53 protein-coding genes (1 of these 53 cut by a window edge) are annotated in these 56,521 nt (G+C 69.2%); 31 read left to right on the forward strand and 22 right to left on the reverse strand.

The features are described from left to right. Positions 1–118: 118 nt before the first annotated feature. On the forward strand, positions 119–778 hold the full coding sequence (locus ACIRRA_RS18770) for a TMEM175 family protein (protein ID WP_402769321.1): 660 nt from the start codon (positions 119–121) through the stop codon (positions 776–778). Between the two features lie 4 nt (positions 779–782). Here ACIRRA_RS18770 and ACIRRA_RS18775 read toward each other — a convergent pair whose 3' ends face one another. Then, positions 783–2,090 carry a bifunctional o-acetylhomoserine/o-acetylserine sulfhydrylase gene (locus tag ACIRRA_RS18775; protein ID WP_402769324.1) on the reverse strand — a complete coding sequence of 436 codons (1,308 nt, stop codon included), beginning with the start codon at positions 2,088–2,090 and terminating at the stop codon, positions 783–785. 211 nt (positions 2,091–2,301) lie between these two features. Here ACIRRA_RS18775 and ACIRRA_RS18780 point away from each other — a divergent pair, with 211 nt between their 5' ends. After that, positions 2,302–2,472: a ribbon-helix-helix domain-containing protein gene (locus ACIRRA_RS18780; RefSeq protein WP_357006278.1), complete on the forward strand. Its 171-nt coding sequence runs from the start codon at positions 2,302–2,304 to the stop codon at positions 2,470–2,472. Here the strand turns inward: ACIRRA_RS18780 and xylB are convergent. The 5 genes from xylB to ACIRRA_RS18805 all read right to left on the reverse strand — a co-directional run bounded on the left by xylB (position 2,463) and on the right by ACIRRA_RS18805 (position 9,561). Continuing rightward, positions 2,463–3,851: a xylulokinase gene (gene xylB / locus ACIRRA_RS18785; RefSeq protein ID WP_402769327.1), complete on the reverse strand. Its 1,389-nt coding sequence runs from the start codon at positions 3,849–3,851 to the stop codon at positions 2,463–2,465. The two genes, ACIRRA_RS18780 and xylB, sit on opposite strands and share 10 nt — an antisense overlap. Positions 3,852–3,868: 17 nt before the next feature. After that, positions 3,869–4,879: a zinc-dependent alcohol dehydrogenase family protein gene (locus ACIRRA_RS18790; protein ID WP_402769330.1), complete on the reverse strand. Its 1,011-nt coding sequence runs from the start codon at positions 4,877–4,879 to the stop codon at positions 3,869–3,871. A gap of 103 nt (positions 4,880–4,982) precedes the next feature. Then, positions 4,983–5,990: a glycoside hydrolase family 172 protein gene (locus ACIRRA_RS18795; protein WP_402769333.1), complete on the reverse strand. Its 1,008-nt coding sequence runs from the start codon at positions 5,988–5,990 to the stop codon at positions 4,983–4,985. 97 nt (positions 5,991–6,087) lie between these two features. Continuing rightward, entirely contained in the window at positions 6,088–7,002 is a 915-nt protein-coding gene (locus tag ACIRRA_RS18800; RefSeq protein WP_402769336.1) for a tyrosine-protein phosphatase, read from the reverse strand. Positions 7,003–7,170: 168 nt separating this feature from the next. After that, complete coding sequence (locus tag ACIRRA_RS18805; protein ID WP_402769339.1) at positions 7,171–9,561, reverse strand: PEP-utilizing enzyme; 2,391 nt, start codon at positions 9,559–9,561, stop codon at positions 7,171–7,173. A gap of 166 nt (positions 9,562–9,727) precedes the next feature. Here ACIRRA_RS18805 and ACIRRA_RS18810 point away from each other — a divergent pair, with 166 nt between their 5' ends. The 6 genes from ACIRRA_RS18810 to ACIRRA_RS18835 all read left to right on the forward strand — a co-directional run bounded on the left by ACIRRA_RS18810 (position 9,728) and on the right by ACIRRA_RS18835 (position 17,384). Continuing rightward, positions 9,728–11,236 (forward strand): FAD-dependent oxidoreductase, encoded by a 1,509-nt coding sequence (locus tag ACIRRA_RS18810; protein WP_402769342.1) that lies wholly within the window; start codon positions 9,728–9,730, stop codon positions 11,234–11,236. Positions 11,237–11,423: 187 nt separating this feature from the next. Continuing rightward, on the forward strand, positions 11,424–12,374 hold the full coding sequence (locus tag ACIRRA_RS18815; RefSeq protein ID WP_402769345.1) for a LysR family transcriptional regulator: 951 nt from the start codon (positions 11,424–11,426) through the stop codon (positions 12,372–12,374). Positions 12,375–12,654: 280 nt separating this feature from the next. Next, the gene (locus ACIRRA_RS18820; protein WP_402769347.1) at positions 12,655–14,634 is read left to right on the forward strand and encodes an alpha/beta hydrolase; all 1,980 of its coding nucleotides are present in this window, start codon (positions 12,655–12,657) and stop codon (positions 14,632–14,634) included. Positions 14,635–14,763: 129 nt separating this feature from the next. Beyond that, complete coding sequence (gene hsaA, locus ACIRRA_RS18825; RefSeq protein WP_402769349.1) at positions 14,764–15,924, forward strand: 3-hydroxy-9,10-secoandrosta-1,3,5(10)-triene-9,17-dione monooxygenase oxygenase subunit; 1,161 nt, start codon at positions 14,764–14,766, stop codon at positions 15,922–15,924. Then, the gene (locus ACIRRA_RS18830; protein WP_402769352.1) at positions 15,924–16,778 is read left to right on the forward strand and encodes an alpha/beta fold hydrolase; all 855 of its coding nucleotides are present in this window, start codon (positions 15,924–15,926) and stop codon (positions 16,776–16,778) included. Before hsaA ends, ACIRRA_RS18830 begins: the two co-directional genes overlap by 1 nt. A gap of 84 nt (positions 16,779–16,862) precedes the next feature. Beyond that, entirely contained in the window at positions 16,863–17,384 is a 522-nt protein-coding gene (locus ACIRRA_RS18835) for a DinB family protein (RefSeq protein ID WP_402769354.1), read from the forward strand. 14 nt (positions 17,385–17,398) lie between these two features. On the opposite strand, the gene ACIRRA_RS18840 is transcribed toward ACIRRA_RS18835, so the two are convergent. Beyond that, positions 17,399–19,702, reverse strand: coding sequence for a LuxR C-terminal-related transcriptional regulator (locus tag ACIRRA_RS18840; protein WP_402769356.1), 2,304 nt, complete (start codon positions 19,700–19,702; stop codon positions 17,399–17,401). A 156-nt stretch (positions 19,703–19,858) separates the two neighbouring features. Between ACIRRA_RS18840 and ACIRRA_RS18845 the strand changes: the two genes are divergently transcribed. Next, positions 19,859–20,239 carry a hypothetical protein gene (locus ACIRRA_RS18845; protein ID WP_402769847.1) on the forward strand — a complete coding sequence of 127 codons (381 nt, stop codon included), beginning with the start codon at positions 19,859–19,861 and terminating at the stop codon, positions 20,237–20,239. A gap of 3 nt (positions 20,240–20,242) precedes the next feature. Here ACIRRA_RS18845 and ACIRRA_RS18850 read toward each other — a convergent pair whose 3' ends face one another. Together ACIRRA_RS18850 and ACIRRA_RS18855 are read right to left on the reverse strand one after the other, a co-directional pair. Then, positions 20,243–21,160, reverse strand: coding sequence for an alpha/beta hydrolase fold domain-containing protein (locus ACIRRA_RS18850; protein WP_402769359.1), 918 nt, complete (start codon positions 21,158–21,160; stop codon positions 20,243–20,245). Between the two features lie 61 nt (positions 21,161–21,221). Further along, complete coding sequence (locus ACIRRA_RS18855; RefSeq protein ID WP_402769362.1) at positions 21,222–22,070, reverse strand: alpha/beta fold hydrolase; 849 nt, start codon at positions 22,068–22,070, stop codon at positions 21,222–21,224. Positions 22,071–22,123: 53 nt separating this feature from the next. On the opposite strand from ACIRRA_RS18855, the gene ACIRRA_RS18860 reads away from it, so the two are divergent. From ACIRRA_RS18860 to ACIRRA_RS18875, 4 genes are all read left to right on the forward strand, one after another. After that, positions 22,124–22,738 carry a TetR/AcrR family transcriptional regulator gene (locus tag ACIRRA_RS18860; protein WP_402769364.1) on the forward strand — a complete coding sequence of 205 codons (615 nt, stop codon included), beginning with the start codon at positions 22,124–22,126 and terminating at the stop codon, positions 22,736–22,738. 28 nt (positions 22,739–22,766) lie between these two features. Next, positions 22,767–23,123, forward strand: coding sequence for a hypothetical protein (locus ACIRRA_RS18865; RefSeq protein WP_402769367.1), 357 nt, complete (start codon positions 22,767–22,769; stop codon positions 23,121–23,123). Between the two features lie 146 nt (positions 23,124–23,269). Further along, positions 23,270–24,412 (forward strand): erythromycin esterase family protein, encoded by a 1,143-nt coding sequence (locus ACIRRA_RS18870; RefSeq protein WP_402769370.1) that lies wholly within the window; start codon positions 23,270–23,272, stop codon positions 24,410–24,412. 44 nt (positions 24,413–24,456) lie between these two features. Continuing rightward, the gene (locus ACIRRA_RS18875; protein WP_402769373.1) at positions 24,457–25,512 is read left to right on the forward strand and encodes a hypothetical protein; all 1,056 of its coding nucleotides are present in this window, start codon (positions 24,457–24,459) and stop codon (positions 25,510–25,512) included. Between the two features lie 25 nt (positions 25,513–25,537). On the opposite strand, the gene ACIRRA_RS18880 is transcribed toward ACIRRA_RS18875, so the two are convergent. The 4 genes from ACIRRA_RS18880 to ACIRRA_RS18895 all read right to left on the reverse strand — a co-directional run bounded on the left by ACIRRA_RS18880 (position 25,538) and on the right by ACIRRA_RS18895 (position 30,272). Next, entirely contained in the window at positions 25,538–26,758 is a 1,221-nt protein-coding gene (locus ACIRRA_RS18880; RefSeq protein ID WP_402769376.1) for a bifunctional 3,4-dihydroxy-2-butanone-4-phosphate synthase/GTP cyclohydrolase II, read from the reverse strand. Between the two features lie 223 nt (positions 26,759–26,981). Then, entirely contained in the window at positions 26,982–28,790 is a 1,809-nt protein-coding gene (locus ACIRRA_RS18885; protein WP_402769379.1) for an MFS transporter, read from the reverse strand. 80 nt (positions 28,791–28,870) lie between these two features. Then, positions 28,871–29,509, reverse strand: a complete 639-nt coding sequence (locus tag ACIRRA_RS18890; RefSeq protein ID WP_402769382.1) for a PadR family transcriptional regulator — start codon at positions 29,507–29,509, stop codon at positions 28,871–28,873. 37 nt (positions 29,510–29,546) lie between these two features. Continuing rightward, entirely contained in the window at positions 29,547–30,272 is a 726-nt protein-coding gene (locus ACIRRA_RS18895; protein WP_402769385.1) for an IclR family transcriptional regulator, read from the reverse strand. A gap of 342 nt (positions 30,273–30,614) precedes the next feature. Between ACIRRA_RS18895 and ACIRRA_RS18900 the strand changes: the two genes are divergently transcribed. The 5 genes from ACIRRA_RS18900 (at position 30,615) to ACIRRA_RS18920 (ending at position 34,841) form a co-directional block, all read left to right on the forward strand. Continuing rightward, positions 30,615–31,130, forward strand: a complete 516-nt coding sequence (locus tag ACIRRA_RS18900) for a flavin reductase family protein (RefSeq protein ID WP_402769387.1) — start codon at positions 30,615–30,617, stop codon at positions 31,128–31,130. 159 nt (positions 31,131–31,289) lie between these two features. Further along, positions 31,290–32,462, forward strand: coding sequence for a Rieske 2Fe-2S domain-containing protein (locus ACIRRA_RS18905; protein ID WP_402769390.1), 1,173 nt, complete (start codon positions 31,290–31,292; stop codon positions 32,460–32,462). Positions 32,463–32,473: 11 nt separating this feature from the next. Next, positions 32,474–32,719, forward strand: a complete 246-nt coding sequence (locus ACIRRA_RS18910) for a hypothetical protein (RefSeq protein ID WP_402769393.1) — start codon at positions 32,474–32,476, stop codon at positions 32,717–32,719. A 132-nt stretch (positions 32,720–32,851) separates the two neighbouring features. Then, the gene (locus ACIRRA_RS18915; RefSeq protein ID WP_402769395.1) at positions 32,852–33,934 is read left to right on the forward strand and encodes a 2Fe-2S iron-sulfur cluster-binding protein; all 1,083 of its coding nucleotides are present in this window, start codon (positions 32,852–32,854) and stop codon (positions 33,932–33,934) included. Positions 33,935–33,962: 28 nt separating this feature from the next. Then, on the forward strand, positions 33,963–34,841 hold the full coding sequence (locus tag ACIRRA_RS18920; protein ID WP_356997355.1) for a VOC family protein: 879 nt from the start codon (positions 33,963–33,965) through the stop codon (positions 34,839–34,841). A gap of 48 nt (positions 34,842–34,889) precedes the next feature. Here ACIRRA_RS18920 and ACIRRA_RS18925 read toward each other — a convergent pair whose 3' ends face one another. Both ACIRRA_RS18925 and ACIRRA_RS18930 read right to left on the reverse strand, forming a co-directional pair. After that, complete coding sequence (locus ACIRRA_RS18925; RefSeq protein WP_402769398.1) at positions 34,890–35,765, reverse strand: class I SAM-dependent methyltransferase; 876 nt, start codon at positions 35,763–35,765, stop codon at positions 34,890–34,892. 140 nt (positions 35,766–35,905) lie between these two features. After that, positions 35,906–37,633, reverse strand: a complete 1,728-nt coding sequence (locus ACIRRA_RS18930; protein ID WP_402769401.1) for a nitroreductase family deazaflavin-dependent oxidoreductase — start codon at positions 37,631–37,633, stop codon at positions 35,906–35,908. A 117-nt stretch (positions 37,634–37,750) separates the two neighbouring features. On the opposite strand from ACIRRA_RS18930, the gene ACIRRA_RS18935 reads away from it, so the two are divergent. Further along, a complete protein-coding gene (locus tag ACIRRA_RS18935; RefSeq protein WP_402769403.1) occupies positions 37,751–38,329 on the forward strand; it encodes a TetR/AcrR family transcriptional regulator in 579 nt (192 codons plus the stop codon). 3 nt (positions 38,330–38,332) lie between these two features. Here the strand turns inward: ACIRRA_RS18935 and ACIRRA_RS18940 are convergent, their stop codons facing one another. The 4 genes from ACIRRA_RS18940 to ACIRRA_RS18955 form a co-directional block, all read right to left on the reverse strand. Then, the gene (locus ACIRRA_RS18940; protein WP_402769406.1) at positions 38,333–39,079 is read right to left on the reverse strand and encodes a short-chain dehydrogenase/reductase; all 747 of its coding nucleotides are present in this window, start codon (positions 39,077–39,079) and stop codon (positions 38,333–38,335) included. A gap of 153 nt (positions 39,080–39,232) precedes the next feature. Beyond that, positions 39,233–40,102 carry a ribokinase gene (locus tag ACIRRA_RS18945; RefSeq protein ID WP_402769409.1) on the reverse strand — a complete coding sequence of 290 codons (870 nt, stop codon included), beginning with the start codon at positions 40,100–40,102 and terminating at the stop codon, positions 39,233–39,235. Between the two features lie 24 nt (positions 40,103–40,126). Then, entirely contained in the window at positions 40,127–40,465 is a 339-nt protein-coding gene (locus tag ACIRRA_RS18950) for a GNAT family N-acetyltransferase (RefSeq protein ID WP_402769412.1), read from the reverse strand. Next, positions 40,462–41,982 (reverse strand): MFS transporter, encoded by a 1,521-nt coding sequence (locus ACIRRA_RS18955; RefSeq protein WP_402769415.1) that lies wholly within the window; start codon positions 41,980–41,982, stop codon positions 40,462–40,464. The genes ACIRRA_RS18950 and ACIRRA_RS18955 overlap by 4 nt, the downstream gene beginning before the upstream one ends. Positions 41,983–42,042: 60 nt before the next feature. On the opposite strand from ACIRRA_RS18955, the gene ACIRRA_RS18960 reads away from it, so the two are divergent. The 10 genes from ACIRRA_RS18960 to ACIRRA_RS19005 all read left to right on the forward strand — a co-directional run bounded on the left by ACIRRA_RS18960 (position 42,043) and on the right by ACIRRA_RS19005 (position 52,196). Beyond that, positions 42,043–43,311 carry a glutamate-5-semialdehyde dehydrogenase gene (locus tag ACIRRA_RS18960; protein WP_402769418.1) on the forward strand — a complete coding sequence of 423 codons (1,269 nt, stop codon included), beginning with the start codon at positions 42,043–42,045 and terminating at the stop codon, positions 43,309–43,311. 26 nt (positions 43,312–43,337) lie between these two features. Beyond that, entirely contained in the window at positions 43,338–44,222 is an 885-nt protein-coding gene (locus ACIRRA_RS18965) for an AAA family ATPase (RefSeq protein ID WP_402769421.1), read from the forward strand. An 83-nt stretch (positions 44,223–44,305) separates the two neighbouring features. Then, positions 44,306–45,754, forward strand: a complete 1,449-nt coding sequence (locus ACIRRA_RS18970) for a VWA domain-containing protein (RefSeq protein WP_402769424.1) — start codon at positions 44,306–44,308, stop codon at positions 45,752–45,754. 72 nt (positions 45,755–45,826) lie between these two features. Continuing rightward, positions 45,827–46,459: a nicotinate-nucleotide adenylyltransferase gene (gene nadD, locus ACIRRA_RS18975; protein WP_356997372.1), complete on the forward strand. Its 633-nt coding sequence runs from the start codon at positions 45,827–45,829 to the stop codon at positions 46,457–46,459. Between the two features lie 25 nt (positions 46,460–46,484). Then, entirely contained in the window at positions 46,485–46,892 is a 408-nt protein-coding gene (gene rsfS / locus ACIRRA_RS18980) for a ribosome silencing factor (RefSeq protein WP_402769427.1), read from the forward strand. 5 nt (positions 46,893–46,897) lie between these two features. Next, entirely contained in the window at positions 46,898–47,548 is a 651-nt protein-coding gene (locus tag ACIRRA_RS18985; RefSeq protein ID WP_402769849.1) for a histidine phosphatase family protein, read from the forward strand. After that, positions 47,538–48,311 (forward strand): diglucosylglycerate octanoyltransferase, encoded by a 774-nt coding sequence (gene octT, locus ACIRRA_RS18990; RefSeq protein WP_402769430.1) that lies wholly within the window; start codon positions 47,538–47,540, stop codon positions 48,309–48,311. Before ACIRRA_RS18985 ends, octT begins: the two co-directional genes overlap by 11 nt. Continuing rightward, on the forward strand, positions 48,308–49,150 hold the full coding sequence (locus tag ACIRRA_RS18995) for a DegV family protein (RefSeq protein WP_402769433.1): 843 nt from the start codon (positions 48,308–48,310) through the stop codon (positions 49,148–49,150). The genes octT and ACIRRA_RS18995 overlap by 4 nt, the downstream gene beginning before the upstream one ends. Before the next feature lie 102 nt (positions 49,151–49,252). Further along, on the forward strand, positions 49,253–50,332 hold the full coding sequence (locus ACIRRA_RS19000) for a helix-hairpin-helix domain-containing protein (RefSeq protein WP_402769436.1): 1,080 nt from the start codon (positions 49,253–49,255) through the stop codon (positions 50,330–50,332). Positions 50,333–50,585: 253 nt separating this feature from the next. Beyond that, positions 50,586–52,196, forward strand: coding sequence for a ComEC/Rec2 family competence protein (locus ACIRRA_RS19005; protein WP_402769439.1), 1,611 nt, complete (start codon positions 50,586–50,588; stop codon positions 52,194–52,196). A gap of 25 nt (positions 52,197–52,221) precedes the next feature. On the opposite strand, the gene ACIRRA_RS19010 is transcribed toward ACIRRA_RS19005, so the two are convergent. Continuing rightward, complete coding sequence (locus ACIRRA_RS19010) at positions 52,222–53,010, reverse strand: alpha/beta fold hydrolase (protein ID WP_402769442.1); 789 nt, start codon at positions 53,008–53,010, stop codon at positions 52,222–52,224. A 240-nt stretch (positions 53,011–53,250) separates the two neighbouring features. Between ACIRRA_RS19010 and holA the strand changes: the two genes are divergently transcribed. Then, positions 53,251–54,225, forward strand: a complete 975-nt coding sequence (holA, locus tag ACIRRA_RS19015; protein ID WP_402769445.1) for a DNA polymerase III subunit delta — start codon at positions 53,251–53,253, stop codon at positions 54,223–54,225. Between the two features lie 15 nt (positions 54,226–54,240). Here the strand turns inward: holA and ACIRRA_RS19020 are convergent, their stop codons facing one another. Both ACIRRA_RS19020 and rpsT read right to left on the reverse strand, forming a co-directional pair. Continuing rightward, a complete protein-coding gene (locus tag ACIRRA_RS19020) occupies positions 54,241–54,990 on the reverse strand; it encodes an LGFP repeat-containing protein (RefSeq protein WP_402769448.1) in 750 nt (249 codons plus the stop codon). A gap of 171 nt (positions 54,991–55,161) precedes the next feature. Further along, positions 55,162–55,425 (reverse strand): 30S ribosomal protein S20, encoded by a 264-nt coding sequence (rpsT, locus tag ACIRRA_RS19025; RefSeq protein WP_033086444.1) that lies wholly within the window; start codon positions 55,423–55,425, stop codon positions 55,162–55,164. A 211-nt stretch (positions 55,426–55,636) separates the two neighbouring features. Here rpsT and ACIRRA_RS19030 point away from each other — a divergent pair, with 211 nt between their 5' ends. Beyond that, positions 55,637–56,521, forward strand: partial view of a circularly permuted type 2 ATP-grasp protein gene (locus tag ACIRRA_RS19030; RefSeq protein ID WP_402769451.1) — the 5' portion only. It continues 780 nt past the right edge of the window; the window shows 885 of its 1,665 coding nt (coding positions 1–885); it begins with the start codon at positions 55,637–55,639; its stop codon lies beyond the right edge, outside the window.

A 56,521-nucleotide genomic window follows, 5' to 3' on the forward strand; every position in this document is an offset into this window, starting at 1 on the left:
CCCAGTCCACCGCTCACTGACCGCCTATGACCACTGATCACCGGATGGACGGCCCGCGCAGTGGGCCGCCCACCCCCTGGAATCAATCATCTAGGGTCCGGCGGGGAAGGGCAGGTGGATGGCTCGGTATCACCGCATCGCGGCGCAGGACCTCGGCCGCCTCGGGGCGCTCAGCGACGGAATCTTCGCCGTGGCAATGACATTGCTGGTGCTGGATCTGCACGTGCCCGCGGGCGAGGCGTGGCACGAGCGCTCGCTGTGGAGCGCGGGCGCGGTCTCCGACGAGCAACCGGTCTGGCATGCCCTGACCCACGTGGGTCCGCAGTTCCTCATCTGCCTGCTCGGGTTCCTCACCCTCGGCATGTTCTGGATCGGCCAGCAGACCCAGCTCAACCTCATGGACCGGGCGGACCGCTCGCTGACCTGGATCCACCTCATGTTCCTGTTCGGAATCTGCCTGGTTCCCTTCGCCACCGCACTGCTGGCCGCCTTCCCCCAGTCCCGCCTGGCCCTGCTGGTGTACTGGGCCGACCTGCTGTACCTGGGCCTGGTCCAGCTCGCCGCGCTCCGCTACGCGCGCCGCGCCGGTCTGCTCGCCGAGCACACCGCGCCCGAAGACCTGACGGCCATCCGCCGCCGCATCGGCATCGTGCAGCTGCTGTATGCGGCGGCGGTGGCCCTCTGCCCGATCAGCACCTACCTGAGCATCGGCCTGACAATCGCCCTCCAGGTGAATTCGGCTGTCTCCCCGCCGATTCGCCCGCTCGATCGTTTCTGAGGGGCTACTGCGCGGCGGCGAATCCGGAGCGTAGATCGGCGAGGATGTCGTCGATGCCCTCGATCCCCACGGCCAGACGGACCAGGCCGGGAGTGACGCCCGCCGCGAGCTGCTCCTCGGGGGTCAGCTGGGAGTGGGTGGTGGAGGCGGGGTGGATGACGAGGGAGCGGACGTCGCCGATATTGGCGACGTGGCTGTGCAGGGTGAGGGCTTCGACGAAGCGCTTGCCCGCGTCGATCCCGCCGGCCAGCTCGAAGCCGATGATGGCGCCGACGCCCTTGGGGGCCAGCTGCTTTCCGCGTTCGTACCACGGTGATGACGGCAGGCCCGCATACGAGACCGCCGTGACCTCGGGTCGCTCGGTGAGGAATTCGGCCACCGCCCGGGCATTGCCGACATGCCGTTCGAGGCGCAGGCTGAGGGTCTCCAGGCCCTGGCTGATGAGGAAGGCGTTGAACGGCGAGATGGCCGAGCCCAGATCACGCAGCAGCTGCACTCGCGCCTTGAGCGCGTAGGCGGGTGCGCCGAGATCGGCGTAGACCACACCGTGGTAGCTCGAGTCGGGCTCGGTGAATCCGGGGAAACGTCCACTGCGCCAATCGAAGGTGCCGCCGTCGACGATCACGCCCGCGATGGCCGCGCCGTGCCCGCCCAGGTACTTCGTCGCCGAGTGCACGATGATGTCCGCGCCGTGGGCGAACGGCTGGATGAGATACGGGGTGGCGACGGTGTTGTCGACGATGAGCGGGACCCCGGAACCGTGCGCGACCTCCGCGATGCCGGGAATGTCGAGAATATGGTTCTGCGGGTTGGACACCGTCTCCCCGTAGAAAGCCTTGGTGTTCGGGCGGATTGCCGCCCGCCACTGGTCGAGGTCGTCCGGATCCTCGACGAAGCTCACCTCGATGCCCAGCCGCGGCAGGGTGTACCGGAACAGGTTGTAGGTGCCGCCGTACAGCCGCGGGCTGGACACGATGTGGTCCCCGGCGCCCGCGAGGTTCAGGATCGCGAAGGTCTCCGCCGCCTGACCCGACGCCAGCAGCAGCGCGGCCACACCGCCCTCCAGCGCCGCGATCCGCTGCTCCACGGCGTCCTGGGTGGGATTCATGATGCGGGTGTAGATATTGCCCGGTTCGGCCAGCCCGAACAGCGCGGCGGCGTGCGCGGTGTCGCGGAAGGCGTAGGAGGTGGTCTGGTAGATCGGCAGCGCGCGGGCGCCGGTCGCGCCGTCGGGCGCCTGCCCCACGTGGATCTGCTTGGTCTCGAAACTCCAGGCGGCGGTGGGGTCTTCGGGCAGCGCGGATGCGGTCATCGGGGCCTCCGGTGGGTCGGCGGGGAGCTCGGCTCGGTCGTCGTACCCGCGTGAAGCTACGACTCGGCCACCCGGGTCGACGATGGTTACGCTCGCCGTGAGCGCAACCGCGGCTCCCGGACCAGCGCCGGAGCCTCCCCGGTCATGTGATGGTTGCCAACTGGTCAACCGTTCGGCAGACAGGGTTGCGCGAGGGTGATATGAATTCGCGGTGGCATGGACTTTGCGGCTCAGCGAGGACGAAGAAGCTGCGCTGAGTGCGCAGGCGGCGATGGAAGGGCGGTCGAAACACGACATTGCCCGGGACGCCATCCGGAACTACATCACCCGGCACAAGACCTGGGACGACTATCTGTCCGATGGCCCGGTCGTCTACGGGTAGTAGGTGTCCCGTATCTCGGTGTAGCGCTGGCGAATAGCGGCGCCGATTCCCACTGCCAGTGCATGGAATTCGGTGCCCACAGGGGTGGGCCAGCGGGGTGGGCGGGGACCGCCGCGCAGGGCCCAGGCGGCCTGGCGGGCCGCGCCGAGGGCGACGTATTCGCTCGGGTTGGGCACTGTGACGGTGCGGCCGAAGATGGTGGCGGCGGCGTGCGCGATGAGCCGGGAGCGGGATGCCCCGCCGATCAACAGGATTCGACGCGGCACCGTCGGCAGGCGGTCCAGGGCCTCGGCGATATTGCAGAGCATGCCCTCGATGGCGGCGCGGGCCAGATGGTGCGGACGCATGGTGTGCGATCGCAGGCCGTGCAGGCTGCCGGTGGCATACGGCAGATTCGGGGTCCGCTCACCCGCGAGATAGGGGAGCAGGGTGAGACCGTCCGCGCCCGCGGGCGACTGCGCGGCCAGCACCTCCAGGCCGGACACATCGGTGCCCAGCAGCACCGCGGTCGCGTCCAGCACCCGGGCGGCATTGAGCGTGCACACCAGCGGCAGGAACGCCCCGGTGGCGTCGGCGAACCCGTTCACCGCGCCGGAGGGATCGGCGCTGGGGTGCGCGGCGCGGGTGAAGACGGTTCCGCTGGTCCCGAGCGAGACCACCACGTCCCCGTCCCCGATGCCCAAACCCAGTGCGGCGGCGGCATTGTCGCCGGTGCCGGCCGCTACCAGCCGCCCGCCCGGCGTGTGCCCGGCGATCTCGGCGGGCGCCAGCACCCGCGGCAGCGCGGGACTGCGGCCGCGGAAGGCCAGCGCCAGCAGGTCCGGCCGGTAGGCGCCCGCGGCCGGTGACCAGTACCCGGTGCCGGAGGCGTCACCCCGATCGGTGGTCGGCTCGGTGGCCGGATCACCGCCGCGCAGCTGCCAGGTCAGATAGTCGTGTGGCAGCAGGACCCGGACCGTCCGGTCGGCCAGCTCGGGTTCGTGATCGGCGAACCAGCGCAGCTTGGCCACCGTGTGCGCGGCCAGCGGCACACTCCCCACCGCGTCCGCCCACGCCTGCGGCCCGCCCAGCTCGTCCACCAGCTGTGCTGCCGCCTCCGCGGACCGGGTGTCGTTCCATAGCAACGCATCCCGCACCGGATGCCCCGCCGCGTCCAGCGCCACCAGCCCGTGCTGCTGCCCGGCCACCGCGATGGCCTCCACATCGCGCATCATGCGATCACAGGCCGCCCGTAGCGCCTCCCACCACATGAGCGGCGGCACCTCGGTCCCGTCGTAGTGCGGAATCTGGCGGTGCCGCAATATCGTTCCGGTATCGGCATCGCACACCACGATCTTGCAGGACTGAGTCGACGAGTCCACTCCGGCAACGACCGTCATTGGCCAGCCACCACCCTCTATCGTGCCGCCGCCCGTCCGGGGTGCAGCTGGATCTTGCGTCCGGTGCCCGCGCGGAAGGTTCGCAGGGCGTCGCCGAATTCGTCGAGCGCGAAGTCGTGGGTGATCACGGTGTCGGCGTCGATGACGCCCTCGCCGAGCAGGTCCACGGCCCGCCCGAAACTGTGCAGCACGGCCATGGATCCGACGATGGTGATCTCGTCGTTGTAGATGCGGAACGGCGAGATGCTCGCCCGCGCGGCCGCCGGGGCCACCCCGAACTGTTGGTAGGTGCCGCCGCGCCGCACCCGGGACAGCCCGTCCTCGATTGCGGCCACCGTTCCGCTGCAATCGATCACGATCTCCCAGCCCTCGGGCCGGTCCATGTGCTCGGCGGACACGGTGGCCGCGTCGGCGCCGAGTGTGCGCGCGATGGCCAGCCGGTCGGCATTGGTGTCCACCATCGATACCGACGCCGCGCCCGCTGCGATGGCCAGCTGCAGCATGAGCAGCCCCATGGTGCCCGCGCCGTAGATCAGGTAGTGCGACCCGAGTCGCCGTGGCAGCACATCGAATCCGTGCACCGCGCACGAGAGTGGTTCCACCAGTGCGCCGTGCGCGGGCGGCACATGCCCGGGCAGCCGATAACAGTTGGCGGCGGGCACTTTCACGTACTCGGCCATGGCGCCGTCCACGGTGTCGCCGATGGCGCCCCAGTTCTCGCAGAGATTGCCGCGCCCGATCGCGCAGTAGTGGCAGCGCCCGCAGAACAGCGAGGGATCGACCGCCACCCGGTCACCGGCCCGCACCCCGGCCGCGTCCGCGCCGAGCGCCACCACCTCCCCGGCGAATTCGTGGCCCGGCACGATCGGATAGGGCGTGGGCGGGAATTCGCCCTCCACGATATGGATATCGGTACCGCATATCCCGACCGCATCCACCCGGATCACCACCTCACCGGTGCCCGGTGTCGGATCGGGCACGGATTCGACCGAGAACTGTCCGGGCTTCTCGACCACCAAAGCGCGCATAGCAATAACCATGCACCCGCGTGCCACCCGCCCGACGCGTTTTACGCAATAGCAATCGCAATCTTTCTGTTTTCCCGCAATCGTTACGGCGACACGCGGGGGATCAGGGGAGGGCGTGATACCAGAAGGCGGTGGAGGCCACATGCGCCTGGTCCAGCGGTAGGTAGTGGCCGTCCTCGCGCCAGCCCAGCGCCTGCACGGTGGCGCGCAGGCCGTGGTCGAAACAGATGGGGTCGGGAATGTGCCAGCGGTACATGCCGAATCGCTGGTGCGGTTCGTAGATTCGATGTGGCGGCAACACCTGCGGCATGCCCAGATAGGGGGTGGAGTAGGGGCGATAAGCGCCGTCGAGGTCGAAATTCCAGGCCCCGCCGAAATAGTCCTCTGTGCCGGTCCCGCACAGGGTGGGGAATTCGGTGTCGTCGTCGAGATAGAACTTCAGCTCGCCCTCGCCCCACCAGCCCGCCGCCCGCGGCTGCACGGCCAGATACGTTCCGGCATACCGTCCGGGACCGCCGTCGATCTCGACGATCGGATGTTCCGCCGGGGTACCCAGCGGATCGGAGCAGCGCCACCGGGCGTGCAGATACCCGGCGGCGCCGGGTAACTCCTCCTCCAGATAGGTGATCTGGTAGTACACCGGCGCCGCCCGCTCGGACCCGTTGTGCAGGGTGATGAGCGCGTGAGCGTGGAAGGGCATGGGCCAGTAGCTGTTCAGCCCGCCGGCGGGCGCGACCACCACCATGGCGGAATTGATCAGCGCCAGCTGATTCCAGCCGTTGCAGAAGAAGTCGCCCAGCGGCACCGCGACGCCCGGTTCGGGTGAACCGTCCCAATACATCTGGAGGGTGAAGTCGCGCAGCAGCGCGCGATCGGTGGTGAGCCACACGTGCCGGATCACGCCGGGCCCGGAAAGGTCGGCGAGCGTGGCGGTTTCGCCGGGCGGCAGATCGATGGACGGCGACACCTTCCACCCGCGTCCCAGCCCCGCGGCCGCGAATGCCCCGGTTCCGGAGATGGCGCGCCCGCCCCCGCCGGCCTCGCCGGTGGGGTTCTCCGCGCTCACCGAGCGGGTGCGCCGCCCGTCCAGCTGCCAGATCTCGTGCACCATGCGAATTTTCGCATGTCGATCACGAATATGAAGCGGACATGTAGCGGACAAGCGAATGCCGACGCCGTCCCACACGGCGCCGGCATTCCGGAACTGCTTACTTACCGACCAGTTTGGACTTCAGCGCGGCGACGGTCGCGTCGTCGATGCCCAGGCCCTGCGACAGGAAGTTGTCGAAGGAGCCGAAGCTCTGCTGGACGGCGTCGAAGGAGGCGTCCAGGTAGTCGCGGTCCACGCCGAGCACCGGCTCGAACAGCGACGGATCGGTGACCAGGCCCTTGGCGACCAGGCCGTCCAGCGTGGCCTTGTTCGACGCGGCCAGGTTGTCGTTGGACGCCAGGTAGTTGTTGTAGATCTGGCCCTTCGGCGCGCCCAGGGCGCTCAGCAGGATGGCCGACATCCAGCCGGTGCGGTCCTTACCGGCGGTGCAGTGGAACAGCACCGGGCCGTTGGCATTGGCGATCTCCTTGACCGCGGCGCTGAACTGCGAGCGCGCGGTCGGGTCGGTGACCATCCACTTGTAGTAGTCGACCATGTACTGATGGCCCTTGCCGTCACCGAGCAGCTGCTGCTGCACGGCCGGGCCGCCCTGCACGGCCTTGGCGAAGAACAGGTAGAAGTCGTTGTTCGGGTCGTAGACCGGCATCGACTTCTCCGGGATGGAGGCCGGCAGCTTGTCCGGGTTCTGGCCGCGCTCGGTCGGGCTGCGGAAGTCGATGATCTCGACGATGCCCGCCGACACCAGCTGCTGCTGCTCGGCGTCGCTCAGCTTGTTCAGCGCGTCGGAGCGGAAGACCGAACCATCCTTGACCTTGCCGTCGCCGCCCTGGGTCGGGATGCCGCTCAGGTCCCGGGCATTCGGTGCGGACGGTAGGTCCAGCGACGCGCCCTTGGGCGTCTGTAGCACCGGGACGGGCGCCGCCAGCGCCGGGGTGACGGCGATCGGGGTGATGGCGATGAGCGCGGCGGCTACACCGGTGAGAGTGCCGCGTACGGCGCGCGAGATCGTCACTAGGGGTTCCTTTCGGTCACGGACCAGGGGTGGGGTGTCCCGGTCCGGGCTTCTGACGCGCGCCCGGCTGCCGGATACGGCGCGGGGCGCGCGGGTCCGGGCATGACCGACCGGCCTCGGGCGCGGGCGCGGGAGCGCGCCCGAGGCACGGTTCGGTTGCCGGCCGGGCTATTCCGCGTCGGCCAGCAGCGTGATGGTCCCGGCGGCGCCGTCGACCCGGACGCGCTGGCCGTCCTGGAGCGCCGTGCTGGCGGTCTTGGTGTCGACGACGCAGGGGACGCCGAACTCGCGGGCCACGATGGCGGCGTGCGAGGCCGAGCCGCCGATATCGGTGACCACCGCGCCCGCGTAGCCGAACATGGCGGTGTGGCCGGTGTCGGTGACCGCGGCCACCAGGATGTCGCCCGGCTCGATGTCGTCGTCGAGGGTCAGCACGCGCTTGACGGTGCCCTCCACCACGCCGGGGCTCACGCCCAGGCCGGAGATGGTGTCGCCCACCGCGATCGCGCCGGAGATCTCCTCCGGCTCCCACGGGCCGTCGACCACATCGGGCATCCGGATGGCCTGGAATCGGGTGCGCTCGGCGCGGCGGCGTGCCACCCGCTCCTGCAGATCGGCCGGAGCCCAGAGGATTTCGTCGAGGTTCAGGAACGCCGAATCCTCGATCTCGGTGAGCTTGCCCGCGTGCACCAGGCGCGCGGCCCGCTCCTGGGTGGCCAGGCGCAGGCAGTTGGTGACCCGCACGACGGCGTCGCGGGCGCGCTCGCGGTAGACGGTCGCGCCGACGGCCATCTTTGCGGTGCGGCTGGTCGGCTCCGGCACCGGTTCGCGGTGCGGCGCGGGCATTTCCGCGGCCCGCCCGGCGGCGGTGACCAGCAGCTCGGGGCGGTCGCCGAAGGTGGCGTTGATGAGTTCGCACTCGCCCGGGCCACGGTGGCCGATCCGGGCCAGCTCCTGGTCGAGGGCCTGCGAGAACTCCGGCGACTTCTCGCGGGCGGCGGCCACGTCACCGGTCTTGGCCAGCGCCTGCAGTCCGGCGTCCTTGCGGCACAGGGCCGCCAGCCGCTCGACGGCGAGCATGGTCTTGGCCGACTCCAGGCGGTTCAGGTCGATCTTGACCTCGCCCTTGTGGGCGGCGGTGGCCGCACCGGTCATCATGACGCCGATGGAGGCCGCCTGCCACGCCTGATTGAGGCGGTCGCGCCAGAGCAGGGCGCGGGCGTGCAGCTGCTCGTCGGTGAGCTCCGAGATCTGGTCGCGGGTCAGCGCTTCCGCGTGCGAGGCGGCATTGATGTGCTCGGCGGTCTTGCTGTAGCCGAGGGCGGTGGCCGCGACCCGGCCCATGGCCTTGAAGGTGCCGGCGCGGGCGGCCAGGCCGGTCGGCATGGCCGGACGGCCCTTGGGGTGCAGTTCGACATCGCCGATGGTGCCGTAGACGTCGCGGCGCACGCTCTCCTCGTCCCAGCCGGGCATGTTCTGCGCGGAGAAGACGCCGATGGAGGCGTTGATGTACACGCTGTGGCCGAGCACGCTGGTCACGCGGGATACCCAGTGCTCCAGCGCGATTCCCTCGATGGCGATCATGTGGCCCATGGCCTCGTTGCCGAGCCGGATGGCGCCCGCCTGCAGATCGATGGTCAGCGGGGTGAGCGGGCCGGGCAGCGCCTCGGAGGTGTTGGTGGCGGTGTAGACCGGGATGCGGTCGTCGACCATGTCGTCGAATTCGCCCTGCAGGCCTTCGGGCGCAGCCGATTTCAGCGCGTAGCCGTCGGAGGTCGGGGCGTTCTGGGGCACCACGTGGGTGGGCAGCGGAATCGCGCCGCGGCGATCGCGGATGCCGGAGCCGCCGCTCTTGCGGCCGTGCAGGCCGCGCGCCACGTCGGCGATCACCTCGGTGGCGGTCCAGCCGTAGCGGAAGCCCCAGTCCTCGCGGGCGGCGCTCGCGTCCACCGGGGTCTGCGGTGCCGACGACTTCGGCAGCCACGCACCGTATTTCGCGCCCGCGTCGGCGAGGATGCGCTTCACCTCGGCGCTCGACACGTTGCCGGGCGCGGCCAGCTCGACCACGCCGCCACGCTGCGACAGCGCCGCCAGCACCAGGAAGCGCTCCAGGTCGTCGTAGTGCAGCACCTGGATGCTGCCCTTGCCGCCACCGGTCAGGGTCTCCAGCGCGCGCCAGCTGCCGCGGTCGATGCGCCGGCCGGTCACCAGCGCGGTGCGCACGATGAGCGCGTCCGCGCCGGAGCCGGTCACGATCTTCTCGACGCTCGAATCGCCGCCCGCCGCAACGGGAACCACGAGGCGCGCACCGGAGTTCTGCGCCGCCTGGGCGATTGCCGCCACCGCGGGACCCGCCAGGTGCACGATCGCGTCCACCCCGGCCACGGCCCGCGCGCAGACCTGGGCGTCGGACAGGTCGCCGACGATCACCTCGACCCGCGGGTCCACGTAGCGGTGCTGCTGCCGGTCCAGGCCGACCACCTCGTGGCCGGCCGCCAGCAGCATGCGCGCCACGGCACGGCCGCTCGGCTCGGTGACACCGGTGACCAGAATCCGCATTGACTCTCCTCCTCGTGCAGGCATCCCCAACCACAGTGACGCCGTTCACACACCATCCCCAGTGCGGCGGGTGGTGACCGGTCACAGTCCCGGTCAACGGGATCGGTGAATCGCTCAGCAAGATGGGGCGCTAAGTGACGGTGGTCGGAGCGGGCACCGTCGAGGCATGACAGTGCGGAATCCGGTCACGCCGCGGGCGGCCGGCGAGGTGAGCCACTACGACATCGAGACCGATGTGCTGGTCGTCGGGTACGGCGCGGCGGGCGCCTCGGCGGCCTACGAGGCCGCTTACACCGGCGCCCGGGTGCTGGTGGCGGACCGGTCCGGCGGTTCGGGCGGCGCGTCGGCGATGTCGGGCGGCGAGATCTATCTGGGCGGCGGCACCCCGATCCAGGTGGGCTGCGGCTACGACGACACCCCCGAGGCGATGGCGGCCTTCCTGAAGGCGGCGCTCGGCGCGGGCGCGGACGCGGCCAAGATCGACGAGTACTGCGCGGGCAGCGTCGAGCACTTCCACTGGCTGGTCGACCGCGGCGTGCCGTTCAAGCCGACCATGTGGGACGCCCCCACCTGGGTGCCGCCCACCGACGACGGGCTCATGTGGCTGGGTGAGAACAGCTGGCCCTTCACGGAACTGGCGTATCCGGCCCCGCGCGGGCACCGGCCCACCGCCAATGACTTCGGCGGCAAGCTGCTCATGGAGTGCCTGGCCGGCGCGGCCGAATCCGCCGGCGCCACCGCACTGTTCGACACCCACGTCGGCACCCTGATCGTGGACGGCGACGGTGTCGTGGTCGGAGCGGTCGCGCGGCAGTACGGCAAGGAGATCACCATCCGTGCCCTTCGCGGAATCGTGCTCACCACAGGCGGTTTCGTCGACAACGACGACATGCTCGCCGCCCACGCGCCGCAACTGCTGGGCCACACCAAGGTCAGCGCGGGCACCGACGACGGTTCCGGTATCCGCATGGCCCAGGCGCTGGGCGCGGCCGTGCGCCACATGTCCGCCGGTCAGGTCGGCATGTCCCTCATTCCCGGGCTGGCCGCGCGGGGGCTGGTGGTCAATGCCCTCGGCCGCCGCTTCATCAACGAGGACACCTATCCCGGCCGCATCGGCCAGCATGCGCTCTACCGCCAGAACATGGGCGGCAGCTGGGCGGGCGACGACACCGCGGTCTGGGTCGTCGTCGACGAGGACGGCTTCGAGGACGTCCCGGAGTCGCAGCGCTGGGGTGTGCGGCCCACCCACGTCGCCGAGACCACCGCCGAACTCGAAGAGCTGACCGGCCTGCCGGCGGGCTCGCTGACCGCTGCCATTACCCGCTACAACGAATTCGCCCGGCAGGGAACCGATCTCGACCATCACAAGTCGCCCCGCTGGCTGCGCGAACTGACCCCGCCGTTCGCCGCCATCGACGTCAAGGCCGGCGTGCGCCCGCCGTCGGAAGCCGGTGACCGCCGTGGCACCGGCGCGTCCGTCTTCACCCTCGGCGGCCTCCACACCGATCTGGACGGCCACGTCCTCGACCTCGACGGCCGCCCCATCCCGGGCCTCTACGCCGCCGGTCGAGCGGCCAACGGCCTGCACGGCTTCGGCTACATCTCCGGCACCTCACTCGGCGACGGCACCTTCTTCGGCCGCCGCGCGGGCACCGCGGCCGCCCGGCGCGCGTGATCCACGGCGGTCGGCCGCATCCGACGGGATGCAGCACGGTGCGAAGTCGATCCCGAACGGGCCTTCGGCATAGCCGGCGGCTCGTGCCGCGGACCTGGGCCGTCGGGCTCGGGTGCCGCCGCTCCAGGCGTGTTGTGGTGGCCGATGGCCGTTTTGCTAACGAGAACAGGTTCTAGACTCGCTCGCTATGGAAATTCACATGCGGCAGCTGCGGTATTTCGTGGCGGTGGCGGAGGAGCTCAGCTTCACGCGTGCCGCGCAGCGGTTGCATGTGGCGCAGCAGGGGCTGAGCGCACAGATCCGGCAGCTGGAGAAGGCGCTGGATCTGGTGCTGTTCACGCGGACCACCCGCAGCGTCGAGCTCACCGCGGCGGGGGCGGCCCTGCTGGAAGGTGTCCGAAGCGCCTTGACCACACTGGAAATGGCGGTCGAGCGAGCGCGGGTGGCGCAGCGGCGGGAGTCGGATCAGCTGGTGCTCGGGTATCTGGAGGGCGCGGCGCTCACCCTCACCGAGCCGATCCTCGCGGCCTTCCGTGAACAGCATCCCGGGGTGACGGTCGACATGCGGCAGTTCACCTACGAGGAGCCCGCGGCCGGACTGGAGAACGGCACCGTGGACGTGGCCTTCGTGCGACTCCCGTTCCGCGCGGCCGGAATCCGCTTCGAGCCCCTGTTCGCCGAGCCGCTGGTGGCGCTGGTCCCCGCCGCGCACCGGCTGGCGGAACTGTCCGAGGTGCGGGTGCGGGATCTGCTCGACGAGCCGCTGCTCGGGGCGGCCACCACCGATCCGGAGTGGAATGCCTTCTGGGAGTTGCACGATCACCGCGGCGGGCGGCCCGCCCCGGTGGTGTCCCGGTCGAGTTCGCTGCTCGAGGAGCTGCACAAGGTCGCGGTGGGGGTCGGCGTCGTGCTGACGGTGGCGTCGGCGCGGTGGATGCCCTTTCCCCGGGTCCGGGTGCTGCCGGTCGCCGACGCCCCGCCCAACGAGGTGACGGTCGGCTGGCGCGTGGACCATGAGACGCCGCTGGTGCGGTCGTTCGTGAACATCGCGCGCCGCGTTCGGGACGCCAACCCCGACCTGGTCGCGGGCCTGGAACAACCCGATCTCGACGACTGCACCCTGCCGCAGCACCTGTGATCGACAACCGGAGCTTGTCAATGGCTGGGAAATAGCTGTTTCTCACCGCTTCCCCTGCGCCCTAATGTGTTTCCGCGTGGGCGGTCGACGCGGTGGGATCGCGGCGTCCACGGGCGAGCCCGTTCAAGGTTCGCGACAGCCTCATTTACCCGATGAGGCGATCTCGGATGGCCCGCACCGCCAGGCGACGGACTGAGCCCCCGTTGTCCGGGCGGTGTCGGCGCCCGTCGCCGCGCGTGTCGCTGCCGTGCGGCCGCAGTCGGGCGATCAGACTCGGGGCATGACGGCGGACGAACAGCAGGGTGACGAGCACGGGGACGACGCCCGCGAGGCGGCGCCCGGGCGCGACGAAGCGACCGAACCCCAGGCTGCGACCGTATCTCAGCCTGTGACCGAGCCCGATGAGACGACCGAACGTGAGGCGACCGAGCCCGATGGGACGACCGGGCGCGAAGAGGTAACCGCGACCGGCGAGTCGACCGACACGGGTGAGACGGACGGGCAGGCCGCACGCGCCGCACAGCCTGCATCACTGCGTTCACGTGTGTGGGCGGTCGCGGATCGTGCGGAACGGGCCGTCAATCCGAACTATCCCGGGCTGGTGGTGGCCTGGATCTTCTTCCTCTGGGCGGTGTCGCCCTCACTGCTGCCGCGCACCTGGCTGTTCGAGGGCCTGGTCTGCGGGATCAGCGCGGCCATCGGATACGGCGTGGGTTGCGTGCTGGAGTGGGCCTTCAAGAAGTGGGTGCGGCCCCGGCTGCCGGAGTCGGCGGAGGGCCTTGCCAAGCTGTGGCATCCGACCGAGACGACGCGGGCGGTCGGCAAGGCCGCGATCCTGGTCGGGACCATCGTCGGCGCGGCCCTGGTGCTGGCGCGGTCGGCGCGCTGGCAGCGCGATCTCGAACTGCTGATGGGGATGACGCCCACCACCACCTCCAGCTACCTGCGCGCCGAACTGGTGGCGGCGGTGACCCTCGGGCTGGTGATCGCGGCGTATCGCCTGGTGCGGTGGCTGATCCGGCTGATCGTGCGGTTGCTCAACATCGAATGGCGGGTGCCGCGGAACATCGCCTACCCGGGCGCGGTGATCGTGGTCGCGGTGGTCGCGGTGCTGCTGTTCCAGGGTGTGCTGGCGAAAGCCTTCTTCTCCGTGGCGAATTCGGCGTTCAGCCTGCGCAACGACAAGACCTCGCCGAGCGCCGTTCAGCCGCAGCTGCCCGAAAGGTCCGGCAGCCCACAGTCACTGGCGCCCTGGGATACGCTCGGGTCGGAGGGCCGCTGGTTCGTCGCCACCGCGCCGACGGCCGACCGGATCGCCCAGGTCACGGGAAAGCCCGCGCGCGAACCGATTCGGGTGTACGCGGGCCTGGACTCGGCGAACACGCAGCAGGACATCGCCGATCTGGTGGTGCGGGAACTGGATCGCACGCACGCCTTCGAGCGCAAGGTGCTGGTCGTGGTCACCACCACCGGAACCGGCTGGGTGGACTCCACCACCGCCTCGTCCATCGAGTACATGTACGGCGGTGACACCGCCATCGCCGCCACCCAGTACTCCTACCTGCCGAGCGTGCTCTCGTTCCTCTCCGACCGCCAGAAGGCCACCGAGTCCGGGAATGCGGTGGTCCACGCCGTCCATGAGCGCTGGGCGCAGCTGCCGCCCGGCCGGCGCCCGAAACTGCTGGTGTACGGGGAGAGTCTGGGCTCGCAGGGCTCCGAGGGCGCCTTCACCGGACTCGACGACATCCGCACCATGGTCGACGGCGTGTTGTGGGTCGGCCCGCCCAACTCCAACCGGATCTGGAGTCAGCTCGTGCAGCGCCGTGATCCGGGAACGCCGGAGATCCTGCCCATCTACGCCGACGGCCTGATCGTCCGCTTCGCCGCCACCGCACCGGAACTGGGCCGACCGGACCGGCAGTGGTTCGACCCGCGCGTGGTGTATCTGCAGCACGCCTCCGACCCGATCGTCTGGTGGTCGCCGGATCTGCTGTTCACGCAACCGGATTGGCTGAAGGAACCGCGCGGTGCGGACGTCTCCAAGTCCATCCGCTGGTGGCCGATCGTCACCTTCTGGCAGATCAGCGCGGACCTGGCGAACGCCCAGGGCGTCCCGTCGGGCCACGGCCACCGCTACGGCGATCTGCCCCTGGACGGCTGGGTCGCGGTGGCCCAGCCGCAGGACTGGAACCCGGACCTGGAACGCAGTATCCGCAAGGCCCTCGACGAGGACATCACCTGGGAATACGCCCACAAATAGCCGCTGCACAGCGATCGGCCCGTATCCAGCGGAACCTGGGTTCCGATCATCGGGACTATTTCGGATCGAAACACCGCGTTGGCCATAGCTTCGAGGGCAGGAAACTCTGGTACGAGGAGGAACGCCCGCATGACTAACAAGGTGCTCGATCGGGTCCGCGATCTGCTGCCCGCGATCCGGGAACGCGCGGTTCAGGCCGAGGAGCAGCGGCGGGTGCCCGACGCCAGCATTGCCGAGCTCACCGAGGCCGGCGTGTTCCGCATGCTCCAGCCGGCCCGCTTCGGCGGCCTGGAGGAGTCGCCGGTCGCCTTCTACGAGGTGATCCGCACGATCGCCACCGTCTGCCCGTCCACCGCCTGGGTGTCCTCGGTGCTGGGCGCGCACCCCTGGCAGCTGGCTCTGTTCGAGGACCAGGCCCAGCAGGACGTGTGGGCCGCCGACCCCGACACCCTGGTGTCCTCCTCTTACGCGCCGACCGGCAAGCTGACCCCGGTCGAGGGCGGCTACGAGATCTCGGGCCGCTGGGCCTTCTCCTCGGGCTGCGACCACGGCCAGTGGGTGTTCCTGGGAGCGCTGGTGCCGACCGAGAGTGGCATGGACTACTACACGGTCCTGGTGCCGCGCACCGATTACCGCATCGAGGACACCTGGAACGTGTCGGGCCTGTCCGGCACCGGTTCCAACGACATCGTCATCGAGAAGGCCTTCGTGCCGGCCCACCGCGCCTACTCGGCCGCGGACCAGGCCAACCTGGTCGGCCCCGGCCAGCAGGTGAATACCTCTCCGCTGTACAAGATTTCGTTCGGCGCGCTGTTCTCCAACACCATCACCGCCCCGATCATCGGCGCGGCCCAGGGCGCGTACGAGGCGCACATCGAGCGCCAGCGCGAGCGGGTGCGGCTGTCCTACGGTGGGCAGAAGGTGTCGGAGGATCCCTTCGCCCACGTCCGGATCGCCCGTGCGGCTTCGGAAATCGACGCCGCCGTGCTCCAGATGGAGCGCAATATGGGCGAGCAGCTGCGCTACGCGCGGGCCGGTGAGGAGATCCCGTTCGAGCTGCGCCTGGCCACCCGCCGCGATCAGGTGCGCGGCACCGAGCGTGCGCTCGAGGCGATCGACCTGCTGTTCAAGAACTCCGGCGGCCACGCCATCCGCCGCCCGAACATCATCGAGCGCAACTGGCGTGACGCGCACGCCGGCAGCGTGCACGTGATCAACGATGTGGAGCGGGCGCTGGCCATGTACGGCAAGGGCGCCATGGGCCTCGAGGTCGCGGATCGGATGCTCTGATGACCCTGACCGCGGAGAACACCACCCGCTGGGTGACGGTCGACGGCCTCGAGCTCCGCTATCACGAGGCCGGCGAGGGCCCGGTGCTGGTGCTGCTGCACGGCTCCGGTGCGGGCGTGTCCGGCTGGGCCAACTTCGGTGACAACCTGCCGGTGCTGGCGCAGCACTTCCGCTGCCTGGTCCTGGATCAGCCGGGCTTCGGCGAGAGCGGCCGCCCGGAGGTGTACGAGCGCAATTACCTGCGTATCGCAGCCGACGCGGTGATCGGGCTGCTCGACGAGCTGGGCATCGAGAAGGCGCATGTGCTCGGCAATTCCATGGGCGGCACCGTCGCGACCCTGCTCGCGCTCGAACACCCGGGCCGAGTCGATCGCGTGGTGCTGATGGCGCCCGGCGGCGTCGGTGTGAACGTGCTCGGACCCGAACCGTCCGAGGGCATTACACGGCTCATGGAGTTCAACGCCAACCCCACCGACGAGAAGGCCATGGGCTTCCTGCGGGCCATGGTCTACAACCAGGCCACGCTCACCGAGGAACTGGTGGCCAAGCGCCTGAAGGCCGCGGCCGATCCGAAGGCCCAGGCCGCCCTGCGCGACGCCTACGCCACCTTCTACAACCCGAAGCTGGCCGAGCCGGTCCCGCTGTGGGCGCGGTTGAAGGGCATCACGCAGGAGGTGCTCATCCTGTGGGGCCGCGATGACCGGGTCACCCCCGTGGAGGGCTCGCTCTTCGCCGCCCGGCAGCTACCGAACGCGGACCTGCGCACCTTCGCCCGCTGCGGTCACTGGGTCATGGTGGAGCGCAAGGACGCCTTCGAGCGGTCCGTGGTCGATTTCCTGAACAACGGCCTGTAGCAAGCGATTTCCGGTGACTCGGGGGTGGGATTTCCCACCCCCGAACTCGTTTTACCGGATCCGGCCCGGCGCTACAGTCCGAGCATGACGTGGACAGCCCCGGACATCACCCGGTCCGCCCAGGTGCTCGTCGGTGACGAGCGGGCCATGCTGCAATCCCTGCTCACCCGCGGCCGCGAGATCCTGCTCTGGAAATGCCAGGGGCTCACCGGCGCCCAGCTCGCGACCCGCAGCGTGGCACCGTCCACCATGTCCCTGCTCGGCCTGATCCGGCACATGACCGAGGTGGAACGCGGCTGGTTCCGCAAGCGGGCCGCAGGGGAGCCGGTCGGCTACCTCTACTCCAGCGGTCCGGGCCAGGGCGGCGACTTCGACGACCTCGTCGCCGAGCATGCCGAAGCCGACTACGCCCGCTTCCTCGCGGAAATCGCCGTGTGCGACAAGGCCATTGCGGACCTGCCGCTGGACCACACCGCCGTGCACCCCCGCACCGGCGCCGACCTCTCCCTGCGCTGGATCTACCTGCACATGATCGAGGAGTACGGCCGCCACGACGGCCACGCCGACCTGCTGCGCGAACGCATCGACGGCGCCACCGGCTATTGAGGCCGCCGCCGGATCTACAGATTGTGTTCGTGCGCCCAGGCGGCCAGCTGCGTCCGGGAGGTGAGCCCGAGCTTGGTGAGGATGTGCTCGACGTGGGTCTCGGCCGTGCGGACCGAGATGACCAGGTCGGCGGCGATGCGCTTGTTGCTGTGACCGGCCGCGACCAGGCGGGCCACATCCTTCTGCCGACGGGTCAGCACATTGGTTTCGGACAGGGTCGCGGTGGCCGCGCGCCGCGCGCGCTTCAAGGCGGGCGGCGGCGCAACGGGTTCCGGCGCGGCGGCGGTGCGGCCGAGCGCGTAGTCGATGGCCTCCTCCAGCGGCAGGCTCGCACCCGCGCCGAACGCGGTGCGGAACGCCTCCTCGCCCAGCGCATCCCGGACCTTGAGCCGCTCCTTCTCGCCGACCGCGACGGTGATGGTGTGCGCCAGCCGAATCGTGCTGCGTTGCAGGGATTCCGCCGCGCCCAGCAGGCGGGCGGCCCGCTCGTGGTCGCCGTCCGCGGAGACCGTCCAGGCCAGCCCCTCGAAGGCCGACGACAGCCAGATACAGCGCTCGAACAGGGCCAGCTCCTCGATGGCGCGGCCGTGGAATTCGGCGGCGGCCTCGAGTTCGCCGCGCCGCCAGTGGTCGATCCCGACCGTCCACAGCGCCAGCCCGCCCAGCAGGTGCGAACCGCTGTCGGTGGTGAGTTCCAGGAAGCGCTCGGCCAATTCGGTACGGCCCGGCGCCTCCAGCACCATGGCCGCCATGAAAGAGAAGGCGTGCGAGTCCATTTCGATGGCGTTCTGGCCGTGCGTGGCCGCGAGCTCGATGGCGCTGCGGCCCAGCTCCAGCGAACGCTCGCGGTCGCTGGCGGCGAAGGCCAGCAGCGACCGATCCAGCGCCACCTCGGCCATGATGTCGGTATCGCCCAGGGCGGCAGCCAATTCCATGCACTCGGCCACCAGGCGCGTGGCGGACTCCTGATCGCCGAGTAGGGCGGCCAGCGAGGCCGCTGAGGACAACGCCTTGGCGCGCTCGGCGGTGCGCTCCGGGTTGCGCGCCAGCGAATCCGTGAGCCAGCGATAGCCCTCGGACAGGAAGCGGTTGTGCTCCCAGAACGGGCGCAGCACGGTCACCGTGGCCATGGTGCGCAGCGGTTCGTCCTCCAGGCCCGTGCGCAGGGCTGCACGCAGATTCGCGTGCTCGCGGCTCAGCTCCCGGAACCACTCCACGTCCTCCGCGGTCCAGTACGCGGTCTGCCCGCGCATGGCCAGCTGCCGGTAGTGCTCGCGGTGCCGCGCCCGAACCTCCTGGTCCGTACCGCGTTCGGCGAGCCGGTCGGCGGCGAACTGACGTATCGGCTCCAGCATCGAGTACCGGGCGACATCCCCGTCGAAGCGCAGCATCACCACCGACTTGTCCACCAGCCCGGTCAGCGCCTCCATCAGCGACGCGGACCCCAGCTCGCACACCGCCTCCGCGGCGTCGATGTCGAAACCGCCGGCGAACACCGAAAGCTGTTCCCACAGCGCCTGTTCCGCTGCGGTACAGAGGTCGTAGCTCCAGCGGATCGCGCCCTCGATGGTCTGCTGGCGCTGCGGAGCGGTGCGCGGCCCGGCACTGAGCAGCCCCATGGTGTCGTCGAGTCGGTCCAGAATCTGCTCCGGCGTGAACATGCGCAGCCGCAACGCCGCCAGCTCCAGCGCGAGCGGCATGCCTTCGAGGCGGCGGCAGATCTCCGCCAGCACCGGCCGGTTGCCGGGGGTGGCCTGGAAGCCCGGGTTGGCGGCGCTGGCGCGCTCGATGAACAGCTGCAGCGCGTCACTGTCCTCGCCGGCGGTCTGGGCCACGGTCAGCGGCGGCACCGGCATGACCTGTTCGCCCGGTATCCCGAGTACCTCGCGGCTGGTGGCAAGCACCCGCACATCCGGTGTGGTGGCGATGATCCGGCCGACCAGCGCGGCGCACGCCTCGATCAGATGCTCACAGTTGTCCAGAATGAGCAGCAGCCGCTTGTCGGCCAGGAATTCGGTGAGCCGGGGCAGGGGAGCGGTGGATTCGTCGCGCAGATTCAACGCCTCGGCGACGCTCAGCGTGACCAGCGCCGGATCCTGCACATCGGCCAGCTCGACCAGCCACACGCCGTCGGGGAACGCGCGTGCGACGAGGTGCCCGATCTGTCGTGACAGGCGGGTCTTTCCCATGCCACCGGGACCCAGCAGGGTGAGCACCCGGGTGGTGGGCAGCAGGCGCTTCGCAGTAGCCAGCTCTTCGCGGCGGCCGACGAAGCTAGTTACCTCTTCGGGGAGGTTTCCATTGACACGCCGCGCCATGGCGTTCAACCTATGTGATTTGCTGCATTCTGTGCCAGCAAGCCCGCATAAACGCAGCTCGCGGCCGTTCCTGATGTGTGCGGCGATACACTCGACCGGGTGCCGAGCCGAACGCGCCGAGCCCGTCTGGCGGATGTCCACGAATTGGCGACCGGTATGCCGCACGTGACCGTCGAGCACGGGCCCGCGGGCAACCCCGTCTACCAGGTCGGCCGCAAGTCCTTCGTCTACTTCCGGACCCCGCGCCCGGACGCCGCCGACCCGGAGACGGGAGAGCGGTACGACGACGTCATCATCTTCTGGGTGCCGTCGGAGGACGACAAACTGGCCCTCACCCAGGACCCGGATTCACCGTTCTTCACGACCCCGCACTTCCAGGGGCATCTCTCGGTCCTGGTGCGCGGCAGTCGAATTCCCGAACTGAGCCTGCAGGAGCTCACCGAGGTCGTGCAGGACGCCTGGCTTTCGCGCGCCTCGGTGGCCAGGGCACGACGGTGGCTGGCCGAAAACGCGCCCGGGACAGGGAAATCCGGCTGAGGTTCAGGCCGGGGAGGTTGCCGGGGCCAGTGCGCCGCGCAGGGCGTCGATGATCAGCATGCGCGCCTCGCTGCCTTCGGGAGTCGGCGTCAGGGGATAGACATGGACCAGTTCGGGCGCCTCGTGATAGTCGACCTCGACACCGGCGGCCCGGGCCTTGCCCACCATGATCCGGGTGTCGGGCAGGAGGATGTCGCGGGTGCCGCAGAAGACGGTGAGTGGGCCGAGACCGGTGAAGTCGGCGAACAGCGGGCTGACCAGCGGGTCGGTGATCGAGAGCGGGCCGCGCCAGTGGTCGCCGAGAACCAGGCCGCCATCGCGTCCCAGCCAGGGATCCTCGGACTGGACGGTGAGGATCTCCGGATTGCTCAGGCTCAGGTCCAGGGCGGGTGAAATCAACACTGTCCGAGGCACAGCCGGTTGCTGCTCGTCGCGGAGCAGGACCGCCGTGGACAACGCGATCTGGCCGCCCGCCGAATCTCCCGCCAGGCAGACCTCGCCGTACTGGTCCCGATTGGCGCGAACAAGGTTCGCGAAGGCCGGGATCACCTGGTCGGCGGTGCCGTAGGGGATGAGCGGATAGATCGGCACCGTCACCGTCGTGCCCGCCTCGGCCGCGATATCGGCGGCCAGCTGCCAATGCTGCCGGGCGACCTCATTGACCCAGCCGCCGCCGTGGCAGTACACGACATTGCCTCGGGCGCGGCCGGATCGGGGCGTGAGGGTGTAGATCGGCCAGCCGTTCTCCCGGCGCACCTCGATGGTCACATCCGAACGCAACAGGCGCGGCGGGCCGTAGGCCTGGGGCCGGAGGCTGCGCTCCCGAATGTGCTCGCGCGCACCTTCGGCGCTGATGAACGGCCGATTGGCCCGGACGACCCGCAGGTACGCGGGCACCGCCCGACTGAGCAAGCTGGGCATCAGCGCCTCCCGTGCGGTAGTCCGACTGCGGCCTCGACCATACCGAATCGGACCGATGCCCTCAGCTGTGTTCGATGACCGCGCCGGTGAGGAAGGCGGACATGGCGGCGGCGACGGCGTCCGGCTGATCCAGCATCGACAGGACGTAGGCGTCGTCGATCTCGACCAGGCGAGCCTTGGGAATCAGCTCGGCCAGGCGCCGGCCGTGCTCGCGAGGCATCACCTTGCCGGCCGACGACCACAGGATCAGCGCCTCACCCGGAAAGTCGCGCAGCGCTTCGGTATTCGCGATGAGCTCGGCCTTGTCGCGGCGGGATCGGGCGTAGGCGAGCAGATCGCGCTGAATCCGCTTGTCCCGCAGGCCGGGATCGGTCCAGCCGCGGATGATGTCGTCGCTGAGCGGGTAGCGCGCCATCCAGCCGAACAGCAGCGGTGAGGAACGCAGCCACCGGACGCGTAACTGCTTGAGCGCCAGTGTGATTCCACCGGGCAGCGCCGCACCCACGATGGCGGTCTTGCCGGGCAGGCCGGGTGGGAAGTTGGCGAAGGCCTCGCAGGGCAGCACGATCAACCGGCCGACGCGCTCGTCGAGGCCGTAGGCGGTGAGGAAGAGCCCGCCGCCCCAGTCGCTGTGCACCAGGGTGACGTCGCGCAGGTCCAGGGCGGCAAGGAAATCCGCGACCAGCTGATTGAGCCCGCGCATGGTCAGATCCGTGCCCTCGCGCAAAGGCTCCGGATGCGACCCGAGCGGCAGATCCGGCAACAGGTACCGGAAGCCCTCCGGCAGCTTGCCGATCACCTCGTCCCACACCGTGTGGTTCATCAGCAGCCCGTGCAACAGCACCACCGCTGGCCCCTCGCCCCGCTCGGCGTAGTGCACCCGTCCCGCACTCAGCTCGACAGTCGGCATGATATCTCCCCTCTAGAGCACACGCTCTAGTGCGTTTGCTCTAGTCTGGACGGGTGAGCGAGAAGCTGTCAACCACCACCCGGGATCGCCTGGTCACCGCCGTCGCCGAGCTCATGCGCGTCCAGGGCTACAGCGCGATCACCGTCAAACAGATCACCTCGGCGTCGGGCGCCCCGATGGGCTCGCTCTACCACCACTTCCCCGCCGGGAAGTCGGCCATCGCCGCCGAGGCCCTGCGCGTCTCGGGCGCCGCCTACATCCAGCTGCTACCGCTCCTGATGGACGCCCACGACGACCTCCGCGAAGCCGTTCCGGCCGCCTTCACCGCCGCCGCGGAAACCATCGAGCAGGCCGGCTGGATGAACATGTGCCCGGTCGGCACCGTGGCCGGGGAAGTGGCCGACAGTGAACCCGGAATCCGTGACGTGGCAGCAGAAGTCATGAACTCCTGGATCGACGAGGGCACAGCCTATTTCATCCGCCGTGGCCTGGAAGCGGCCGGCGCCCGGGAATTGATGATTGCGATTCTCGGTGCGCTTGAAGGGGCTTTCATTCTCAGTCGGACCCTGCGATCGGCGGAGCCGCTTCTGGTGGCCGGCAAAGCGATGGGTGCTCGTGTGTCGGAAATTATTAAAAGGCAAGGGATACTGGACATTTCGTGTTCCTAGCATATCTTCGCGGCGGTAAAATCAATGCATGAACTCGGCGGGGGTGACGCTCGAAGCATGTGGTATCGCTGAATTGGCGGCCGTCGTCGAGACCCTGTCGAATTCGGTCCTGCACGGCAACCTGAACCGATTCTCCGACGCTGATGTCGTGGAGTTGATGCAGCGGCTGGAGACCTGCAAACGTCAACTGTCGGCGTTGGATTCACGTTTGATCATCGAGGCCGCGAATCGCTTGCTGCCTGCGCCCCAGGAACAGCGGCAACCCGTCGGCGTCGAGGACCGTCAGCGCGATTCCGGCTGCAACCGCCTCCGTGACCGCCGGTGGCCCTCGCCCCCGCTGGCTCACCGGTTCTCGCCGATTGCAGTAATCCCACATGCGGCTTAGGTGAGCGGGCTGGTAGGTGAAGGCGCGGACGTGAGCCCGGCCCCTCCCTTCTCCAGGCGTGTTTTGTCTTTCAATCTTTTGATCTTTTGGGTTTTGCGTCCCTTCGGACTTGACCTGAACCTTGGTTGAAGTTGGAGAGTGGGGTCATGCCGACCGAAACCACACTCAGTGCAGCCCCTTTCGATGCCAACACGATCGACACCCTCGCGCAGTCAGTGTCAGCCGCGACCGTGGTCGGGATCGGCGAGTCGACGCGTTTCGCTCAGGAGACGTTCGCCGTCCGCGACGAGTTGTTCCGAAATCTGGTCGTGCACCACGGATTCCGCACGCTGGCGATCCAGGACAGCGCCGATGTCGGTGAGACCCTGGATGCCTACGTGCGAGAGGGTAGTGGGACGGCGGTATCGGCCCTCGACCTGGCCTGGCGTCCCTGGCGCACAGCGGAGATGGCTGCGGCACTGACCTGGATTCGCGAGTTCAATGGGGCCCATCCCGGCGATGAAGTGCGCGTCATCGGCGTCAAGCCGGCCCAGGCCAAGCCGGAGGATTACGACGCCGTCCTCGATGCGGTCCGAACCCAGGACCCGGATAGCCTGGCCGGCCTCGCTGCTCATCTGGAGCCCATCCGCACCGCCCACACGCTGGACGAGCACGTCCAGCGTGCCCGAGGTGTCCACCCGGGTCGCCCGTTCCTCGACCACGCCCGCGACGCCTCGACGCTCCTCGCCTCGATCCCGGATATCAGCGAAACCGTCCGGGCCCGAATGGCTCTGATCGAGGACTTCCACCGCCACAGCGTCGCGGGCCGCGGCAGCTACGCGGGCGAAGCCGAACCGTGGGCCTCCTCGATCATCGGCCACCACCAGCGCACCGGACTGCGGACCGTATACTGGGATGGCATATCGCATGTCTCCGCCGATGATGCGGCTCTCGGTCTGGCCCGGGACCAGGTCTCCAAGTCCAGTGTGGGCAGCGTTCTGCGTGAGCATTTCGGCCGCGACTACGCCCCGGTGGCCATCGGGTTCCACCACGGCAATGTCGGTGTGGCCGAGATCCCCGCCCCCGCACCGGATTTCCTGGACGCGGCGCTGGGTGAGATGGGCCTTCCGAAACTCTGGCTCGACATGCGAACCGCCCCGATCGCGGCTCCCGCCAAGATGCGCGTGATCAGCGGCGTCTACGACCCGGTCCGGGATGCGGACGAGCACTTGGCGATTCGCGACCTGTCGAAGGCCTTCGACATTCTCGTCCACATCCGGGAGGTGACCCCGGTCCACTGGCTGCCGTGAATCCCACGGCCATCCAGCGCGTCTCCGTCACATACGCTGCCGCGGTGAGCGAAGACCTGAGTGAAGAGTTCCGGCACCCGACGGAAGAGCAACGGCGGCAACGCAATGCGGAGGCCAACCAGTGGTGGGCGCGGAACTACGGACGCCGCGTGGAACTCGGTAGCTTCGGTCAGGCCATGTCGGTATTGCTCGCCGCCGAACCCGATGCGTGGTCCCGGACCGAGATCGACGGCGTCTACGCGAAATTGGGGTGGGAATCGACCGGGGACTCCGCTGAGCCGACTGCTGCGACCGCAGGAGGCGCGGAGCTCGTCGCGGCAGAGACCCCGCGTTCGATCACGGCGCCGGGCTTCGGATACGGGGAGATCAAACAGCTCCGGTTGTCGTACCCCTGTCCGCCCGCACTCGTCGATCACGTGTTCACGACCGCGCTGGCCGAGTGCATCGGTGTCCTCGGCGAACCGGATCTGGTGGGCGGCCCGGGCGCCCTGGCGATCTGGCTGCGCCCCGACGACATCGTGACGCTGGGCCGATCGATCCGCCCGATCGAGGTGAGCCTGCGAATCGAGCCGCGCGGACCGCGCACGGTCGAGCGCGAATTCGACTGGGAGTACGACGAGGACCACCGGCCCACCGAAGACTGGCTGGCGTGGCCGGACGAGTCGCGCCGCACGGAGGTCGGCGCCCTCGGATACAAGGAGCCCGACGCGGTGACCCTCGACGAACTCGACGACCACATCGACCGGTTGTTCCTCTCCCTGGCCGTGGATCTCCCGGTCCTGCATCCGCTGGTGCCGCACGCGATCTGGGTCCTCACCCTCGCCGACGAGCCGGAGTGGGTGGCGCAGGGCTTCTTCGCCTCCAACGCCCAGTCCCGCCTGGAGGTGCGCGAGCAGGGCGGGGTGCGCGGCGAGATGTTCAATCACGGTGTCGCCTCGGCGCGGCAGATCGCAGCGGAGACGAAAGCCGCCATCCGCCGCTCGGGCGCGAAATATCCGTCGGACTTGCGGTTTCAGGCGTGGCTGTCACCCTCGAAGCCCGGGTTGCAGGCCTTCCGGCTCGGGCTGCAGTGGGACGAGCGGGAGCCGGAGGACACCTGACGCCCGCGCTACCCCGGGGATATGGCTACCCGACCGCGGGTATATGGGGGAGCTGGTGACTCATCCGATCGCGCTTGGTGGCGAGGTAGTGCACATTGTGCTCGGTCGGCTGGGTCTGCAGGGGGATTCGCGCGTGCACCGCGATGCCGTTGGCCTGCAGGCCGGACTGCTTCGCCGGGTTGTTGCTGAGCAGGCGCACCGACCGCACACCCAGATCGGCGAGGATGCGGGCGGCGGCGCCGTAGTCGCGGGCATCGATGGGCAGGCCCAGGCGGACGTTCGCGTCCACGGTGTCCGCGCCCGCATCCTGGAGTTCGTAGGCGCGGAGCTTGTTGAGCAGGCCGATGCCCCGGCCCTCCTGGCCGCGCAGGTAGACGATGACGCCGCGCCCGGCCTCGGCGACGGCTTCCAGGGCGGCGTCGAGTTGCTCGCCGCAGTCGCAGCGCAGCGAGCCGAAGGCGTCGCCGGTGAGGCATTCGGAATGCACTCGGGCGAGGGTGTTCTCGCCCGACGGGTCGCCGTGGACGAGAGCGAGGTGTTCCGCGCCGGTGTGGGCATCGGAGTAGCCGTAGACGCGGAAGTCGCCGAAGCGGGTGGGCAGCCGGGTCTCGACCACGCGGGTGATGCCGTGCTCCAGCTGCTTCCGATGCGCGATCAGGTCGGCGATGGAGACCAGTGGGATACCCCATTCCCGCGCCATGACCAGCAGGTCGGGCAGGCGAGCCATGCTGCCGTCGTCATTGACGACCTCGGCGATGACACCGGCCGGACGCAGCCCGGCCAACCGCATCAGGTCGACGGCGGCCTCGGTGTGGCCCGGACGGCCCAGCACGCCACGGGGATTCGCGCGCAACGGGAACACGTGCCCGGGCCGGGAGAGCTGGGCCGCGGTGGTGCGCGGGTCGGCCAGCAGGCGCATGGTGCAGGCCCGGTCGGCGGCCGAGATGCCGGTGCTGACACCGGAAACGGCGTCCACCGAGACGGTGTAGGCGGTGCCCTTGGGGTCCTCGTTGACCGAGGTCATCGGCGGCAGCTGGAGGCGGTCGCAGTCCTCACCGGCCATGGGCACGCAGAGCACGCCGCTGGTGTGCCGCACCAGGAACGCGATGTTCTCCGCGGTCGCGTGCTCGGCGGCCAGGATCAGATCGCCTTCGTTCTCACGGCTCTCGTCGTCCACGACCAGCACCATGCCGCCGCGGGCCACCGCCGCCACCGCGGCTGCGATCGAGTCGAGTTCACCGGTCATCGTCGACCACCTCCTCCGGCCGCACGGGCTGGCGACCTATTTCCAATCGAAATATGACGAGTGCGGAACAACGAGGTGAGGTCCCGCTCAGCGGTCAGGAAAGTGCGGTCACTGCACGCCTCGGGTCATAGTGGTGACGGAGTTTTCCAGTACGCCACAACGGCCCGGAGGCGAATCGCCTCCGGGCCGTTGTTCATTCGGTTGTCAGTGCCTCACACGAAAGTCAGTGCGCGGCACCACCGGTGGCCGCGGTCCGGCCGTGTTTCATGATCAGCGCGCCGATCAGCGCCACCGCGGCCGAGATGGCCACGAAGTAGAAGCTGATCTCGTAGCCCTTGTCGGCGTAGAGCAGCGGAATGTCCTTGGTGACCGGCGCCGCGCCCGTCACCGACACCACGGCCCTGACCGGATTGGCGTTCAGGAACGCCGTGGCCACCGCTATTCCGATGCCGGCGCCCATGGCCTGCATGACGCCCAGCATGCCCGCGCTGATGCCCTGCTGTTGTGCCGGAACGCCTTCCACGATGAGGTTCGGCGTCGAGGCGTAGTACAGACCGAACGCGATGCCGTACACCGCGCCGACCAGGGCCTGCGTCTGCCAGCCGTGCGAGAGCGCCGCATAGGCCAGAGCACTGCCGGTGGAGATGGTCAGCGCCGTCACCAGCGGCCATCGTGCGCCGGAGCGTCGGATCCACAGGCCGCCGAGGAATCCGAAGAGCATGGCGATCAACGATTGTGCGAGCGTCACGTGGGTGGCGAACCGCAGCAGTGAGAGATTGTCACCGTAGGTGTATCCCGGATTCAGATCCACCTTGACCATGTCCGGCGGCAAGTGCTGGTACACCATCTCCGGCGGCACCTGCGAGTTCACGACTTCCGGTGTCACCTGCGCATTCACCTTGTCCGTCAGTGTCTTGACGACATCCGGCGGCAGGTCCACGCCCGGCGGCAGCGCAGCCTTGGCCTGTGCCTCGGCCGCGGCGAGCCCCTGGGCTCGCGCCTGGGTGAGAGCCTGGGCTTGTGCCTGGGCCAGCGCACCGGTCTTCACCTGATCCCAGGTGGCATCCTTCACCTGCTGGACCACCTGCGAGGACGGCGGCGACTGGGTCATATACCCGGTGGCGTAGGACTGGTAGCCGATCATGAACGAGGCCAGCAGACCGATGAACAGCACCACGCTGACGCGCGGATTGAACAACAGCTTCATGTCCATGATCGGTTGCTTCGCACGCATTTCCACGATCGGGAACAGCGCGAGCAGTACCAGGCCGCCGATCAGCCAAGCGAGGGTGGAGGGCTTGGTCCAGCCCCAGTCCTGGCCCTTGTCCAGATACAGCAGCGTCAGGACCGCGCCCGCACCGAGCAGCACCGCGCCGATGATGTCCAGTCGCTGCGGGGTGCGTAGCTTCGACTCCGGAACCACGAGGATCAGCAGCGGAATCATGATCAGCGTGAAGATGAACAGGAACCAGAACAGTCCGCGCCAGCTGTAGTGATCGGTGATCCAGCCGCCGATGATCGGGCCCGCGAGCGCGGACACACCCAGACCGGTGGAGGCGATGCCGAGGCCGATCGGAACCATCTTGCGCGGCATCAGGTCCCGGATCAGACCGTAGGACACCACGGTGGTCGCGATGGCGGTCGCCTCCAGCGCACGGCCCACCAGGAAGACGGCCCAGCTACTGGTGAGGGCGCACATGGCGGTGCCGATCAGGAAGAGCACGCCGCAGACCAGGAACATCTTCTTCTTGCCCCAGATGTCGCTGAGCTTGCCGATCAGCGGGGACACGGCGGCACCGAAGATGCCGAAGATGATGATGGCCCAGTTGATGTTCGCGCCCTGGCTGGGGAACGTGGGCGCGATCTGCCGCAGCGCCGACGCGACCATGACGTACTGCATCGGGGAGACCTCGGTGAACAGCACGATGATCGCGAGGACCGACCAGACCCTCAGGGTCGATGCGCCGTCGAGGCGGCCGGATTCGTCAGGCGCGGAGCCAGGTGGCACCGCGGTGTCGACGGAGGTGGACATTGGCGTCCTCCAGGGTGGGTAGTAACACGATGGCGTGAACCGTGTCACACACCCGGGGTGCCGACTATGGCCAAGTCCGTTCAGTGGGAATCGCTGGAATTCTGCTTCTTCGCAGGCTTCCGGCGGCTACGCTGTCTCGCCAATTTGTCCAAATCCGCCAGCAGGTCCTCGGCGAATTCCTTTTCGGCCTCGTAATGCTTGACGCACCAGCGCAATACCGCGCTGGGATATGCCCAGTCCGGATTCACATCCGCGCCCTCGGCGTCGGCCTGTGCGCGCCGCCGCATGGTCTCGGTGTATTCGATGTGCTGGGTGAGGATTTCGCGCATGCGCTCGGGCTCGGCCAGGTGCCCCAGCCAGGCACGCAGCATCACGCTGTGCTTGAGGACGGGGGCCTCGACGGGGGAGTGGTTGACCCAGTTCGACGCCGCTTCGCGCCCGCTCTCGGTAATGGCGTACATGCGTTTGCCGCGCATCCCGTCCTCGGACACCACGGTCCGGGAGATGGCGTAGCCGTGCTTTTCCAAACGCTTGAGTTCGGCGTAGATCTGGCTGAACGACGGACTCCAATAGAAGAACTGCAGACTCCAGTCGGCCCATTTCTTCAGGTCGTATCCGGACAGTTCTTCGGCATGCGAGAGCATTCCGAGAACCGCCCACGCCGTTGTGGGAAGTTCCGGAATCGCCTGCACCTCTTCGGCAGGCACGCCATCGGTCATGATCGAACTGTATCGCCCCCGCATGCCCTGTCTCCGCTCAACGCCAGTGGGCGCGACGCGGGAACAGGGTGCGGCCGGCCTCGTGCGCGACCTCGAGCACGACGCGGGCCAGCCGGTCGTAGCTCATGCCGTCGGCGCGGCCGGACAGCGACAGCGCGGCGGGCGCGGTGCCGCGGCCCCGCAGCGGCGCTGCGACACAGGCGATTCCGGCGACGGCCTCCTCGCGGTCGATGGCCACGCCCTGCCGCATGCGAATCTGTTGCAGCTCGCGCGAGAGCGCCTCGGGCTCGCAGATGGTGCGCGGGGTCAGGCGCGGCAGCCGGGTGCGCAGCGCGGCCTCGGCGATGTTCGGCTCCAGGCAGGCGAGCATGGCCTTGCCGAGCGCGGTGGCGTGCGCGGGCATCCGGCCACCCAGGCGGGTGGGCAGGCTGGCGGCGAAGCGGCCGCCGGCCTTGTCCAGGTAGACCACGTCGCGGCCGTCCAGGACGGCCAGGTGTCCGACCATGCCGGTGCGCTGGCTCAGCTCGTGCAGCAGCGGGGACACGGCATCGCGAATCTCGTTGTGGTCGGCGGTGAGTCCGCCGAGCTCGAGTGCGCGCATGCCCAGCCGGTAGCCGCCCGAGGTGTGGGCGAGCCAGCGCAGCTTGATCATCTGGTCGAGGATCCGGTGCACGGTGGACCGCGGCAGCCCGGTGCGCTCGACCAGGCCGAGCAGCGTGAGGGTGGGGGTGGATGCGTCGAATGCGTCGAGGATCAAGGTCATCCGCTCGATCATCGAGACGGGAACGTCTGCGCTGGCGCGAGATTCTTTGGCGCGCATGGGGCTGTGTGGGTGTCGAGTCTCCGCCGGGGGCAGCATGGTGACGGACATATGTACCTCCGTTGGTTCATATCCAGTCTAGGACTATTCCGATTAGGCATGTACCTAGTTCGGAGCTTGTGCTACCCATCACAGTGCCCTGTGCCACAACCTGCGGAATCGGGAGAACTACGTAAAACCTACGCATCCGTGTCCCGATCACCGAACCACGGAGTTGACGCCTCCTGCGCGCGACCTGCTGTCATGACTGCTAGCTATATTTCGGATCGAAATAAGGAGGCGCCGGTGCTTACTGGTGTCAATGTGCCCGGCGGCCGGACACCGGCCATCGACGCGACGGCATTCAAGACCGTTCTCGGCAGATTCTGCTCGGGAGTCACCGTGATCACCGCCCTTGACGAGGACGAACCTCTCGGCTTCGCCTGCCAGTCGTTCGCATCGCTGTCCATCGACCCGCCGCTGGTGAGCTTCTTCCCGGCGCGGACCTCGAGCACCTGGCCGAGAATCCGTGAGGTGGGCCGGTTCTGCGTGAACATCCTGGCCGACGATCAGGCCGAGATCTGCCGCCAGCTCGGGCGGCCGGGCGCCGACAAGTTCGCGGGCGTGGAGTGGACCGCCTCGGAGAACGGCTCGCCCTTGCTCGCCGGTGCCATGGCCTCCATCGACTGCGCGCTGTACGACGAAGCCGACGGCGGTGACCACACCATCGTCATCGGCCGCGTGACCTGCTTGAATGAGCATTCCGAGGCGAAGCCGCTGCTGTTCTACCGCGCGGCGTTCGGTCGTCTCGACACGCGGTAGGCGCGGTCGTCCCGAGCATCAGTGGGCGTAGTCGTCCAGGCCATGCGCTGGCGCGGTCGTCTCGTCCATCAGTAGTCACAGCCCGGCCAGTGAGACTGCGCTGTCGTCGCCGTCACATCGGCCGCAACCATCGAAGCAAGGCAAGGGAGAGGAATTCACATGACCACCATGGACGGTGAGGTGCGGGTCATCGACGCGGGCAAGCCCCCGGCGCGATTCGCGCGCGGCTGGCACTGCCTGGGCCTGGCCGACTCCTTCCGCGACGGAAAGCCGCACACCGTCAAGGCTTTCGGCACCGAGATCGTGGTGTTCGCGGCCGAGGACGGCACCCTCAACGTGCTCAACGCGTACTGCCCCCACATGGGCGGCAACCTGGCCGACGGCACCGTCAAGGGCGACTCCATCGCCTGTCCGTTCCACGACTGGCGCTGGAACGGCAAGGGCAAGTGCACCGGCATCCCCTACGCGCGCCGCGTGCCCCCGCTGGCCCGCACCAAGGCGTGGCCGACCATGGTCGAGAACAAGATGCTGTTCGTCTGGAACGACCCGGAGGGCAAGCAGCCCCCGGCCGAGCTGGCGATCCCGCGCATCGACGCCGCCTTCGACGACGAGTGGACCGACTGGACCTGGAACTCGATGATCGTCGACGCCAACTGCCGCGAGGTCGTCGACAACGTGGTGGACATGGCGCACTTCTTCTACGTGCACTACGGCTTCCCGACCTTCTTCAAGAACGTCTTCGAGGGTCACACCGCCAGCCAGTACATGACCTCCGTGTCGCGTGAGGACATGATGGGCGAGACCGCCAAGGCGCTGGGCGGCAAGAACGTCCTGCAGTCGGAGGCCTCCTACTACGGGCCCTCCTACATGATCGACTACCTGAAGAGCGAGAGCCCGAACGGCCTTGTCGTCGAGGGGTATCTGATCAACTGCCACTACCCGATCAACGAGAACCAATTCGTGCTCATGTACGGCGCGATCGCCAAGAAGCCGGAGGGCGTGCCCGCCGAGCAGGCGCAGGAGATCGCCGAGAAGTTCGTCGGCGGCCTGGGCAAGGGCTTCGAGCAGGACGCGGCCATCTGGAAGCGCAAGTCGCGCATCAACAATCCGCTGCTGTGCGAGGAGGACGGGCCGGTCTACCAGTTGCGTCGCTGGTACGAGCAGTTCTACGTGGACGCGGCCGAGGTCAAGGACGAGATGACCGACCGCTTCGAGTACGAGGTGGACACCACCCGCGCGGTCACCGCGTGGGAGGCGGAGGTCGCCGACAATATCGCCAAGCGCGAAGCCGCCGTCGCGAGCAACGTCTCCGATGTAGTGGTGCGGGGCTGAGAGACGCTGCCATGGACAAGGTTTCGTGCCGATCCTGCGGGACGTGCGTGCTGGTGGAGAAGTACAGCGACCAGCACACCAGCGTGCAGTGGAACAGGGACGCGCAGGCCGCCTGCACGGAACTCGCGGACACCGGGCTGCGAGCTCACACGTGCCGGGCGCTGTGGGCCAGCATCGATGAGGCCGTCGCCTCGGGTGCTTTGACCGTCAGCACGCGTGACGTGGACGTGCGCACTCGCGGGCGAACTCTGGCCTGAGCGGAGTCGCCGGCTGCGGTCGGCGTACTCCGGGTGGGCCTCCCGACATCGTCGGCGGTCGGCCCCGCGTATCGGATACCCGTCCGTGACGGGGTCGAAACTGACAGCACAGGAATGGAACTGGTGGAACGGATGACGGTCACGGACTTCGAGGTGGACGCGGCTGTGGAAGCCGCTCAGGTGAGCGGGATCACAGCGGTGCGGATCGTGCGCGTGGTGCGCGAGACCGCCGACGCGGTGTCGCTCGAGCTGGCGCCGGACACCGCGCACGCCGACCGGTTCTCGTATCGTCCGGGACAGTTCCTGACCCTGCGCATCCCGAGCGATCTCACCGGGTCGGTGAGCCGCTGCTATTCGCTGTCCAGCGCGCCGCACGAGGGCGGTCCGCTGAAGGTCACCGTCAAGCGGACCGTCGACGGCTACGGCTCGAACTGGCTGTGCGACAACGCCACCGAGGGCCTGACCCTGGACGTGCTGCCGCCCGCCGGCATCTTCACCCCGGAGTCGCTGGACACCGACCTGCTGCTGTTCGCCGGCGGCAGCGGCGTCACGCCGGTGCTGTCCATCCTGAAATCCGTGCTGGCGCAGGGCTCCGGCCACTGCACGCTGATTTACGCCAACCAGCATGAGAATTCGGTTATCTTCGCCGAGGAGCTCGCGGAACTGGCTGCCGCGCACCCGGATCGGCTCCTGGTGCTGCACTGGCTGCAGTCGGTGCAGGGCTTGCCGAGCGTGGCCGGCCTGGCCGCGATGGCGCGTCCATGGGCGGGCCGGGAGGTTTTCGTCTGCGGTCCCGGTCCGTTCATGGACGCGGTCGCGGCGGCCATGGCCGAGCTCGGCGCGGACCGCAAGCGCGTCCACTCGGAGAAGTTCGTCTCACTGTCCGGCAACCCGTTCGAGATCGGCACGGCCGCAACCGAGGTGGTGGCCGACGACGGTGACGCCGCCCTCGCGCGGGTCGAGCTCGACGGCGAGAACCACGAGCTGACCTGGCCGCGGCAGCAAACCCTGCTCGACACCATGCTCGCCAAGGGCCTGGACGCCCCGTACTCGTGCAAGGAGGGCGCGTGCAGCGCCTGCGTGTGCCGGGTGGTCTCCGGCGAGGTGAGCATGCGCCGCAATGAAATTCTGGAGGAGGAGGACATCGCCGACGGCTATGTGCTCGCCTGCCAGGCCGTTCCGGTCACCGACGACGTCACCGTCACCTATTCCTGATATCCCGAATCTACCGAGGAGTATCACCATGGCTGCCTTCGCCTCGCTCGGCTACGTGCGCGCCCAGATCGCCGATGTGGACGCCTGGCGCGCATTCGCCTTCGACACCATTGGTTTCGCCGAGGGCTCCGGCCCGAACGCCGATTCGGTGTACCTGCGCGTCGACGAGCACACCTACCGGCTCGAGCTGGTGCCCGGCGACCGCGACGCGGTCATCGCCGTCGGCTGGCAGGTGGCCGACCGGCGCTCGCTGGAGCTGGTGCGCGAGATCCTGGAGAAGGCCGGCGTCGCGGTCACCGCGCTGACCCTCGCCGAGGCCGCCAACCGGCACGTCGAGGAGGCCATCGCCTTCGTCGATCCCTCCGGGTTCACCATCGAGGTCTTCCACGGCCCGCTTTTGGACCACAGCCCGGTGGTGGGCAAGTTCGGCAACCGGTTCGTCACCGGGGACCTGGGTCTGGGCCACGTGGTGCTGCCGGTGCGCGATATCGAAGAGGCGCGCAAGTTCTATACCGAGGTGCTGGGCTTCGCCTCCCGCGGCTCGTTCCGGGTCGGCCCGCCCGAGCACCCGATCTGGATCCGCTTCATGGGCGTCAATGCCCGCCACCACAGCCTGGCGCTCATCCCGGGCTCGCGGCCGGACGGCCCGGGCATCGTGCACGTCATGGTCGAGGTGGACTCGCTCGACGATGTGGGCCGCGCCCTGGACCGCGTGAACAAGGCGGGCTACCACCTGTCCTCCACGCTGGGCCGCCACACCAACGACAAGATGATCTCCTTCTACGTTCGCACCCCGGGCAACTGGGATCTCGAATTCGGTTGCGAGGGCATGCTCGTCGGCGACGACTACGTCGCCGAGGAGATGACCGCCGACAGCTACTGGGGCCACGAGTGGGCCAGGGGCTGACCCGCCCGCAGCACCATGCGCTCGCCGAAGCCGCCCGGGAACTCACATTCAGATCCTGGTTCGTCCCGGAATGTGAGCGCGCACCAGCCGGCAGAAGTCGACCGGGCGCAGGCCGTCCGCGCGCTGCCAGAGGGCGGCATCGACGGCGGTGTGCTGCGAAATGTGTTCGGCCACAGTGAATCCGTGCCGATCGAGCAGCGCTGTCACGGACTCGGGTGAGAAGAAGCTGAGCATCGGCTCACCCTGTTCCGCGGTGGCGGCGAGCGCGAATTCGGCGAAGACACGGCCGGATTCGTCGCGCAGCTCCGGGACCAGCGCGTACTCCATCACCAATTCGGTGCCGGGCGCCCAGCCCGACAGCGTGTCCAGGGTGGCGCCGATCGCCGATTCGGTGAGATACATGGTGACGCCCAGCCAGCTCACCAGGGCGGGCCGATTCGCGTCGAAGCCGTGGGCCGTCAATTCCGCGGCCAGGTCGTCGCGTTCGAAATCGACGCCGACGAATTCGACCGTGGAGACATCGATTCCGGCGGTGGCGAGCAATTCCCGCTTCCATGCCTGGGTGGCGGGATGGTCCACCTCGTAGACCGCGACCCGCGCGTCCAGGGGCGAGCGGTAGGCGAAGGTGTCCAGGCCCGCACCCAGGATCAGATACTGCTCGAAGCCGCCGGCCGCCAGCCGGGCCTCGGTGTAGTGGCTGCGGGCGCTGACCTGGGATCTGGTGCCGCTGAGCACCGGGTGATCGCCGAACTCGCGGTGATAGGAGATGAGTTCGGCGGCCCGCTCGCCCAGCAGCGTCTCGGCCACGGTGTCCTGGAACAGGTGCGGCGCGCGGTCTACGATCAGATGCGCCGCGCGACCGGCCGCCGCCATCATCGCGGTCCGGCTCGGGCCCCTGTTGTCCGTCGAGTCGTTGTCCATCATTCTCCCTCCACGTTCGGATACGCGGCAGCCCGCTATCGGTAATCGCTGCCGCGAGACCCGATAGTAGACAGGAGAATTCGATTTCGCTTTCACCATATCACACGGAAATAAATTCCCGATTACGATGCAATTCCGTCGGACTATCGATCGGTGAAGGTGATCCGGACCGTCACCGGATCGCTCTCCAGCGCCGCGAAGACACCGCGGGTGAACGGGGCCAGCGCCGGATGCGGGGCGAAGGTGCGGGCACGGGCCACCACATCGTCGTCGGGGAGCAGCACGGCGGTACCGATGCGCCAGCCATCACCCTGGCGGACACGGACATTCGGGTTGGCCGCGAGGTTCAGGCCCCAGCCCGACCGCATTCCGTGCTGGCAGATGGCCCACGCGCCCTCGTCGTCGAACAGCAGCGACACCGGCACGCGGCGCGGCTGCCCGGACTTGCGGCCGACGGTTTCGATCTCGCCGGCGAAGGCGGTGCGGATACCGATCCGGTCCAGGGCGCGGACGGTCGGATTCATCACGTAGCGGCCCATGGCGCGCTCGGTGCGGAACTTGCGGGCCGCCCGATCGGCGGCGGTGCGCGGGGCCGCCGCGGACCGTTTGCTGCGGAAGGCGTCGAAGCCGTTGCGGCGCAGCATGGTCACCGCCGTCAGCCAGGGCGAGCGGTCGGGATCGGGGTCCTTGCCGGCGCCGAGCCGGTGCAGTTGGTCGGTGTGCCACTGCAGGTCGAGCGCGCCGTCGAAAGACTTGAGTCCGCCATTGGCGGCCAGGCGCGGGGGCAGGCCCAGCGAGATGTGCGGCGGGCGCAGCGCGTCGGTGCGCTCCGTGAGCAGATCGGCTGCGGCGCTGGGGATCACGGCCGTGGGACGGCCCAGGCCGACCAGGTCGCAGGTGCCGCCGGCCACCGCGTCGGACATGGCGGCGCGGGAGCGGAAGCCGCCGGTCACCGCGATCGGGACCGAGCCCGCGGCCTGCCGGGCGGTCTCGGCATAGTCCAGGAAGTACGCCTCGCGGGCGCGGGTGCTGGCCGACGCCGTGCGCGGCCGGCCCATCATGGCGGGGGATTCATAACTGCCGCCGCTGATTTCGAACAGGTCCATCTGTTCGCCGGACAGCTCCTCGATGACCGTGCGCGACTCGTCCTCGGTGAAACCGCCGCGCTGGAAGTCGGCCGAATTGAGTTTGATACCCAGCCCGAAGCCCGGGCTCACCGCCGCGCGGATGCTGCGTGCCACCTCGACCACGAATTGCCGCCGCCGCTCGGCGTCGCCGCCCCAGGCGTCGGTGCGCCGATTCGACAGCGGGGACAGGAACTGCGAGACCAGATAGCCGTGCGCGCCGTGGATCTGGACGCCGTCGAATCCGGCGGCCTCGGCGACCCGGGCGGCGCGGCCGAAGCGGGCGATGATGTCGAGGATCTCGTCCTCGGTCAGCTCGCGCGGGGCGGGCACGCCGGGGATGCCCATGGCGATGGCCGAGGGCGCGACCGCGCGGATGCGGGTGACGATCGGATTGGCCTGCCGTCCGGGATGATTCAGTTGCACCCAGACCTTGGCGCCGCCGTCCTTGGCGACCTTGGCCCAGCGGGTGAGGGCCTCCAGGTGCCGTTCGTCCTCGATGGCCACATTGCCGGGTTCGCCGCAGTGGCGGCGGTCGACCATGACATTGCCGGTGACGATGAGGCCGTAGCCGCCGTGGCTCCAGCGGCCGTACAGTCGTTCCAGCCGCGCGTCGGGGGCATTGTCGACGTTCGCCAGCCCTTCGCTCAGGGCGGATTTCATAATCCGATTGGGTAGTACCTGACCGCTGGCCAGTGGCAGGGGATCGTGCAGGGTCGAGTGTCGTGCGGTGGACGCTGGCGGCATGGTGTGGGCCCCGATTCCTCGTCGATGAGTTGAGCGGCGGACTACACTCAGGTAGACCAATCGGTATATCCGAAGACGGTAGTACACCGATCGGTATACAGCAAGGAGGAACCGTCCATGGGTGCCCGCGACCGCCTCATCGACAGCGCCATCGCCCTGATGCGGTGCAATGGCATCGCCGGGACCGGCATCGCGCAGCTGCTCGACCACAGCGGCATCTCCCGCCGGTCGATCTACCTGAACTTCCCGGGCGGGAAATCCGAACTGGTCGCCGAGGCCACCCGGACCGCTGGGCAGGCCACCAGCGCACTCATGCGAACCGTCACCGCCGGCACCGATCTGGCCGGCGCCATCGCCGCCTTCCCGGCCCTGTGGCGTGACGTGGTGGTCGCGAGTGACTTCACCGCGGGCTGCCCGATCGTGGCCGCGGCGCTCGGTCGATCGGAATCGCCCGAGGCGGCCGACGTGGCGGGGGAGACCTTCGGCGAGTGGGAGGGCATCCTCGCCGACCGGCTCGAGGCCGAAGCCGTGGAACCCGCCACCGCCCGCTCCCTGGCGACCACCATCATCGCGGCGGTCGAGGGCGCGGTCGTCATGTCGCTGGCGACCCGCTCGACCGCGCCCCTCGAACGGGCCGGCAAGCAGATGGCCGACCTGGTCGCCCTGCACACGGGCAAGACGACCTCGGTCGCCTGAACCTCAGATCAGGCTCAGGCCGCCGTCGATGGTGACGATGATGCCGGTGGTGTAGCCGGACCGGTCCGAGGCGAGAAACGCTGCCATATCGGCGATTTCGCGCGGATGGGCCGGGCGGCCGAAGGGGAGGTTCGCCGCCATCTCGGCGAAGCGGCCATTGGTCTCGATCAGTGTGGTGATGCGCGAGGTGGCCACCGGGCCCGGATTGATGCCGACCACCCGGATGCCGTCGCGCCAGCTGCGGCTGCCCAGCGCGCGGGTGAACGCCATGAGCGCCGCGTTGCCGGTGCTGCCCGCGATGTACTCGGCATCGGGTCGCTCGCCCGCCGAGCCGATGACATTCACGATGACGCCGCCGCCGCGCTGCGTCATATCCGCGTAGATGCGGCGGCTCAGGTCGATGTACCCGAAGACCTTGAGTTCCCATGCGTGCCGCCAGGTTTCGGCGTCGATGGCCGCCAGGGGCCCGGCCGGAATGTCACCGGCATTGTTGACCAGGATGTCCGGCGCGCCGACCGCGTCCGCCAGCCCGGTGAGATCCTCGGCCGACCGCAGGTCCACAGGGTGTGAGCACGCCCGCACCCCGTACTCGGCGCGCAGTTGCTCGCCGAGCTCGTCCAGCCGGTCCTTGCTGCGGGCGGCCAGATGCAGATGGCAGCCCTCCGCGGCGAGTACCCGCGCGATCTCCGCGCCGATGCCCGCCGACGCGCCGGTCACGAGCGCGGTTCTGCCGGCCAGTCCCAAATCCATTGGCCCATCTCCTGAATCCTGTGTCCGATGCCGATGCCGATGCCAAACGAAATGGACATCCGAACGGTTCATTTCTTGGTCGAATGTCCACTTGATTGGAGTGCGCCGGAGGTCGCCGGTTATTCCCGAGCGTCACGCCGTCCCCCCCGGGGGCTAACGCGTCCCGGTCTCCGCGAGCAGCCGCTCGATCTCCGCCGCCGCCGGAATCGACACGCTGGCACCCAGTTTCGTGGTGGCCAACGCCCCCGCGGTGCAGGCCCAGGCCAGAGCGGTGGCGGGGCCTTCGTGCCAGTGGGCGGCCAGCGCCCCGGTGAAGGCGTCGCCCGCACCGGTGGTGTCCACCACCGCTATCCGCACGCCGGGGTGGGTCATCGCGAGATCGTCCGGTCCGCAATAGGACGCGCCCGCGGCGCCGAGGGTGGTGATGACGTGCGGGACGTCGGCGAGCGCGGAGGCCAGACGCGCCGACTCGCCCTCGTTGACCACCGCGACATCGACCACGGTCCAGAGCTCGGCCGGAAGATCCTGTACCGGTGAGGGATTCAGCACCACCACGGTGCCGTTGGCCCGGGCGTGGCGGGCCGCGGCAAGCACGGTCGGCACCGGAATCTCCAACTGGCACATGAGCACATCCGCAGCGGCGATCGTATCCAGGTCGGCCGCAGTCAGTTCCGTCATCCGGCCATTGGCGCCCGCCACCACGATGATGGTGTTCTCGCCGCCCTCGTCCACCACTATGGTCGCGATCCCGCTGGGCCCCTCGACCTCCCGCAGCCGCGACACCCCGACCCCATTCTCCCGCAACACCGTTCGCAGGGCCTCGGCGAACACATCCCCGCCGACCGCCCCCACGAACTCGACCTCGGCTCCGGCCCGCCGCGCGGCGATCGCCTGATTCGACCCCTTCCCACCGGGAACCAGCGCGAACCCGTCCCCGGACACCGTCTCCCCGGCCCCCGGCCGCCGCCCCACGGTCGTCACCAGATCCATATTGATGCTGCCCACCACCGCAATTCGCGCCATGGTCCGGACCGTAGTGCAGGCGGCTCAGCCGAGGGCGGATTCGACGATGGACGTGGCTTCCGGGGTGACGGGGTCGAGGATGTCGTCGAAGTCGTGGTGTTTTTCGACGTAAGCCTCGACGAAGGGGCAGACGGGGACGATCCGTTTGCCGGCGGCTCGGGTGGCGGTGAGGGCGGCGCTGATGAGTGTCGAGGCCAGGCCCTGGCCTGCGAAGGCCTCGTCGATCTCGGTGTGGAAGAAGATGCGCTGGCGGCCGTGGTCGACGTAGGCGGTCAGGCCGGCGCGGGCGTCGCCGACCTTGATGGCGAAGTACTGGGGGACGGTGTCGGTGGCCTGGATGACAGTCGGCTCGGGCGCGGTCATGTGGGTTCACTTCCGGTCGGGGCGGTGTGGTGGTCGGGTTCGAGGGGCGGGCTGGCGACGGCGGAGAAGGTGCGGCACTCGGGTTCACACGAGGGCGGTGCGGTGCGGAGAGCGTCGTCGTGGACGGTGAAGAACGCCAGGGCGGCGGCCGTGACCATGAGGATGGCGCAGGTGAGGATGGCCAGGTGGAAGCCGTGGGCGAAGTCGGGCGGGTTGGTGTAGGCCGCGCCGGTGAGTCCGGCCAGCGGCGGGATGGCCGCCACGCCCAGCAGACCCGCGGCGCGGGCGACCGCATTGTTGACGCCGCTGGCCACGCCCGCATGACGTTCGTCGGCGGTGGCGAGGACGGTCGCGGTCAGCGGCGCCACCGCCAGCGTGAGGCCGAAGCCGAAAACCAGTGCGGCGGGCAGCACATCGACCAGGTAGGAGGTGTGGATGCCGATCCGGGTCATCAGCAGCATGCCCGCCGCGGCGAGCAGCACGCCGACCGTGATCGGCCAGCGTGGTCCGATGCGTTGGGCCAGCGCGCCGGAGCGGGCCGAGAACAGCAGCATCAGAACGGTGACCGGCAGCATGGCCGTGCCCGCGGCGATCGGAGTGAATCCGGCCGCCACCTGCAGGGTCAGCACCAGTAGGAAGAAGACCACGCTCATGGCCCCGTACATCACGAAGGTGACCACATTGATCGCGGTGAACTGCTTGGAGGCGAACACGTGGACGGGCAGCATGGCCGCGGGATCCTGGCCGTCGCGCGACCGCCGCCGCTCCACCACCACGAACCCGGCACCGGCGGCGACGCCCGCGATCGCGCTGCCCCACACCAGGATTCGACTCGTATCGTGTTCGGGCGCCATGGTCAGGGCGTAGGTGATCCCGGCCAGGCACAACGCCGCCAGTACCGCGCCGAGCACGTCGAACATCCCGTGCGCCTCGGCATCGCGGGTCTCGGGCACATGCCGGACCGTCACCGCCACCACCACCGCGGCCAGCGGAATATTGAGCAGGAACACCCACCGCCATCCGGCCGCCTCCACCAGCCAGCCGCCCAGGAACGGCCCGATGGCGCCGGCCACGCCACCCAGTCCGGACCAGGCCCCGACCGCGCGCGCCCGCTCGTCGGGCCGGAACGAGGCCTGAATGATGGCCAGTGAGCCGGGCGTCAGCAGCGCACCGCCCACCCCCTGCAGGGCCCGGGCCGCGATGAGCATCGAAATGTCTTGCGCCGCACCGCACAATGCGGAGGCGATGGCGAACCACACCACCCCGATCAGGAATATCCGCCGCCGCCCGTACCGGTCACCCAGCGACCCACCCAGCAGGATCAATCCGGCCAGCGTCAGCGTGTACGCGTTGACTGTCCACTGCAGTCCCGCCATCGATGCGCCGAACTCGTCACCGATCCGCGGCAGCGCCACATTCACGACGGTCGCGTCCAGCATGGCCATCCCCGAACCGAGGACGGTGGCGAGTAAAACCCATCGGCCGGTGCCCGAGGACAACCGGATGCTCGCGGTCATGCGCCCACGGTAACAACCTGCCCCCGACCGGCGGCGGATCGTCATCAGTAATCTGTTCCTATGACTGCTTCCACGACCACCGATCGGGACGCCGTCCGCGAGGTGGTGCACGACTCGGCACGCCGGGCTCGGGTGGCGTCGCGGACGCTCGCTCAGCTCACCACCGCGCAGAAGGACGCCGCGCTGCACGCCGCGGCCGACGCGCTGCTCGCGGCCAAGGACGCCGTACTCGCCGCCAACGCGGAGGACATCGAGATCGCCCGGGCGGGCGGCACCGCCGAGTCGCTGCTGGATCGGCTGCGGCTGACCGAGGCCCGTGTCGACGGCATCGCCTCGGGGCTGCGGCAGGTGGCCGGGCTGCCGGATCCGGTCGGCGATGTGGTGCGCGGGTCGACGCTGCCCAACGGTCTCGAAATCCGCCAGGTGCGGGTGCCGCTGGGCGTGGTGGGCATGGTGTACGAGGCGCGGCCGAATGTCACCGTCGACGCCTTCGGGCTGGCACTGAAGTCGGGTAATGCGGCGCTGTTGCGCGGCTCGTCCTCGGCGGCGAAGTCCAATGCGGCATTGGTCGGGGTGTTGCGGGAAGCGCTTGCAGCGCAAGAGCTTCCGGCTGACGCGGTGCAGCTGCTCCCGGCGGAGGACCGCTCCAGCGTCACCCATCTGATCCAGGCCCGCGGCCTGGTGGACGTGGTGATCCCGCGCGGCGGCGCGGGCCTGATCAACGCGGTGGTGCGCGACGCCCTGGTGCCGACCATCGAGACCGGCACCGGCAACTGCCACGTATTCGTGCACCGGGACGCCGATCTGGATATGGCCGAGTCCATCCTGATCAACGCCAAGACCCGGCGGCCCTCGGTGTGCAACACCGCCGAGACGGTGCTCATCGACCGGGCCATCGCCGACGTCGCGGTGCCGCGCATGATCAAGGCCCTCGAGGACAAGGGCGTCACCATCCACGGCGACCTGCCGGGCCTGGTGCCCGCCACCGATACCGACTGGGCCGACGAATACCTGTCCCTGGACATCGCTTTGAAGGTCGTCGACGATCTCGACGCGGCCGTCGAGCACATCAACGAGTGGGGCACCGGCCACACCGAGGCCATCGTGACCGCCGACCTGAAGGCCGCCCGCGAGTTCACCGCTCGCGTGGACGCCGCCGCCGTCATGGTCAACGCCTCGACCGCCTTCACCGACGGCGAGCAGTTCGGATTCGGCGCGGAGATCGGCATTTCGACCCAGAAGCTGCATGCCCGCGGACCCATGGGCCTGCCCGAACTAACCTCCACCAAGTGGATTGTGTGGGGCGACGGGCAGATTCGCCCCGTCTAGCACCCGCTGGATACGAAAGGACCGCCGTGGCTCCCACCACCGCACCCAACCAGGAGCCGATCTTCTCGTCGGTCGACGATGTGATCGAGCGGCTGGCCCGCACCGGCTACCTGGCCGACAAGGCCACCGCCACTTCGGTATTCCTCGCCGACCGGCTCGGCAAGCCGTTGCTCATCGAGGGGCCGGCCGGTGTCGGCAAGACCGAGCTGTCCAAGGCCGTCGCGCAGGTCGCGGGTGCGGAACTGGTGCGGCTGCAGTGCTACGAGGGCGTGGACGAGGCGCGGGCGCTCTATGAGTGGAACCACGCCAAGCAGATCCTGCGCATCCAGGCGTCCTCGGAGAACGACTGGGCCGAGACCAAGGCCGACGTCTTCGCCGAGGAGTTCCTGCTGGAACGCCCGCTGCTCACCGCCATCCGGCGTGACGAGCCGACCGTGCTGCTCATCGACGAGACCGACAAGGCCGACGTCGAGATCGAGGGCCTGCTGCTCGAGGTGCTGAGCGACTTCTCGGTCACCGTGCCGGAATTGGGCACCATCAGCGCGACCCGCAAGCCGTTCGTGGTGCTCACCTCCAATGCCACCCGCGAGCTGTCCGAGGCGCTCAAGCGGCGCTGCCTCTACCTGCACATCGACTTCCCCGACGAGGAGCTCGAGCGCCGCATCCTGGCCAGCCGGGTACCGGAGCTGAAGCCCGCGGTGGCGGCGCAGCTGGTGCGGATCGTGCACGTGCTGCGCGGCATGCAGCTCAAGAAGCTGCCGTCGGTCGCGGAGTCCATCGACTGGGCGCGCACGCTGCTGGCCCTGGGCGCGAAGGATCTCGACGACAAGACGGTGCGGGCCACGCTCGGGGTGGTGCTCAAGCACCAGGCCGATCATGTGCGCGCCCAGTCCGAGCTGAAGCTGGCCTGATCATGGCCGGGGCGTCAGGGCCCTCGAGGGGCAGAGACACGAAGGGCGGCCAGAACTCCTCGCGTGGACTGGTTTCCGCTGCCATGCGGGCGATTTCGGGCGGGACTCCGGCCAAGCCGGTGCAGGTGCCGGGGCCGACGGCCGAACACGGTCTGTCCGGGCATCTGGTCGGGTTCGTGGAAGCTTTGCGCGGCAGGGGGATTCCTGTCGGCCCGTCCGAAACCGTGGACGCCGGACAGGTTCTCACCGTCCTGGACCTGATGGATCGCGAGGCGCTGCGCGAGGGCCTGGCCTGCGCGCTGCTGCGCCGCACCACCCAGCGCGCCACCTTCGACGGCATGTTCGACCTGTGGTTCCCGGCCGCACTGGGGGAGCGGGTCGGGGCCGAGGAGGTGGAGCTGCCGATCAAGCCGGACGGCGGCGTCGACATCCTCGAACTGCGGAAGATGCTGGCGGAGTTGCTGATCCAGGACCCGTCGGGGGAGCAGGCGCAGCAGTTGCAGGCCTTGGCCGCGCAGATGGTCGACCAGATGGGCCAGTACCAGGCGGCGGGCGGGCCGTCGTTCTCCGCCTACCAGACGCTGAAGGATCTCCAGCCGGAACTGCTGGTGAGCAAGATCCTCGCCGGTCTCGCCCAGGGCATGGACAATTCCGACTTCGACAGCGAGGTCGCCCGCCGCATGGCCCGCGGCCGCATCAAGGACTTCCGCAGCACGGTCGAAGCCGAGACCCGCCGCCGCGTGGCCGAGCGCATCGGCCGCGAGCGTGTCGCCACCTACGGCGTCGCGCGGCAGGCCGAGGACGCCGACTTCCTGCGCATCTCCCAGACCGAACTCGACGAACTGCGCCGCAGCAGCCAGCGCCTGGCCCGGGTCCTGGCCTCCCGCCTGGCCGCACGTCGCCGCCGCGCCCGCCGCGGCGAGATCGATCTGCGCAAGACCATGCGCAAATCCATGTCCACCGGCGGTGTCCCGGTCAACCTGGTCACTCGCAAGCCGCGTCCCGGCCGCCCCGATCTGGTCCTGCTGTGCGACATCTCGGGCTCGGTCGCCGGTTTCTCCAGCTTCACCATGCTGTTGGTGAACGCCCTGCGCGAGCAGTTCTCCCGGGTCCGCATCTTCGCCTTCGTGGACCGTGTCGACGAGGTCACCCAGCTGTTCGACGCTGCCACCCCGCTGGATCAGCTGACCCGCCGCATCTTCACCGAAGCCGAGGTCGTCGGCATCGAGGGCCACTCGGATTACGGCTCGGCCCTGGAGGGTTTCGCCGAGCGGTTCCCCGATGCCGTCACCAGCCGCACCTCCCTGCTCATCCTCGGCGACGCCCGCACCAACTATCGGGACCCGGCGCTGGACACCGTCCGGCAGCTGGTCGACACCGCCAAGCACGCCTACTGGCTCAACCCCGAGGCCGAGAGGATGTGGGGCACCGGAGATTCCGCCGCCGACCGCTATGCCGACATCATCGAGATGCACGAATGCCGTTCGGCCCGCCAGCTGACCGCCCTTGTGGGCCGGCTGCTACCGGTCTGAACCCGGATGGCCGGCCGGCTGAGCCCCGCCGGTGCGGGGGCGGTGCAATCGCCCCCGGTAAGCTCGCTTTTCGTGCATAGGAACGGCCGCCGCAAGCTGGGTGTGATGGGCGGCACCTTCGACCCCATCCACCATGGGCACCTGGTCGCGGCCAGTGAGGTCGCGAATCGGTTCGACCTGGACGAAGTGATTTTCGTACCGACCGGTCAGCCGTGGCAGAAGGGTGATCGCGCGGTCAGCCCGGCCGAGGACCGGTATCTGATGACGGTCATCGCGACCGCGTCCAATCCGCGGTTCCAGGTGAGCCGCGTCGACGTGGACCGCGGCAAGGAGACCTACACCGTCGACACCCTGCGCGACCTGGCCGAACTCCACCCGGACGCGGATCTGTACTTCATCACCGGAGCGGACGCGCTGGCCAGCATCCTGACGTGGCAGGATTGGTCGGAACTGTTCGAGCTGGCGAAATTCGTCGGCGTGACCCGTCCGGGGTACGAATTGAATATCGACCATCTCGCCGACCATCTCCGTGATTACCCGGAGGGCACGGTCACGATGATCGAGATTCCGGCCCTGGCCATCTCGTCGAGCGAATGCCGGCGGCGGGCGGGGGAGGGCCGGCCGGTGTGGTACCTCGTCCCGGACGGGGTCGTCCAATACATATCGAAACGGCACCTGTACGTGCCGCAAGACAGTGCATGGTGAAAGTGCGCAGGGAAGAGGTAGCAGGGTGACAGCATCGGCAGAAGCGGTTTCGATGGCGACGGTGGCCGCACGGGCCGCCGACGAGAAACTGGCCGCCGACGTGGTCGTACTGGATGTCTCGGAGCAGCTGGTCATCACCGACTGCTTCGTCATCGCGTCCGCGCCCAACGAGCGCCAGGTCAACGCGATCGTCGACAATATCGAGGACAAGCTGCGCGAGGCCGGATACAAGCCGGTGCGCCGCGAGGGCACTCGAGAGGGCCGCTGGGCACTGCTCGACTACGTCGAGATCGTGATCCACGTCCAGCACGAGGACGAACGCGACTTCTACGGTCTCGAGCGCCTGTGGAAGGACTGCCCGACGGTGCCGGTCGACGGCATCGGGGATCCGCGCACGACGACCGAGGAAGACAAGGGCGGGGACGACGAGTGAGCAAGATGGCCGGCGTCCGCCGGTTGATTCTGCTGCGGCACGGACAGACCGAATGGAACGCCGGCGACCGCATGCAGGGCCAGATGGACACCGAACTCGATGACATCGGCAGACGCCAGGCCAAGGACTGCGCGCCCGACATGGCGACCAGCGACCTGATCGCCATCGTCTCCTCCGATCTCAGGCGCGCCCACGACACCGCGCTCGCCGTGGCCGAATGCGCGGCCATGCCGGTCGTCACAGACGAGCGCCTGCGCGAGACCAACCTCGGCGACTGGGAGGGCCTGGACCACCACCAGGTCGACGCCGAGTACCCGGGCGCCCGCAAGGCCTGGCGGCTCGACGCCCGCTTCACCCCGCCCGGCGGCGAATCCAAGCTCGAGGTGGGCGCGCGGGCGCTGCCCGTGGTGACGGAACTCTTCGCCGCGCGGGAGGACTGGCCCGGCCGCACCGTCATGCTGGTTGCGCACGGCGGGCTCATCGCCGCGCTGACCGCGGCCCTGCTCGACCTGCCCGAAGCGAACTGGCCGGCCCTGGGCGGCCTGGCCAACACCAGCTGGGTACAGCTGACCAGCCACGGTCCCGGCATCAACAAGCCCGGCTGGCGCCTGGATGTGTGGAACGCGGTCGCGAAGGTAGCCCCCGATGTCCTCTGAGAGTTCGAACGCCCAACCGGCGCAGGACGGTTCGCCACAGCGCAAGGTGCTGGTGGTGGTCGCGGACTCGCTGTCCTACTTCGGTCCCAAGGGCGGGCTGCCTGCCGACCATCCCGGCATCTGGCCCAATCTCGTTGCCGCCGAGCTGGACTGGGACGTCGAACTGGTGGCCCGCATCGGCTGGACCTGCCGTGACGCCTACTGGGCGCTGATCGGCGACCCGCGCATCTGGGCCGCGGTGCCGCGGGCCGGGGCCGTGGTGTTCGCGACCGGCGGCATGGACTCGCTGCCCTCGCCACTGCCGACCGCGCTGCGCGAGCTGATCCGCTATGTGCGGCCGTCCTCGGTACGCCGGCGGGTGCGCGAGGCCTACAACTGGGTGCAGCCCAGGCTGTCCCCGCTGGGCTGGCCGGTGGCGCTGCCGCCCGCGGTGAGCGTGGACTACCTGGAGCAGTCGCGGCACTCGCTGGCCCAGCTGCGGCCCGAGCTGCCGTTCGTGGCGGTACTGCCCTCCGTGCACAAGTGCGAGGCCTACGCCGAGGTGCACACCGGGCGCGAGCCCATGGTGCGGGCCGTGACGGCCTGGGCCGCCGAGCATGCGGTGCCGCTGGTGGATCTCGGGGATGCCGTGCGCGACAACGTGTTCAACGGCCCCGCCAACCCGGACGGCATCCACTGGGGCTGGGAGGGCCACAGCGCGGTCGCGCGGGCCATGGTGAAGGTGCTGACCGAGGCTACGGCCGACGAGGTACACACTGCATGACCGTGGTGGTGGTGACCGACTCGTCGGCCAGCCTGCCGGCCGGCCTCACGGCTGATCTTGGTGTGCTGGCCGTTCCGCTGCACGTGCTGGTCGACGATCGCGAGATTCGGGAGGGGATCGACGACTACGACATCGACTACGGCTCCTCCCAGGTCACCACCTCGGCCGCCTCGCCGGGTGAGCTGCGGACCGTCTACGAGCGGGCGCTGGAGCTGTCCGACGGCGACGGCGTGGTGGCCGTGCACATCTCGCGGCAGCTGTCGGGCACCTGGGAGGCCGGGCGGCAGGCCGTGCGGGACATGGATGCCGCCGATCGGATCCGGCTGGTGGACTCGCTGAGCGCCGGGCTGGGTACCGGGCTGCCGGTACTGGCGGCGGCGCGCCGGGCACGGGCGGGTGAGCCGCTCGATGTCGTGTACGACTCGGCGGTGGCGGCGGCCAGCCGCGGGCGCGCGTTCATCGTCGTCAATCGGACCGAGCAGTTGAGGCGTGGCGGGCGGCTGAGCACGGCCGCGGCGTTCTTCGGCACCGAGCTGGTCACCAAGCCGATCATCCAGATCGTGAACGGGCGGCTGGAACTGCGCGAGAAGGCCCGCACGCGCTCCAAGGCCTTCAACAAACTCGTTGCGGCCGCGGTGGATGCGGCCGGTGAGGACGGGGCGGCGGTCGCCGTCCAGCATCTCGGGGCCGAGGAGGCCGCCAACACCATCGCAGGTCAGCTGCGGGATCTGATCCCCGGTATCCGGGAGGTCATCATCGCCGAATTCGGCCCCGCCCTGGGGGTGCACCTGGGTGTGGGAGCGGTCGGCGCGCTGGTGGTACCGGGCGGCTGCGGCTAGCGGAAACGGCATTGTCCACAACGTAATTCGCTATCCACAGGTAGGCCGAAAGACCAGGTCGCGCGGGCGGCTGGGATCGTCGTCGCTCCTACCGTGAGCTGCATGCCACGACTCGACGAACGCACCCCGCTGCAGCGCCTCAACGCCCGCACCGCCGCCGACACCCGCCCCGGCCCGGCCGAGGTCACCGCCAATCCGGCGGAATTCGCCTCCGGCCGTCCGCATCCCGGCCGCTGGGACGAGGACTCGCTCGACCAGCTCGTCGACCCCGATCGCCGGGGCGCTGATCGGTATCCCAGCGGATCCTCGCCCGACTGGCTGTCCGAACCCTGCGGCAGCGTGTCCCTCTGGCACGAACGCCTGGTCCCCGAACGCTTCCGCGGCACCCGGTGGGATCCCGGCCCGCGCGGGGTCCTCGTCATCGCCGCCCTCGGCATCCTCGCCATCCTCTTCGCCGGGTACGTCACCCTGCGCGAAAAGCCTGTCTCCCAACCGGTCCCGCCCATCGCCGCGCTCAGCGAAACCGCGCCCGCCGACCAGGATGTTGCCGCACCCGAAGCCGCCGCCTCCGTCGTGACCGTCACCGCCACCCCCGTACCGGGCGCGGCCCAGCCATCCGCGTCGCGGCCCGCCGCCTCGCAGCCGGATCGAATCCCGCTCGTTACCACGGCAACCGGCGCGCCGGGCGGTTCTGCCACTCCCGGTGAACTCGTCGTGAGCGTCGTCGGTCTCGTCGAGCACGGCGGGCTCCGTCGCTTCCCAGCCGGGGCCCGGGTGGCCGACGCCCTCCGCGTCGCCGCTCCCCGCCCCGAAGCCGACCTCTCCACCCTCAACCTCGCCCAGCCCCTCACCGACGGCGACCAGATCATCATCGGCCGAACCACACCCCGCCCCACCACCCAGCAGGTCGGCACCACCATCGTGAATTCCGCCCACCCCCCGGCGAACTCGCCCCCGCCCTCCGGCCCACCCCGCCCGACCGCCCTCCCGGCGAAGGTGAACCTCAACACCGCCACCGAATCCGACCTCGACACCCTCCCCGGCGTGGGCCCCGTCACCGCCCGCGCCATCCTCACCTGGCGTACCCGCCACGGCCGCTTCACCTCCATCGACCAACTCGCCGAAATCGAGGGCATAGGCCACTCCCGCCTCAACCGCCTCCGCGACCGGGTGACGATATGACCATCATGAATTGCCTTGCGGCGCACCAGCACAGTCGCACCGGTTGCCTGGAAGCCGAGTCGGAGGGCGCGAGCACGACTCGGACAGCGGGGCTTGCGGGCGCTCATCGGGGCCGACAGGCGACGGCCCGCGCCGAGCAGGGCAGTTGCTCAGAGCTGTTGGGGCGCAACGGTTGCGCCGCCGGTGGACGATCGGCGTCCAGAAGCGGAGTGGTGCCGGTGGCGAAGCGGCGGTCGGAGCCGGGGTGGTGGCGATGACGGCGGGGGCGACCGACGGCGTCGATGCCGGGGATCGCGGGCCCGTCGAAATACCCGAGGTGCTGGATGCGCGGCTGGTTCCGGCGGCGGTGTGTGGTTGGGGTGCGACGGTGGCGCCGTTGGTGGTGGGGTGGCGGGCCGGGGTCGGGGTGGCGGCCGGGTGCGGGCTGGTGGGGATGTGTTTGGCGGCGTGGGTGATTCGGCGGGTGCGGGCGGGGCGTGCGAGTGGGGTGGCGTGGGTGGTGCTGGGGGCCTTGGTGATCGGGGCGGGATTCGGGGTGGCGGGGGCGTGGCATGCGCATCGGGTGCAGACGCATCCATTGCGGGCGGTGCGGGCCGGGCAGCGGCTGGTGGCGGTGGTGGAGCTGACCGATGATCCGAAGCGGGTGTCCGCCAGGCCGTTCGGCGGGCCGAAGGTGATGGTGCGGGCGGGGCTGGTGGATTACCAGTTGGGTGGACGGATCGTGCATTCCGGCGGATCGGTGCTGGTGATGGCGCCGGCGGCGGGGTGGCGGACCCTGCTGCCCGGCCAGCGGGTGGAATTCCGTGCCCGCGTGGCCCGTCCGTGGCGTCCGGACATGACGGTCGCCATCCTGCGGGCGGAGGCCGCTCCCACCTCGGTGAGCACACCGCCCTGGTGGCAGCGCCTCGCCGGGCAGGTGCGCGGCGACTTCGCGACCTCCGCCCATCGCGCGCTCTCCGACGATGCCGCCGGCCTGCTCCCGGGCCTGGTCATCGGCGACACCTCGACCCTCACCGACCATGTCCAGGAGAACTTCCGCGAGTCTGATTTGACGCATTTGACCGCTGTTAGTGGTGCGAATGTGACGATTTTGCTCGGGGCCGTCCTGGTTTCGATGCGCACCCTCACGGTGGATCCGCGGGTCGGCGCGGTGGCCGCGGGTGCGGCACTGGTCATGTTCGTGATCCTGGCCCGCCCATCGCCCAGTGTCCTGCGTGCCGCCGTCATGGGAGCCATTGCGCTGCTGGCTCTCTGCACCGGCCGCCGTAAGCAGGCCCTACCCGCCCTGTGCGCCGCGATCATCGGATTGCTCGCCTGGTCACCGGGTCTCGCGGTGGACGCCGGTTTCGCTCTGTCGGTGCTGGCCACCGCGGGACTGATCGTGATCGCCCCGGGCTGGTCGGATTGGCTTCGGGCCCATGGCTGGTGGCGCATCCCCGCTGACTCCTTCGCGGTGGCGGCCGCGGCCTTCGTGGTCACCACGCCACTGGTCATCGCTATGACCGGCCACCTCAGCCTGGTCGCGATCGTGGTGAACATGCTGGTCGAACCCGTGATCGCGCCCATCACCATCCTCGGCGCGGTGGGTGCGCTGCTCGCCTGCGTGTGGTCGCCCCTCGCTGAGGTGGTCATGCACTGCACCGCACCACCGCTGTGGTGGCTGCTCACGGTTTCCGACCGAGCCGCTGCCCTCGGAGCCTCGGTCTCCCTACCGACCGGCCTGCGTTCGGGACTGGTCGCAACGGTGTTGTGCGCCTTGGTGATCGCCGCACTGCACCCGAGCCGCGCGCGGGAGGATCCGGACGCCGTGACCGGACCGGGGCCGCCGCGGCCGGGCCGAGACGAGGAGTCGCCGTCCGGTTAGCGGAAGCTGGGGAGGCGGCGTCCGGCTAGAGGGAGCTCAGGAACTCATTGACGGCCACGGCGAAACCAGCGGGGTCATTGGCGTAGACGAAATGGTCGGTATCGAGTTCGACCATGCGGGTGCCCGGGCGCCGGTCGCGCATGGCCTCGGCCATGTCGGCGGGGATGACGCCGTGGGCGGCACGGATGAGCAGGGCCGGGCAGGTGCCGGCGAGCCAGTCGGACCAGTGGTCGCCGTGGACCAGGTCCTCGGAGGCGACGATGTCGAGGGGGTGGAAGGGCAGGCTCCAGGAACCGTCGGCACGCTCGCGAACCAGCGCCCCGAAGTGCGCGGCCATCGGACCCATGGCCTCGATCAGCTGTTCGCGCGTCGCCGCCTCGTAGGGGAGGCCCGCCACGAAGCCCAGCGGGTTGTGGCCGTCGAGGCCGAGCGCGGCGGGTGCGTCGATATCGATGATCGCCGCCACCCGCTCCGGGCGGCGGGCCGCGAACTGGTAGGCGTTGATGCCGCCGAGCGAATGACCCAGCAGCACAGCCCGTTCCAGGCCGAGGTGGTCGAGCAGGGCCAGGATGTCGGCGAGGTAGCCGTCGCGGGTGTAGTCGGCGGCGCGATCGGAGTGGCCGTGGCCGCGCTGGTCGAGGGCGACGAGGCGCCACCCCGTGGACAACCGCGCGGCCAGATCGGCGAAGCTCTGGCCGTCGGACATGTGCCCGTGCAGGGCGATGACGGTCCGGCCGGTACCCCCGAAATCCACGTAGGACAGTCCGCGGCCGTCGATGTCGAAGCTGATGCGGGTGGCGGTGCGTGCGGTCATTGCCTGTTCCGATCCTCGATCCGGTGTGTCGATTCGACTCTAACGGAGCCTTGTACAAATGTGCAAGACATATGAATTAGACATTCGTTTCAAAGGTCTTGTGCGGCAGCGCCCGACCCGGGCGCACGCACAGAAGGAGAGCGCCCAAGCTGGTGCCGAGGGTCTTGTTGATCGGGCGGGGTCCGGGGTGGCGGGGGCGTGGCACGCGGACCTGTCGGAGCGGGCTCGTAGGATCGGGGCGTGAACCAGCGACCCGCGCCCCTGCATCTCGTGCTCGGTGAAGAGGAATTGCTGATCGAGCGGGCGGTGGCGGGAATTACCGCGCAGGCCCGCGCCGGCTCGGCGGAGGCCGATACGCTGCCGGTGGATCGGCTCCGGGCGGGGGATGCCAGCACGGCGGAATTGGCTGAGCTGCTGAGTCCTTCGCTGTTCGCGGAGGACCGGGTGATCGTGCTGGAGTCGGCGGCCGAGGCGGGCAAGGACGCGGTCGCGGTCATCCAGGATGCGGCGTCCGCACCCCCCGAGGGTGTGGTGCTGGTGGTCCTGCACAGCGGGGGCGGGCGCGCCAAGGCGCTCGCGCCGGCCCTGCAGAAGCTGGGCGCGGTGGTGCACAACTGCGCGAAGCTGACCAAGGCGGGGGAGCGGGTCGAGTTCGTGCGCAACGAGTTCCGGGCTGCCAATGTGCGGGTGCCGGCGGACGTGGTGCAGGCCATCATCGAGGCCGTGGGCTCGGACCTGCGTGAACTCGCCGCCGCCAGTTCGCAATTGGCGGCCGACACCGGCGGCAGAGTGGATCTCGCGGCGGTGCGGCAGTACTACTCGGGCAAGGCCGAGGTGACCGGGTTCGATGTCGCCGATCTGGCCGTGTCGGGAGATCGGCCCGCCGCCATGGAGGCGCTGCGCTGGGCCATCGATCGCGGCGTCCCGGCGGTACTGCTGGCGGACGCCCTCGCGGATTCGGTGCACACCATCGCCCGCGTCGGCTCGGCCGGGCGCGGCGACCCGTTCAAGATGGCGGGTGATCTGGGGATGCCGCCGTGGAAGGTGAAGAAGGCGCAGGGCCAGGCGCGCGGCTGGACCGGCGCGTCCATCGGGGCGGCACTGCAGGTGGTGGCCGCGCTCAATGCCGACGTCAAGGGTCAGGCGGCCGACGCGGATTACGCGCTGGAGCACGCACTCTCGCGCATTCTGGACCTGCGCGAGAGTGCCTCGTAGCGGGAAGGGCCGGGACTACTCCGGCTTCCAGGTGATCTTGCCGCCCTGGAACTCCTGGGCCTTGCCGCCCTGGTAGTCGTACTCGTCGCTGGTCGGGTAGCCGTAGCGGCCGTTCTCCGCGCCATTGCGCACCCACTCGTCGCGGATCGAGCCCCACACGACATGGGTCCCGGTCTTCTGGGTGGAGTAGACGGCCCCGCCCTCGAACAGCTGCTCGTGGGTGGTGGCGCTGTTGGTCTTGTTCTCATCGGCGATGGGGAAGCCCAGCGGGCTGCTCTCCCAGCCGACCGCGGAGTACTTGTCGCGGATCACGCCGCTCACCACATGGGTGCCCGCACCCAGCGACCAGTAGATCGAGCCGCCCTGGAAGTGCTGGAAGCGGCCGGGTTTCGAGGTCTGCCCCTCGTCCACCGCCGGGTACTTCAGCGCGCCCGACTCCGCGCCCGCGCTCTTCCACTTGTCGCGGATGGCGCCGCCGATGGCGTGCGCGTCCGTGGCCGGGGTCCAGTAGATGGAGACGTTGTTGACGAAGTCCTGCTTCTTGCCGCCGCCCGCGGCGTCGGTCTCGGGAGTGGTGGGATCACCGAAGAAGTCCGGTCCGCCCGCCCCGTCGTATTCGACCTCGATGGCCCCGCCCACCTCGAACGGGCCGATGGGACGTGCGGCTGCCACACCCATTCCGGTGGTCAGCGCGACCGCGGCCACGCTGACGGCCAGCGTGCCCCGGGTCCAGGACGGACGGTTGTCACGACGCAGCGATGCCAAGAGATCTCTCCCAGTGCAGGTTTACAGGTAGCCCCCGACGGTTCGCGGCCATCCTGCTGCCAACCGCGCGCTCGCGCAAGTCGCCAGCTCCGGACACGACAAAAGCCGCCGTGGTCGTCGTGGCCACGGCGGCTGTGAGAAGCATGATGCCGATAGGTGTACCGGGCAGAATCAGCCGAGCTTGTTGAAGGCCAGCGACAGGGCCGACTTCTTGTTGGCGGCCTGGTTGGCGTGGATGACGCCCTTGGAGGCGGCCTTGTCCAGGCTCTTGCTCGCGGACTGCATCAGCTCGAGCGCCTTGTCCTTCTCGCCCGCCGCAGCGGCCTCGCGGAACTTGCGGATCGAGGTGCGCAGCGCGGACTTCACCGACTGGTTGCGCTGGCGCGCAAGCTCGTTGGTGCGGATCCGCTTCATCTGGGACTTGATGTTGGCCACGCCGTTTTCCTCGTGTTCCTTCGCTTGGTGGTGTATGCGGGATGCAAAGTCTTCGGGCGCGCACTACGAGAGGGGCAGTTGCAGCACCGACAGTCGAGGCTACCAGGCAACGCCGCGAGGTATGAAATCGGGCCTGTCCGCTACCTGGCTGAAACCAGAAATTTATCGCCGTCCAACTGCGTGTCGCCCCTGCGTGATGGACTATTTTTGCATGACCCCCGCCGCACCCGCACCGGGTCTCTCCAGGGTAGACAGATCCACCGCGTCAGCCTCTGCCGCGCTCGCTCCTTCCGGACTGGAACGCGAAAAATCGGATAAATCAGGCGTATTCGCGGGGTACCAACCGGGCCGTTACGACCGCGCCTATGACGAGATGTTCGATTCCGCGGGCCGCCCGCGGGCGCCCTACCGGGGGATATTCAACGCCCTGGCCACCATCGACGCCGAGGATCTGGCCGCCCGCGCCGAGGCGCTGGACCGCGCATTCGTCGATCAGGGCATCACCTTCTCGCTCTCCGGCCAGGAGCGGCCGTTCCCGCTCGACCTGGTGCCGCGGGTGATCGCCGCCACCGAATGGACCAAGCTCGAACGCGGCATCAAGCAGCGGGTGCGCGCGCTGGAGGCCTTCCTCGCCGATGTCTACGGCGAGCAGACCATCCTGCGTGACCGCGTGATTCCGAAACGGCTGGTGACCTCCTGCGCGCACTTCCACCGCGAGGCCGCGGGCCTGGTGCCGCCCAATGGCGTGCGCATCCACGTGGCCGGGATCGACCTGGTGCGTGACGAGCACGGGGATTTCCGTGTGCTGGAAGACAATCTGCGCTCGCCCTCGGGTGTGTCCTATGTCATGGAGAACCGGCGCACCATGGCGCGCGTTTTCCCGGACCTGTTCGCCTCGCACCGGGTGCGCGCCGTCGGCGACTATCCGGCCCATCTGCTGCGGGCCCTGCGCGCCGCCGCCGCGCCCAACGAGGCCGACCCGACCGTGGTGGTGCTCACCCCCGGCGTCCACAACTCCGCCTACTTCGAGCATTCGCTGCTGGCCCGGCAGATGGGCGTGGAACTGGTCGAGGGCCGGGACCTCTTCTGCCGTGAC

The organism is Nocardia sp. NPDC101769 (assembly GCF_044766925.1).
Classification (GTDB): domain Bacteria; phylum Actinomycetota; class Actinomycetes; order Mycobacteriales; family Mycobacteriaceae; genus Nocardia.

Coding starts and splice junctions, on each gene's coding strand:
- ACIRRA_RS18930 (WP_402769401.1), bottom strand. CDS start 37,633: ATGCCGCCAGCGTCCACCGCACGACACTCGACCCTGCACGATCCCCTG.
- ACIRRA_RS18955 (WP_402769415.1), bottom strand. CDS start 41,982: ATGACCGCGAGCATCCGGTTGTCCTCGGGCACCGGCCGATGGGTTTTA.
- ACIRRA_RS19005 (WP_402769439.1), top strand. CDS start 50,586: ATGACGGCGGGGGCGACCGACGGCGTCGATGCCGGGGATCGCGGGCCC.
- ACIRRA_RS18830 (WP_402769352.1), top strand. CDS start 15,924: ATGACCCTGACCGCGGAGAACACCACCCGCTGGGTGACGGTCGACGGC.
- ACIRRA_RS18840 (WP_402769356.1), bottom strand. CDS start 19,702: ATGGCGCGGCGTGTCAATGGAAACCTCCCCGAAGAGGTAACTAGCTTC.
- ACIRRA_RS18770 (WP_402769321.1), top strand. CDS start 119: ATGGCTCGGTATCACCGCATCGCGGCGCAGGACCTCGGCCGCCTCGGG.
- ACIRRA_RS18855 (WP_402769362.1), bottom strand. CDS start 22,070: ATGCCGACTGTCGAGCTGAGTGCGGGACGGGTGCACTACGCCGAGCGG.
- ACIRRA_RS18870 (WP_402769370.1), top strand. CDS start 23,270: ATGCCGACCGAAACCACACTCAGTGCAGCCCCTTTCGATGCCAACACG.
- ACIRRA_RS18850 (WP_402769359.1), bottom strand. CDS start 21,160: ATGCCCAGCTTGCTCAGTCGGGCGGTGCCCGCGTACCTGCGGGTCGTC.
- ACIRRA_RS18950 (WP_402769412.1), bottom strand. CDS start 40,465: ATGACCGCGCCCGAGCCGACTGTCATCCAGGCCACCGACACCGTCCCC.
- xylB (WP_402769327.1), bottom strand. CDS start 3,851: ATGACGGTCGTTGCCGGAGTGGACTCGTCGACTCAGTCCTGCAAGATC.
- ACIRRA_RS18865 (WP_402769367.1), top strand. CDS start 22,767: ATGAACTCGGCGGGGGTGACGCTCGAAGCATGTGGTATCGCTGAATTG.
- ACIRRA_RS19010 (WP_402769442.1), bottom strand. CDS start 53,010: ATGACCGCACGCACCGCCACCCGCATCAGCTTCGACATCGACGGCCGC.
- ACIRRA_RS18925 (WP_402769398.1), bottom strand. CDS start 35,765: ATGATGGACAACGACTCGACGGACAACAGGGGCCCGAGCCGGACCGCG.
- ACIRRA_RS18810 (WP_402769342.1), top strand. CDS start 9,728: ATGACAGTGCGGAATCCGGTCACGCCGCGGGCGGCCGGCGAGGTGAGC.
- ACIRRA_RS18985 (WP_402769849.1), top strand. CDS start 46,898: ATGGCCGGCGTCCGCCGGTTGATTCTGCTGCGGCACGGACAGACCGAA.
- ACIRRA_RS18940 (WP_402769406.1), bottom strand. CDS start 39,079: ATGGATTTGGGACTGGCCGGCAGAACCGCGCTCGTGACCGGCGCGTCG.
- ACIRRA_RS18815 (WP_402769345.1), top strand. CDS start 11,424: ATGGAAATTCACATGCGGCAGCTGCGGTATTTCGTGGCGGTGGCGGAG.
- ACIRRA_RS18935 (WP_402769403.1), top strand. CDS start 37,751: ATGGGTGCCCGCGACCGCCTCATCGACAGCGCCATCGCCCTGATGCGG.
- hsaA (WP_402769349.1), top strand. CDS start 14,764: ATGACTAACAAGGTGCTCGATCGGGTCCGCGATCTGCTGCCCGCGATC.
- ACIRRA_RS18820 (WP_402769347.1), top strand. CDS start 12,655: ATGACGGCGGACGAACAGCAGGGTGACGAGCACGGGGACGACGCCCGC.
- ACIRRA_RS18915 (WP_402769395.1), top strand. CDS start 32,852: ATGACGGTCACGGACTTCGAGGTGGACGCGGCTGTGGAAGCCGCTCAG.
- octT (WP_402769430.1), top strand. CDS start 47,538: ATGTCCTCTGAGAGTTCGAACGCCCAACCGGCGCAGGACGGTTCGCCA.
- ACIRRA_RS18845 (WP_402769847.1), top strand. CDS start 19,859: ATGCCGCACGTGACCGTCGAGCACGGGCCCGCGGGCAACCCCGTCTAC.
- ACIRRA_RS18890 (WP_402769382.1), bottom strand. CDS start 29,509: ATGACCGATGGCGTGCCTGCCGAAGAGGTGCAGGCGATTCCGGAACTT.
- ACIRRA_RS18895 (WP_402769385.1), bottom strand. CDS start 30,272: ATGACCTTGATCCTCGACGCATTCGACGCATCCACCCCCACCCTCACG.
- ACIRRA_RS18775 (WP_402769324.1), bottom strand. CDS start 2,090: ATGACCGCATCCGCGCTGCCCGAAGACCCCACCGCCGCCTGGAGTTTC.
- ACIRRA_RS18835 (WP_402769354.1), top strand. CDS start 16,863: ATGACGTGGACAGCCCCGGACATCACCCGGTCCGCCCAGGTGCTCGTC.
- ACIRRA_RS18905 (WP_402769390.1), top strand. CDS start 31,290: ATGACCACCATGGACGGTGAGGTGCGGGTCATCGACGCGGGCAAGCCC.
- ACIRRA_RS18945 (WP_402769409.1), bottom strand. CDS start 40,102: ATGGCGCGAATTGCGGTGGTGGGCAGCATCAATATGGATCTGGTGACG.
- ACIRRA_RS18920 (WP_356997355.1), top strand. CDS start 33,963: ATGGCTGCCTTCGCCTCGCTCGGCTACGTGCGCGCCCAGATCGCCGAT.
- ACIRRA_RS19000 (WP_402769436.1), top strand. CDS start 49,253: ATGCCACGACTCGACGAACGCACCCCGCTGCAGCGCCTCAACGCCCGC.
- ACIRRA_RS18885 (WP_402769379.1), bottom strand. CDS start 28,790: ATGTCCACCTCCGTCGACACCGCGGTGCCACCTGGCTCCGCGCCTGAC.
- ACIRRA_RS18970 (WP_402769424.1), top strand. CDS start 44,306: ATGCGGGCGATTTCGGGCGGGACTCCGGCCAAGCCGGTGCAGGTGCCG.
- ACIRRA_RS18795 (WP_402769333.1), bottom strand. CDS start 5,990: ATGGTGCACGAGATCTGGCAGCTGGACGGGCGGCGCACCCGCTCGGTG.
- ACIRRA_RS18960 (WP_402769418.1), top strand. CDS start 42,043: ATGACTGCTTCCACGACCACCGATCGGGACGCCGTCCGCGAGGTGGTG.
- ACIRRA_RS18995 (WP_402769433.1), top strand. CDS start 48,308: ATGACCGTGGTGGTGGTGACCGACTCGTCGGCCAGCCTGCCGGCCGGC.
- ACIRRA_RS18880 (WP_402769376.1), bottom strand. CDS start 26,758: ATGACCGGTGAACTCGACTCGATCGCAGCCGCGGTGGCGGCGGTGGCC.
- ACIRRA_RS18790 (WP_402769330.1), bottom strand. CDS start 4,879: ATGCGCGCTTTGGTGGTCGAGAAGCCCGGACAGTTCTCGGTCGAATCC.
- ACIRRA_RS18910 (WP_402769393.1), top strand. CDS start 32,474: ATGGACAAGGTTTCGTGCCGATCCTGCGGGACGTGCGTGCTGGTGGAG.
- ACIRRA_RS18805 (WP_402769339.1), bottom strand. CDS start 9,561: ATGCGGATTCTGGTCACCGGTGTCACCGAGCCGAGCGGCCGTGCCGTG.